This is a genomic window from Pseudorhodoferax sp. Leaf265 (genome assembly GCF_001422365.1).
Classification (GTDB): Bacteria; Pseudomonadota; Gammaproteobacteria; order Burkholderiales; family Burkholderiaceae_C; genus Pseudorhodoferax.
This window is the reverse complement of the sequence record NZ_LMMT01000040.1, coordinates 388,675-444,326: the sequence shown is the minus strand read 5'-3', so window position 1 is coordinate 444,326 and position 55,652 is coordinate 388,675. Positions and strand designations below refer to the sequence as shown.

Annotated in this window: 51 protein-coding genes (1 of these 51 running past the window's edge); 26 read left to right on the top strand and 25 right to left on the bottom strand. The window is 70.5% G+C overall.

Annotation, left to right across the window (positions count from 1 at the left end; all coding sequences use genetic code 11):
• The 6 genes from ASF45_RS33435 to lpdA form a co-directional block, all read left to right on the top strand.
• On the top strand, positions 1–73 hold the final stretch of the coding sequence (locus ASF45_RS33435) for a cytidine deaminase (protein ID WP_056673995.1). The gene continues 326 nt to the left of window position 1, outside the view; the window shows 73 of its 399 coding nt (coding positions 327–399); the start codon falls outside the window, past its left edge; it ends in the stop codon at positions 71–73.
• A gap of 11 nt (positions 74–84) precedes the next feature.
• Positions 85–450 (top strand): 5-carboxymethyl-2-hydroxymuconate Delta-isomerase, encoded by a 366-nt coding sequence (locus ASF45_RS33430; RefSeq protein ID WP_056673992.1) that lies wholly within the window; start codon positions 85–87, stop codon positions 448–450.
• Positions 451–579: 129 nt separating this feature from the next.
• Positions 580–1,815, top strand: a complete 1,236-nt coding sequence (locus ASF45_RS33425; RefSeq protein ID WP_056673989.1) for a 3-methyl-2-oxobutanoate dehydrogenase (2-methylpropanoyl-transferring) subunit alpha — start codon at positions 580–582, stop codon at positions 1,813–1,815.
• 2 nt (positions 1,816–1,817) lie between these two features.
• Positions 1,818–2,879: an alpha-ketoacid dehydrogenase subunit beta gene (locus ASF45_RS33420; RefSeq protein ID WP_235581103.1), complete on the top strand. Its 1,062-nt coding sequence runs from the start codon at positions 1,818–1,820 to the stop codon at positions 2,877–2,879.
• Positions 2,880–2,881: 2 nt separating this feature from the next.
• Entirely contained in the window at positions 2,882–4,144 is a 1,263-nt protein-coding gene (locus ASF45_RS33415) for a dihydrolipoamide acetyltransferase family protein (RefSeq protein WP_056673986.1), read from the top strand.
• A 2-nt stretch (positions 4,145–4,146) separates the two neighbouring features.
• Complete coding sequence (gene lpdA / locus ASF45_RS33410) at positions 4,147–5,538, top strand: dihydrolipoyl dehydrogenase (protein WP_056673983.1); 1,392 nt, start codon at positions 4,147–4,149, stop codon at positions 5,536–5,538.
• A 21-nt stretch (positions 5,539–5,559) separates the two neighbouring features.
• Here the strand turns inward: lpdA and ASF45_RS33405 are convergent, their stop codons facing one another.
• The gene (locus ASF45_RS33405; protein ID WP_056673980.1) at positions 5,560–5,790 is read right to left on the bottom strand and encodes a DUF1653 domain-containing protein; all 231 of its coding nucleotides are present in this window, start codon (positions 5,788–5,790) and stop codon (positions 5,560–5,562) included.
• Between the two features lie 193 nt (positions 5,791–5,983).
• Here ASF45_RS33405 and ASF45_RS33400 point away from each other — a divergent pair, with 193 nt between their 5' ends.
• Positions 5,984–7,732 carry a methyl-accepting chemotaxis protein gene (locus ASF45_RS33400; RefSeq protein WP_056673977.1) on the top strand — a complete coding sequence of 583 codons (1,749 nt, stop codon included), beginning with the start codon at positions 5,984–5,986 and terminating at the stop codon, positions 7,730–7,732.
• 74 nt (positions 7,733–7,806) lie between these two features.
• Here the strand turns inward: ASF45_RS33400 and ASF45_RS33395 are convergent, their stop codons facing one another.
• Positions 7,807–8,616, bottom strand: coding sequence for a THxN family PEP-CTERM protein (locus ASF45_RS33395; protein WP_056673975.1), 810 nt, complete (start codon positions 8,614–8,616; stop codon positions 7,807–7,809).
• Between the two features lie 274 nt (positions 8,617–8,890).
• Positions 8,891–9,817, bottom strand: coding sequence for a ketopantoate reductase family protein (locus ASF45_RS33390; protein WP_369802203.1), 927 nt, complete (start codon positions 9,815–9,817; stop codon positions 8,891–8,893).
• A 59-nt stretch (positions 9,818–9,876) separates the two neighbouring features.
• On the opposite strand from ASF45_RS33390, the gene ASF45_RS33385 reads away from it, so the two are divergent.
• Positions 9,877–10,548: a YceI family protein gene (locus ASF45_RS33385; protein WP_056673969.1), complete on the top strand. Its 672-nt coding sequence runs from the start codon at positions 9,877–9,879 to the stop codon at positions 10,546–10,548.
• Position 10,549: 1 nt separating this feature from the next.
• Here the strand turns inward: ASF45_RS33385 and ASF45_RS33380 are convergent, their stop codons facing one another.
• Complete coding sequence (locus ASF45_RS33380; RefSeq protein ID WP_056673967.1) at positions 10,550–12,163, bottom strand: phosphatidylserine/phosphatidylglycerophosphate/cardiolipin synthase family protein; 1,614 nt, start codon at positions 12,161–12,163, stop codon at positions 10,550–10,552.
• Positions 12,164–12,223: 60 nt separating this feature from the next.
• On the opposite strand from ASF45_RS33380, the gene ASF45_RS33375 reads away from it, so the two are divergent.
• Positions 12,224–12,520 (top strand): MoaD/ThiS family protein, encoded by a 297-nt coding sequence (locus tag ASF45_RS33375; RefSeq protein ID WP_056673964.1) that lies wholly within the window; start codon positions 12,224–12,226, stop codon positions 12,518–12,520.
• 12 nt (positions 12,521–12,532) lie between these two features.
• Complete coding sequence (locus ASF45_RS33370) at positions 12,533–13,630, top strand: hypothetical protein (protein ID WP_056673961.1); 1,098 nt, start codon at positions 12,533–12,535, stop codon at positions 13,628–13,630.
• Here the strand turns inward: ASF45_RS33370 and ASF45_RS33365 are convergent, their stop codons facing one another.
• Entirely contained in the window at positions 13,631–16,321 is a 2,691-nt protein-coding gene (locus ASF45_RS33365) for a bifunctional acetate--CoA ligase family protein/GNAT family N-acetyltransferase (RefSeq protein WP_056673958.1), read from the bottom strand.
• 59 nt (positions 16,322–16,380) lie between these two features.
• Between ASF45_RS33365 and ASF45_RS33360 the strand changes: the two genes are divergently transcribed.
• Complete coding sequence (locus ASF45_RS33360) at positions 16,381–17,865, top strand: cobyric acid synthase (protein WP_056673956.1); 1,485 nt, start codon at positions 16,381–16,383, stop codon at positions 17,863–17,865.
• Between the two features lie 49 nt (positions 17,866–17,914).
• Positions 17,915–20,929 carry an MHYT domain-containing protein gene (locus ASF45_RS33355; RefSeq protein ID WP_056673953.1) on the top strand — a complete coding sequence of 1,005 codons (3,015 nt, stop codon included), beginning with the start codon at positions 17,915–17,917 and terminating at the stop codon, positions 20,927–20,929.
• 18 nt (positions 20,930–20,947) lie between these two features.
• Here the strand turns inward: ASF45_RS33355 and ASF45_RS33350 are convergent, their stop codons facing one another.
• Positions 20,948–21,805, bottom strand: coding sequence for a S9 family peptidase (locus ASF45_RS33350; protein WP_063887839.1), 858 nt, complete (start codon positions 21,803–21,805; stop codon positions 20,948–20,950).
• Complete coding sequence (locus ASF45_RS33345) at positions 21,786–22,991, bottom strand: DUF3182 family protein (RefSeq protein ID WP_235581102.1); 1,206 nt, start codon at positions 22,989–22,991, stop codon at positions 21,786–21,788. The genes ASF45_RS33350 and ASF45_RS33345 overlap by 20 nt, the downstream gene beginning before the upstream one ends.
• Before the next feature lie 121 nt (positions 22,992–23,112).
• On the opposite strand from ASF45_RS33345, the gene cobT reads away from it, so the two are divergent.
• Both cobT and ASF45_RS33335 read left to right on the top strand, forming a co-directional pair.
• Positions 23,113–24,186 carry a nicotinate-nucleotide--dimethylbenzimidazole phosphoribosyltransferase gene (gene cobT / locus ASF45_RS33340; RefSeq protein WP_056674433.1) on the top strand — a complete coding sequence of 358 codons (1,074 nt, stop codon included), beginning with the start codon at positions 23,113–23,115 and terminating at the stop codon, positions 24,184–24,186.
• 9 nt (positions 24,187–24,195) lie between these two features.
• Positions 24,196–26,370, top strand: a complete 2,175-nt coding sequence (locus tag ASF45_RS33335) for an EAL domain-containing protein (protein WP_056673950.1) — start codon at positions 24,196–24,198, stop codon at positions 26,368–26,370.
• On the opposite strand, the gene nth is transcribed toward ASF45_RS33335, so the two are convergent.
• Positions 26,371–27,009, bottom strand: a complete 639-nt coding sequence (gene nth / locus ASF45_RS33330; RefSeq protein WP_056673947.1) for an endonuclease III — start codon at positions 27,007–27,009, stop codon at positions 26,371–26,373.
• Positions 27,010–27,081: 72 nt separating this feature from the next.
• Between nth and ASF45_RS33325 the strand changes: the two genes are divergently transcribed.
• From ASF45_RS33325 to ASF45_RS33315, 3 genes are read left to right on the top strand one after another with little or no spacing between them, the layout of a single operon-like run.
• Complete coding sequence (locus tag ASF45_RS33325; RefSeq protein WP_056673944.1) at positions 27,082–28,692, top strand: gamma-glutamyltransferase family protein; 1,611 nt, start codon at positions 27,082–27,084, stop codon at positions 28,690–28,692.
• Between the two features lie 19 nt (positions 28,693–28,711).
• The gene (locus ASF45_RS33320) at positions 28,712–29,887 is read left to right on the top strand and encodes a PLP-dependent aminotransferase family protein (protein ID WP_056673941.1); all 1,176 of its coding nucleotides are present in this window, start codon (positions 28,712–28,714) and stop codon (positions 29,885–29,887) included.
• Entirely contained in the window at positions 29,887–30,240 is a 354-nt protein-coding gene (locus tag ASF45_RS33315; RefSeq protein WP_056673938.1) for a translation initiation factor Sui1, read from the top strand. The genes ASF45_RS33320 and ASF45_RS33315 overlap by 1 nt, the downstream gene beginning before the upstream one ends.
• Positions 30,241–30,243: 3 nt before the next feature.
• Here ASF45_RS33315 and ASF45_RS33310 read toward each other — a convergent pair whose 3' ends face one another.
• Positions 30,244–30,867 carry a glutathione S-transferase family protein gene (locus ASF45_RS33310; protein ID WP_056673936.1) on the bottom strand — a complete coding sequence of 208 codons (624 nt, stop codon included), beginning with the start codon at positions 30,865–30,867 and terminating at the stop codon, positions 30,244–30,246.
• A gap of 163 nt (positions 30,868–31,030) precedes the next feature.
• Between ASF45_RS33310 and ASF45_RS33305 the strand changes: the two genes are divergently transcribed.
• Positions 31,031–31,513, top strand: a complete 483-nt coding sequence (locus ASF45_RS33305) for a hypothetical protein (RefSeq protein WP_056673932.1) — start codon at positions 31,031–31,033, stop codon at positions 31,511–31,513.
• A 10-nt stretch (positions 31,514–31,523) separates the two neighbouring features.
• Here the strand turns inward: ASF45_RS33305 and ASF45_RS33300 are convergent, their stop codons facing one another.
• Complete coding sequence (locus ASF45_RS33300; RefSeq protein WP_056673929.1) at positions 31,524–32,234, bottom strand: ProQ/FINO family protein; 711 nt, start codon at positions 32,232–32,234, stop codon at positions 31,524–31,526.
• 157 nt (positions 32,235–32,391) lie between these two features.
• Here ASF45_RS33300 and ASF45_RS35730 point away from each other — a divergent pair, with 157 nt between their 5' ends.
• Positions 32,392–32,592 carry a hypothetical protein gene (locus tag ASF45_RS35730; RefSeq protein WP_156473277.1) on the top strand — a complete coding sequence of 67 codons (201 nt, stop codon included), beginning with the start codon at positions 32,392–32,394 and terminating at the stop codon, positions 32,590–32,592.
• A 1-nt stretch (position 32,593) separates the two neighbouring features.
• Here ASF45_RS35730 and ASF45_RS33295 read toward each other — a convergent pair whose 3' ends face one another.
• Both ASF45_RS33295 and ASF45_RS33290 read right to left on the bottom strand, forming a co-directional pair.
• Positions 32,594–33,580: an LLM class flavin-dependent oxidoreductase gene (locus tag ASF45_RS33295; RefSeq protein WP_056673926.1), complete on the bottom strand. Its 987-nt coding sequence runs from the start codon at positions 33,578–33,580 to the stop codon at positions 32,594–32,596.
• Between the two features lie 47 nt (positions 33,581–33,627).
• Positions 33,628–34,326 carry a haloacid dehalogenase type II gene (locus tag ASF45_RS33290; protein WP_056673923.1) on the bottom strand — a complete coding sequence of 233 codons (699 nt, stop codon included), beginning with the start codon at positions 34,324–34,326 and terminating at the stop codon, positions 33,628–33,630.
• Positions 34,327–34,583: 257 nt separating this feature from the next.
• Here ASF45_RS33290 and ASF45_RS33285 point away from each other — a divergent pair, with 257 nt between their 5' ends.
• From ASF45_RS33285 to ASF45_RS33270, 4 genes are all read left to right on the top strand, one after another.
• Entirely contained in the window at positions 34,584–35,858 is a 1,275-nt protein-coding gene (locus tag ASF45_RS33285) for an efflux RND transporter periplasmic adaptor subunit (RefSeq protein ID WP_082551412.1), read from the top strand.
• Between the two features lie 18 nt (positions 35,859–35,876).
• Entirely contained in the window at positions 35,877–39,056 is a 3,180-nt protein-coding gene (locus tag ASF45_RS33280) for an efflux RND transporter permease subunit (protein WP_056673920.1), read from the top strand.
• A 1-nt stretch (position 39,057) separates the two neighbouring features.
• The gene (locus ASF45_RS33275; protein ID WP_056673916.1) at positions 39,058–40,476 is read left to right on the top strand and encodes an efflux transporter outer membrane subunit; all 1,419 of its coding nucleotides are present in this window, start codon (positions 39,058–39,060) and stop codon (positions 40,474–40,476) included.
• A 67-nt stretch (positions 40,477–40,543) separates the two neighbouring features.
• Complete coding sequence (locus tag ASF45_RS33270) at positions 40,544–40,858, top strand: putative quinol monooxygenase (protein ID WP_056673913.1); 315 nt, start codon at positions 40,544–40,546, stop codon at positions 40,856–40,858.
• Positions 40,859–40,875: 17 nt separating this feature from the next.
• Here the strand turns inward: ASF45_RS33270 and ASF45_RS34900 are convergent, their stop codons facing one another.
• From ASF45_RS34900 to ASF45_RS33255, 4 genes are all read right to left on the bottom strand, one after another.
• Positions 40,876–41,283: an OmpA family protein gene (locus tag ASF45_RS34900; RefSeq protein WP_082551411.1), complete on the bottom strand. Its 408-nt coding sequence runs from the start codon at positions 41,281–41,283 to the stop codon at positions 40,876–40,878.
• 413 nt (positions 41,284–41,696) lie between these two features.
• Complete coding sequence (locus tag ASF45_RS33265) at positions 41,697–42,686, bottom strand: ketopantoate reductase family protein (RefSeq protein ID WP_056673910.1); 990 nt, start codon at positions 42,684–42,686, stop codon at positions 41,697–41,699.
• A gap of 7 nt (positions 42,687–42,693) precedes the next feature.
• A complete protein-coding gene (locus ASF45_RS33260; RefSeq protein WP_056673907.1) occupies positions 42,694–43,473 on the bottom strand; it encodes a 3-hydroxybutyrate dehydrogenase in 780 nt (259 codons plus the stop codon).
• A 37-nt stretch (positions 43,474–43,510) separates the two neighbouring features.
• Entirely contained in the window at positions 43,511–44,665 is a 1,155-nt protein-coding gene (locus ASF45_RS33255) for a patatin-like phospholipase family protein (protein ID WP_156473276.1), read from the bottom strand.
• 165 nt (positions 44,666–44,830) lie between these two features.
• On the opposite strand from ASF45_RS33255, the gene ASF45_RS33250 reads away from it, so the two are divergent.
• Both ASF45_RS33250 and ASF45_RS33245 read left to right on the top strand, forming a co-directional pair.
• Entirely contained in the window at positions 44,831–45,271 is a 441-nt protein-coding gene (locus ASF45_RS33250; protein ID WP_082551410.1) for an FKBP-type peptidyl-prolyl cis-trans isomerase, read from the top strand.
• 16 nt (positions 45,272–45,287) lie between these two features.
• Positions 45,288–45,692, top strand: a complete 405-nt coding sequence (locus tag ASF45_RS33245; RefSeq protein ID WP_056673901.1) for an S-adenosylmethionine decarboxylase family protein — start codon at positions 45,288–45,290, stop codon at positions 45,690–45,692.
• Here the strand turns inward: ASF45_RS33245 and ASF45_RS33240 are convergent.
• The 6 genes from ASF45_RS33240 to ASF45_RS33215 are packed head-to-tail and all read right to left on the bottom strand — an operon-like array spanning position 45,655 to position 52,082.
• Complete coding sequence (locus tag ASF45_RS33240) at positions 45,655–47,232, bottom strand: FAD-dependent oxidoreductase (protein ID WP_235581100.1); 1,578 nt, start codon at positions 47,230–47,232, stop codon at positions 45,655–45,657. The two genes, ASF45_RS33245 and ASF45_RS33240, sit on opposite strands and share 38 nt — an antisense overlap.
• On the bottom strand, positions 47,229–48,752 hold the full coding sequence (locus tag ASF45_RS33235) for a polyamine aminopropyltransferase (protein WP_056673898.1): 1,524 nt from the start codon (positions 48,750–48,752) through the stop codon (positions 47,229–47,231). Before ASF45_RS33235 ends, ASF45_RS33240 begins: the two co-directional genes overlap by 4 nt.
• Before the next feature lie 4 nt (positions 48,753–48,756).
• Positions 48,757–48,978, bottom strand: coding sequence for a DUF350 domain-containing protein (locus ASF45_RS33230; protein ID WP_056673896.1), 222 nt, complete (start codon positions 48,976–48,978; stop codon positions 48,757–48,759).
• Positions 48,979–49,003: 25 nt separating this feature from the next.
• Entirely contained in the window at positions 49,004–50,521 is a 1,518-nt protein-coding gene (locus tag ASF45_RS33225) for a DUF4178 domain-containing protein (RefSeq protein WP_056673894.1), read from the bottom strand.
• A gap of 56 nt (positions 50,522–50,577) precedes the next feature.
• Entirely contained in the window at positions 50,578–51,612 is a 1,035-nt protein-coding gene (locus ASF45_RS33220) for an SPFH domain-containing protein (RefSeq protein ID WP_056673891.1), read from the bottom strand.
• 53 nt (positions 51,613–51,665) lie between these two features.
• Entirely contained in the window at positions 51,666–52,082 is a 417-nt protein-coding gene (locus tag ASF45_RS33215; protein WP_056673888.1) for a VOC family protein, read from the bottom strand.
• Between the two features lie 63 nt (positions 52,083–52,145).
• Here ASF45_RS33215 and ASF45_RS33210 point away from each other — a divergent pair, with 63 nt between their 5' ends.
• A complete protein-coding gene (locus ASF45_RS33210; RefSeq protein WP_056673883.1) occupies positions 52,146–53,093 on the top strand; it encodes an MBL fold metallo-hydrolase in 948 nt (315 codons plus the stop codon).
• Here the strand turns inward: ASF45_RS33210 and ASF45_RS33205 are convergent.
• Genes ASF45_RS33205 through ASF45_RS33195 form a run of 3 tightly spaced genes read right to left on the bottom strand, consistent with a single transcriptional unit; the run spans position 53,080 to position 55,549 of the window.
• Positions 53,080–54,060 (bottom strand): isopenicillin N synthase family oxygenase, encoded by a 981-nt coding sequence (locus ASF45_RS33205; RefSeq protein ID WP_235581099.1) that lies wholly within the window; start codon positions 54,058–54,060, stop codon positions 53,080–53,082. The two genes, ASF45_RS33210 and ASF45_RS33205, sit on opposite strands and share 14 nt — an antisense overlap.
• Positions 54,060–54,536, bottom strand: coding sequence for a nucleoside deaminase (locus ASF45_RS33200; protein ID WP_056673876.1), 477 nt, complete (start codon positions 54,534–54,536; stop codon positions 54,060–54,062). The genes ASF45_RS33205 and ASF45_RS33200 overlap by 1 nt, the downstream gene beginning before the upstream one ends.
• 2 nt (positions 54,537–54,538) lie before the next feature.
• Entirely contained in the window at positions 54,539–55,549 is a 1,011-nt protein-coding gene (locus tag ASF45_RS33195) for an ABC transporter substrate-binding protein (RefSeq protein ID WP_056673873.1), read from the bottom strand.
• Between the last annotated feature and the right edge of the window lie 103 nt (positions 55,550–55,652).

Below are 55,652 nucleotides of genomic sequence, written 5' to 3'. Positions count from 1 at the left end.
CGTGCTGGCCAGCTTCACCCTCGACGAACTGCTGCCGGCTTCGTTCGGCCCGCACCACCTGCCATCCGCCTAGACCGTTTCTCCATGCCCCACATCGTCATCGAATACACCCCCAACCTCGGCGCGCTGCCGTTCGACGCCATGCTGGCCTCGACCACGCAGGCGCTGTCGGAAAGCCCCGAAGTGCAGGACGAGGCCGACCTCAAGGCCCGCGTGCTGCGCGCAGACCACTTCCGCGTGGGCCTGGCCGATCACGGCCGCGGCTACCTGCATGTGCAGCTGCGCATCCTGGCCGGCCGCACGCCCGAGGCCAAGAAAGACCTGAGCCGCCGCGTGGCCGATGCGCTGCGCGGCCACCTGCATGCGCTGCCGGGCGGGCTGGAGGCCTTCCTCAGCGTGGAGGTGGTCGACATGGACCGCGGCAGCTACACCAAGGTCCGCCTGGCCTGAACGCGCCGCGCACCGTCTTCCCGTAAACTGGTCGGGCCGCGCTTACCCGCGCGGCGCCCAGGGGCCGGCCACTTACCCGTGGCCGCGTCCTGTACCAACCCAAGCACGCTACCGCGTGCGGAGACATCGATGCGCGAGCACCCAGCCCTGCGGCTGCACGTGCCGGAGCCCACCGGGCGACCTGGCTGTGCGACCGACTTTTCCTTCCTGCAGATTTCCGGCGCGGGCACCGTCCGCAAACCGCCGGTCGACACCTCCCACTTCGAGACCGCGGACCTGGCCTACGCCCTGATCGGCGTGCTCGACCGCGACGGCCAGGCCGTCGGCCCCTGGTCGCCGCAGATCGACGGCACCCAGCTGCGCCGCGGCCTGCGCGCGATGATGAAGACGCGCATCTTCGACGCGCGCATGACCATTGCCCAGCGCCAGCGCAAGACCTCGTTCTACATGCAGTGCCTGGGCGAAGAAGCCATCGCGGTCGCGCAAGGCATGGCCCTCGCCAAGGGGGACATGCACTTCCCGACCTACCGCCAGCAGGGCCTCCTGCTGAGCCGCGACGACGTGTCCATGGTCGAGCTGATCTGCCAGCTCATGAGCAACGAAGCCGACCCCATGAAGGGCCGCCAGCTGCCCGTGATGTACTCGTTCAAGCGGGCCGATTTCTTCAGCATCTCGGGCAATCTGGCCACGCAGTATCCGCAGGCCGTGGGCTGGGCCATGGCGTCTGCCATCAAGGGCGACACGCGCATCGCCTCGGCCTGGATCGGCGATGGTGCGACGGCCGAGTCGGACTTCCACACCGCGCTGACCTTCGCCCATGTCTACCGCGCGCCCGTGATCCTCAACGTGGTCAACAACCAGTGGGCGATCTCGAGCTTCCAGGCCATCGCGGGCGGGGAGTCGACCACCTTCGCCGCGCGCGGCGTGGGCTGCGGCATCGCCTCGTTGCGCGTGGACGGCAACGACTTCCTGGCGGTCTATGCCGCCTCGCAGTGGGCGGCCGAGCGCGCGCGCAGCAACCAGGGCCCCACGCTGATCGAGTGGGTGACCTACCGCGCCGGCGCGCACTCGACCTCGGACGACCCGTCCAAGTACCGGCCGGCCGACGACTGGGAGCGCTTCCCGCTCGGCGACCCGATCGAACGGCTCAAGGCCCACCTGATCGTCCTGGGCGTCTGGTCCGAACAGGAGCACGAGCAGGTGCACAAGGAGCTGGAGGCCGAGGTGGCCGCCGCGCAGAAGGAGGCCGAAAGCCACGGCAGCCTGCTGGACGGCCACATCCCGAGCGCCGCGACGATCTTCGAGGATGTCTACGAGACCATGCCCGAGCACCTGCGCCGCCAACGCCAAGAGTTGGGAGTCTGAAGATGCTGACCGAAGTCAAGAACCCGGCGGTGGAAACGGCAGAGACCACCAGCAAGCCCATGACCATGATCCAGGCCCTGCGCTCGGCGCTGGACGTGGTGATGGCGCGCGACCCCGACGTGGTCGTGTTCGGCCAGGACGTGGGCTACTTCGGCGGCGTGTTCCGCGTGACCGAAGGCCTGCAGGCCAAGTACGGCAAGACGCGCTGCTTCGACGCGCCGATCAGCGAGGGCGGCATCGTGGGCGTGGCCGTGGGCATGGGCGCCTACGGCCTGCGTCCCGTGGCCGAGATCCAGTTCGCCGACTACTTCTACCCGGCCTCCGACCAACTGGTCTCCGAAGCCGCGCGGCTGCGCTACCGTTCGGCCGGCGACTTCACCTGTCCGATCACGGTGCGCATGCCCTGCGGCGGCGGCATCTATGGCGGGCAGACGCACAGCCAGAGCCCCGAGGCGCTGTTCACGCACGTGAGCGGGCTGCGCACCGTGCTGCCCAGCAACCCCTACGACGCCAAGGGCCTGCTGATCTCGGCCATCGCGTGCAACGACCCTGTGATCTTCCTGGAGCCCAAGCGGCTCTACAACGGCCCCTTCGACGGCCACCACGACCGGCCGGTCGTGCCCTGGTCCAAGCATGCGTTGGGCATGGTGCCCGAGGGCTACTACACCGTGCCGCTGGAGTCTGCCGCCGTGTTCCGCCCCGGCAACCAGCTGACCGTGCTGACCTACGGCACCATGACCTGGGTGGCCGAGTGCGCGGCGCGCGAGACCGGCATCGACGCCGAGATCATCGACCTGCGGTCGATCTGGCCGCTGGACCTGGACACCATCGTCGCGTCCGTCAAGAAGACCGGCCGCTGCGTGATCGTGCACGAAGCGACCAAGACCAGCGGCTTCGGCGCCGAGCTCTCGGCCCTGGTGCAGGAGCATTGCTTCTACCAGCTGGAAGCGCCCATCGAGCGCGTGACCGGCTGGGACACGCCGTACCCGCACGCCCAGGAATGGGCGTACTTCCCGGGGCCCGACCGCGTCGGTGCCGCGTTCCAGCGCGCGATGGAGGCATGACCATGGGCCAGTACACCATCAAGATGCCCGACATCGGCGAAGGCATCGCCGAAGTGGAACTGGTCGAATGGCGCGTGCAGCCCGGCGACACCGTCGCCGAAGACCAGATCCTGGCCGACGTGATGACCGACAAGGCGACCGTGGAGATCCCGTCGCCGGTGGCCGGCACCGTGCTGGAACTGGGTGGCCAGCCCGGTGCGCTGCTGGCGGTCGGTGCCGAGCTGATCCGGCTGGAGGTTGCGGGCGCAGGCAATGTGGCCGCCAAGGCGCCGCAGGTGGCCGCTGTCGCAGCGCCAGTCGCTGCACCGGTCGCAGCCCCTGCAGCGGCAGCACCGGTCCCCGTGCAACGCCCGCCGGTCGCCGCTCCCGTGGCCATGCGCGCGCCCGGCGAAAAGCCTGTTGCCTCACCCGCGGTGCGCCAGCGTGCCTGGGAGCTCGGCATCGAACTGCAGTTCGTGCACGGCAGCGGCCCGGCCGGCCGGATCACGCACGAGGATCTGGACGTCTATCTGGTTTCGGGTGGCCAGCCGCGCACACCCAGCGCCGGCAGCGGCTATGCGCAGCGCCATGGCGAAGAGGCCGTGCCGCTGATCGGCCTGCGCCGCAAGATCGCGCAGAAGATGCAGGAGTCCAAGCGCCGCATCCCGCATTTCAGCTATGTGGAGGAGATCGACGTCACCGACCTCGAAGCCCTGCGCGCGCAGTTGAACGAACGCTACGGGCCTGCGCGCGGCAAGCTCACCTTGCTGCCGCTGCTGGCCCGCGCGCTGGTGTTCGCGCTGCGCGATTTCCCGCAGATGAACGCACGCTTCGACGACGATGCCGGCGTGGTCACGCGCTACGCGGCCGTGCACCTGGGCATGGCCACGCAGACCGACAACGGCTTGCTCGTGCCCGTGCTGCGCCATGCCGAGGCGCTGGACCCCTGGGCTTGCGCCAGGGAGATTGCACGCCTGGCCGAGGCCGGCCGCAGCGGGAAGGCCGGGCGCGACGAGCTGTCGGGTTCCACCATCACCATCAGCAGCCTGGGCCCGCTGGGCGGCCTGGTCACCACGCCCGTCATCAACCACCCCGAGGTGGCCATCGTCGGCGTGAACAAGATCGTCGAACGCCCGGTGTTCCGTGGTGGTGCGGTCGTGGCGCGCAAGCTCATGAACCTGTCGTCGTCCTTCGACCACCGCGTGGTCGACGGCATGGACGCGGCGCAGTTCATCCAGGCCGTGCGCGCCTTGCTCGAAACCCCGGCCCTGCTGTTCGTGGAGTGAAGATGGCATCGAAGACAACGACATTGCTCGTCATCGGCGGCGGGCCGGGCGGCTACGTGGCCGCCATCCGCGCGGCGCAGCTGGGCGTGGCCACCACGCTGGTGGAGGGCGTGGCGCCCGGCGGCACCTGCCTGAACATCGGCTGCATCCCCTCCAAGGCGTTGATCCACGCGGCCGACGAATACGACCGCGTGCGGCGCGCCACCACCATGTCGCCACTCGGCATCCGTGCCGGGGCGGCCGGCATCGACCTGGCGGTCACGCAGGCCTGGAAGGAGGGCGTGGTCGGCAAGCTCACGGGTGGCGTGGCCGCGTTGTTGCGCAAGGCCGGCGTGCAGGTGGTGGCCGGCTGGGCCCGCATCGTCGACGGTAAGACCGTGGATGTGGCGCGCGAGGACGGCGAGACACAGCGCATCCAGTGCGAGCACCTGCTGCTGGCCGCGGGTTCCGAGCCCATGGCGCTGCCGCAGTTGCCGTTTGGCGGCAAGGTGCTGTCCTCGACCGAAGCTCTGGCGCTGACCGAGGTGCCGCGGCATCTGGTCGTGGTCGGCGCCGGCTACATCGGCCTGGAACTCGGCATGGCCTGGCGCAAGCTCGGTGCCGAGGTCACGGTCGTCGACGTGGCCGAGCGCGTGCTGCCTGGCTACGACGAGGACCTGGGCAAGCCGGTGCTGGCCGCCATGAAGCGCATGGGCATCGTGCTGCACCTGGGCTGCACGGCCGAGGGCCTCACGACCGATGGCAGCGGCCTGCGCGTGCGCAGCCGGCATGCCGACGAGTTCGTGCTGCCCGCGGACCAGGTGCTGGTCGCCGCGGGCCGGCGTCCGCGCACGGCCGGCCTCGAATCGCTGCAGCTTGACATGGACGGCGGCGCCGTGAAGGTCGATGCCACGGGCCGCACCTCCATGCGCAACGTCTGGGCCATCGGCGACCTCACGGGCGAGCCCATGCTCGCGCACCGGGCCATGGCCCAGGGCGAGGTGGCGGCCGAATGCATCGCAGGCCACAAGCGCCGCTTCGCGCCACTGGCGATCCCGGCCGTGTGCTTCACCGACCCCGAGGTGGTGGCCGTGGGACTGACGCAGGCCCAGGCCGCGCAGGCCGGCATCGAGACCCTCAGCGCGCAGTTCCCGTTCGCGGCCAACGGCCGCTCCCTGACCATGGAGGGGGGCGAGGGCTTCGTGCGCGTGGTGGCGCGCCAGGACAACCACCTCGTGCTGGGCTGGCAGGCCGTGGGCCAGGGTGTGTCCGAACTGGCCGCGGCCTTCAGCTACGCGATCGAGATGGGCGCGCGGCTGGAGGACGTGGGCGGCATCGTCCACGCCCATCCCACGCTGGGCGAGGCCGTCCAGGAAGCGGCCCTGCGCGCGCTGGGGCGGGCCATCCACCTGTAGCCACGCGGCGCGGTGCCCCGGTCAGCCGATGAAGGCGAATCGGGGCTGCTCCCGGCCGTCGACCTCTACCTTGCTGACGAACATGGCGTGCGGCCGCACCCACCAGCCCGTGCCGTTGTAGAGCGGGCGGTAGACCACGAGCGGTTCCAGCGTTTCGCTGTGCCGCGCAACGGCAAGCACTTCGTACTCGCCACCCTTGTAGTGGCGCCAGCGGCCGGGCGTGACGGAGGGCAGGGGCGGCAGATCGTCCATGGGCAATGCAGTCGGCAAAGCGGGCAAGCTTGCCACAGCTGCTCAAGTCTGCGGTGCGATGGCCGGTCGCATCGGTGTCTTCAGCGGATGTTCCGATCAAATTTCTGAAAGAATTTGTGCGGAAAATAGACGAATTGATCGACTGGCCGCCATGGCCGGATCGCCGCTTTTGTCCTTTCTCCGGTTTCCTCGCATGAAGAATCTACGCATCGGTACCCGCCTGGGCGGCGGTTTCGCGCTCATCCTGGTCGTGATGGCCCTCATCACGGCGGTCGGCCTGTGGCGCCTGCAGACGGTGGCCCAGGCAACGCAGGCCATGACGCAGCAGCCGCTGGCCATGGAACGCATGATCAGCGACTGGTACCGCTATGTGTACAGCGGCGCGCGCCGCACCACGGCCATCGTCAAGAGCACCGATCCCTCGCTCGGCCAGTTCTTCGCTGCCGACGCGGCCAGCAGCACCAAGGAATCGGGCGAGCTGCAAAAGCGCATCGAGCCGCTCTTGAACAGCCCCGAGGAGCAGGCGCTGTGGGCGCAGATCCAGCAAGGGCGCCTGCTCTACCTGTCCTCGCGCGACCAGGCCGTCAAGGCCAAGAGCGATGGCCAGGCCGAAGAGGCCGAGCGCCTGCTGACCCAGGTCTATCTGCCGGCCACCGACAAGTACACCAGCCTGATCCAGCAGCTGCTGGACCTGCAGCGCACGCGCATCGACGCCACCGCCCAGCGCATCGACGGCATCTACGGCGAGAGCCGCCTGCTGATGCTGGGCCTGGGCCTGCTCGGCCTGCTGGCCGGCGGCCTGTTCGCCTGGCGCCTGACCGTGGGCATCACGCAGCCACTGGCCCAGGCCGTGCGCGTGGCGCGCGCCGTCGCCGCAAGCGACCTGACCAGCCGCGTGACCGTGCCCTCGCGCGACGAGACCGGCCAGCTGCTGCAAGCCCTGCAGGACATGAACGCCAGCCTGTCCGGGGTGGTGGCCAGCGTGCGTTCCGGCACCGACAGCATCGCCACGGCCTCCAGCGAAATCGACGCGGGCAACCAGGACCTGTCTTCGCGCACCGAGGAGCAGGCCAGCTCGCTGCAGCAGACGGCTGCTTCGATGGAGCAATTGACCAGCACCGTGCGCCAGAACGCCGACAACGCGCGCCAGGCCAACCAGTTGGCGGCCTCGGCCTCCAAGACGGCCGTGCAGGGCGGCCAGGTGGTGGCCGGCGTGGTCGGCACCATGGGCGCGATCAACGACAGCAGCCGCAAGATCGCCGACATCATCGGCGTGATCGACGGCATCGCGTTCCAGACCAACATCCTCGCGCTCAACGCGGCCGTGGAAGCCGCGCGTGCCGGCGAGCAGGGCCGCGGCTTCGCCGTGGTGGCGGGCGAGGTGCGGGCACTGGCGCAGCGCTCGGCTGCGGCGGCCAAGGACGTCAAGCAGCTCATCGGCGACTCGGTGGCCAAGGTCGAGGAGGGCAGCGCCCAGGTGGCCGAGGCCGGCCGCACCATGGACGCCATCGTGCAGAGCGTGCAGCGCGTGAGCGACCTGGTGGCCGAGATCACGGCCGCCAGCCAGGAGCAGAGCCAGGGCATCGAGCAGGTGCACCAGGCGGTCTCGCAGATGGACACGGTGACGCAACAGAACGCGGCGCTGGTCGAAGAGGCGGCCGCCGCCACCGGGGCCTTGAAGGCCCAGGCCAGCCAGCTGGCGAGCGCCGTGAGCGTGTTCCGCATCGAGGGCGGCGTGGCCCCGCAGTCGGCCGTGGGCGCAGCGCGCGCCGCCGCTGTGCCGGCACGGCGGGCGCCGCAGGCACCCCGCAAGCTGCCGCCGGCACCGGCCAGCCGCAGTCCGGCTGTGGCAGCGCCCACGCGCGTGGCCAAGGCCGCCCGCCCGGCCCCGGCCCCGGCGCCGGCACTGGCGCAGGGCGATGGCGACTGGGAATCCTTCTGAACGCCGGCGCTCCCGCGCGGGCGCCATGAAAAAACCCCGCCGCAGCGGGGTTGGTGAGGGAGCCGGGTGGGGGCTCAGGCCTTGTTCTGCCGACGGCGGCTCACGCCGGCCAGGCCCACCAGGCCGAGGCCCAGCAGTGCGACCGATGCCGGCTCGGGCACTTCGACCACCAGCGGCGTGCTGGTCACCTTCAGCAGGAAGTTGACCTCGTTCTCCTGGCCTTCGACCGTCGTGAAGCCGATGCAGCCGTTGGCTGCACCTGCGGCGGCACAGACGGTATCGGGCAGCGTGGCCAGTGCGGGCGAGGCGAAGAAGCTGAAGAAGTACTCGTCACCGCCCAGCGTGATCGACTTGTTCAGGGAACCGTCCAGCACCCAGATGTCATTGCAGGGATTGCCGACCGGGCTGGCGGCCGCGCAGGTGCCAGCGGTGTTGGGCGTTTCGGCGAACAGGATCTTGTAGGTGGCGGTCTCGTAGATGTAGGGATCGGTGGTGCCGGCTGCCCGCAGTCCCAGCGTGGCGTTGATGGTGGCGCTCCTCAGCGTCGCATAGGCACCGGACACCACGTTGTTGCTGTGCGTGTAGGTGTTCGCGCTCTCGGCCGCGCCATTGGTCGCCAGCGTACCGGTCTGGGGGTTGTTGCTGATGCCGATGCCGCTGCGGCCGGGACCGGCGGGACCGGTGGGACATGCGCCCCAGGTGATGGCCGAGCCCGAGACGCTCTGGCAGCCGCTGCCGCTCGAGAAGGTGGTGGAACCGGGGAGGACCGAGAAGGAGCTGGTGACCGTGTAGTCCCAGTTGATGGGCGCGGCGGCGGCGGTGCCGCTCGCGATGGCCAAGGCCAGGCCGATGGCTCCGAGCGCGCCGATGGATGCATGTCGCATGTGTATTCCTTTTTGCATTCAATTACTAGATAACAAAAACAAGTCGACCGCAGTCGACTTGGCACAAATAGCAGTATGCGTGCCACGAAGGTCTGAACGTTGTTTTTAAAGTTCTTTTGTATGGAATTTATGGCGGTATTGTGCTCTGTGAAAAATTTGTCGACAGAGGCTCAGCCTCGACAAACAAACGTCTCAAATCAATGGCTTAGCGTCTAGCCGAATCCTTCGCGTCATTTGCGCGGAAGCAGCCCGACTCGCGGCGATGGCGCTGCGCTCAGCGTTGCTGCGTCTGTTCCAACAGCTTGACCAGGGCCCACATGGCGCGGTTGACCGGCGTCGCGATGCCCCGCGCTTCGCCGCGCCGCACCACCAGGCCGTTAAGGTGGTCGATCTCGGTGGGCTTGCCACGTGCCAGATCCTGCGCCGTGGAGGAGCTTTGCGTGGGCATGGTCCGCGCCAGCCGCTCGACGGCCTGGTGGATGTCGGCCGGCAGCGCCACGCCCTCGGCGCCGGCCACGGCCAGGCATTCGGCCACCAGGTCCGCCATGACCTGCGGCACGCCTGCACCCTGGACCAGGCGGCCGTAGGGCAGCTGGGCAATGGCCGACAGCGCGTTGTAGGCGCAATTGAGCACGAGCTTGGACCACAGCGCCGTGCGTGCATCGTCCGACACCTCGGTCGGCACGCCGGCCGCGCGCAGCACCTCCGCCAGCGCCGCGCTGCGGGGCCCGGGTTCGATGACGAGCTCGCCGCGCCCGTGGTGGCGCATGTGGCCAGGGCCGGCCATCTCGGTGGCCACGTAGACCACGGCGGCTGCCACCTCCTGCGGCAGCACAGTGCGCAGCCGTTCGGCGTTGTCCACACCATTCTGCAGCGTGAGCACGAGCGCCTGGGCGGGCAGGTGCGCCAGCAGCTGGCGGCCCGTGGCCTCGGTGTCGGGCGACTTCACGCTGAACAGCACGAGGTCGGCGCCGGCCACGGCGGCCGGGTCGGTGCTGGCCTGCACGCGCACCAGTTCGTCGAAGCTGAGCGTCTGCATGCGCAATCCCTGCGCGTTGACGGCGTCCACATGCTGCGGCCGGCCGATCAGCGTGACGGCGTGGCCGGCACGCGCCAGCATGCCGCCGTAATAGCAGCCGACGGCGCCGGCGCCGACGACGGCGACCTGCAAGGGGGTGGGGAGCGTTGCGGACTGGGACATGGGATGGTGGTCGAAACGGGGGAGCGGCATTGTGGCGGCCCCGCCTACACTGCGGCCCCATGCCCATCGCAAGCCGTCTTTCGCTCCACCACCTGTGTCTGTGCCTGGCCGCCGCGCTGCCGCTGTCCTGGTCCGCCCATGCGCAGTCGCCCACCACGGGCGCGGCGCCCGAGATGGCGGCCCGGCCCGCGGGGCCGCCCCAGCCGGGCGGCCGCTATGTGGTGGACCCCACCCACACCTTCGTGCTGTACGAGATGGGCCATTACGGCACCAGCACCAACCGCGGCCGCTTTGGCACGCGCGACGGCCAGGTGCAGGTTGACGCCGCTGGCCAACTGGCGCGCGTGGACGTCAGCTTCGACATGGCCAGCATCAACACCGGCGTGGACCTGCTGAACCGCCACGTGCAGAGCAGCGACTTCCTGAACGTGGCCGATTTCCCGACCGGACGCTACCAGGCCGAGGACGTGCGCATCGAGGAAGGCCGCGTGCAGGTGCTGCGCGGCCGGCTCACCCTGCTGGGCCAGACCCATCCAGTGGACCTGCGCGCCGTGCGCTTCAACTGCTATGTGAGCCCGCTGCACGGGCGCCAGGTGTGCGGCGGCGATTTCGAGGCCGAGATCCTGCGCAGCCAATGGGGCATCAACTGGGGCCTGCAGTTCGGCTTCGAGGACCGCGTGCGGCTGCTGGTGCAGGTCGAGGCGGTGCTGGTGCCCGTGGCGGCACGCTGAGCTACAACAGCTGCTCGGGCGTGAACGGCGCCACCAGTTCCAGCAGCAGGTGGTCCCACCAGCTGGCGTCGGGTTCGCTGTGCAGCACGGTGGGCGCGCCGTCGTCCTCGCCGTGCCACTCCAGCGCGCCGCCCGCGCCGGCCTGCACGCGCCAGACACCTTGCTCGCGCAGCACCTGGGCCAGCCGCAGCATCTGGGCGGCCAGCGGGCGGCTGCGGATGAACAGGCCGATCTCGGTGTTGTGCAGTTCCGAGCGCGGATCGAAGTTCAGCGAGCCGACGAACAGCAGCTCGCCGTCGAGCACGGCGGTCTTGGTGTGCAGCCGCCCCGTGGCCGCGCCGAACAACGGCAGCTTGGGGCTGCCGGCCACGCGCCGGCTGCTGACCTCGTCGATCTCCACGCCCAGGGCCACGAGTTCGGCCCGGTAGCGCCGGTAGGCGGTGTGCACGAAGGGTTCGTCGCTGGCCGCCAGCGAGTTGGTGATCAACTGCACCGAGGCGCCGCGGGCGCGCGCCTCGCGCAGCACCTGCAGGCCGTGCGTGCCGGGCACGAGGTAGGGCGAGCACAGCAGCACGCTGGTGCGCGCGCGGCGGATGCCCTCCACGAGGTTGTAGCGCACGCTGTCCACGTCCTGCAGTGGCACGCCACCGTACTGCGCCTGGTAGCCGATGGCGCGTTCGGGCGTGTCGGCGTAGGCCTGGGCCGTGGCCCAGATGAGGCTGAGCCGGCCCGCCTGCAACTCCTGCGAGACCGGCGCGTAGCCCAGCATGTCGTTGGGCGGCGGCAGCCGCGGCGCGGGGGCGTGGGCCGCATCGGTCAGCGACTCGAAGCGGGCCTGCCGGGCGGTCGCATCGCCATCGGCTGCGACCAGGCGCGCCAGCGGCACCACGTGCGGGCTGTTCCAGTAGCGGTCGAACAGCTCGCCCAGGCGCGGCAGCAGCGCGCCGGCCACCAGCACGTCCAGATCCAGGAAGTTCTCGCCCGCGGTCTGGAAGAAGTAGCGCCCGCCGATGTTGCGCCCACCGGCCACGGCCAGCGCGCCGTCGGCCAACAGCAGCTTGTTGTGCATGCGGCGCTGCAGCCGGTCGAACTGCCACAGCGATGCGGCAAAGCGCAGCGCCACCTTGGCGCTGCGCAGCGGGATCGGGTTGTACAGCCGCAGCTCCAGGTTGGGTGTGGCGGCCAGCGCGTCGAGCAGCGCGCTGTCGCCGCCCGTGTACAGATCGTCGAGCAGCAGGCGCACGCGCACGCCGCGCCGGGCCGCGTCGCGCAGCGCCCGCAGGAAGAAGAGGCCGGTGGCGTCGGTCTCCAGGTGGTAGTACTGCACGTCCAGCGTGTGGCGGGCACCGGCGATCAGGGCCAGCCGGGCATCCAGGCCGTAGTCGCCGCTGGGGATCAGGCGAAAGCCGCTCAGTTCGGCGTCGGGCTGGGCAGCGCGGGCGGCGCGCACGAGCGGCGCGTCGGCCACCGCGGGAAGGGCCTGGGCGGGCGGGCCGGCGAGGTCGGGCGGCAGGCTGGCGCAGCCGGCCAGCAGGACCAGCGCGCAGCCCAACAGCCAGCCGGCCAGCCTGGCGATGGACGTGGTGCGAACGGGCAGGGGCTGGCGCGGGGGCATGGCGGGCCGTAGTGTGCCCATTCCGTGGCGCCTGACCGCGTCTGTGGTGAAAATGCCGCGATGCCCGACGTCGCCCCCGCTGCCGCCACGGTGCACGTGGAGTTCGCTGCCAGCCTGCAGCGCCACCAGGCCTGCCCGCCGCAGCGCGTGGCGCCGGGCTCCCTGCGCAGCGTGCTCGAAGCCGCCCTGGCCGGCGTGCCTGCGCTGGCTGGCTACGTGTTCGATGACCAGCGCCACGTGCGCAGGCACGTGGCGGTGTTCGTCAACGGCCAGATGGTGCACGACCGCCAGCGGCTGGACGGGGCTCTGGCCGGCGGCGACCGGGTGCTGGTGTTGCAGGCCCTGACGGGCGGCTGAAACGGAGGACGCATGCGCACGATGCTGGTGGCCACCCGCAAGGGGCTGGTCGTGGTGGAAGGCGATGGCACGCGCTGGCGCATCGCCGGCCTGCATTTCGCGGGCGAGCCCGTGAGCCAGGTGCTGGCCGACCCGCGCGACGGGGCCTGGTACTGCGCGCTGCGGCTGGGCCATTTCGGCGTCAAGCTGCACAGGAGCCTGGACGGCGGCGCGCACTGGCAGGAGATCGCCGCGCCGGCCTTTCCGCCCAAGCCGACCACCGGCCCCTGGGCCGACGACCCCACGCCCTGGAGCGTGGACCTGCTCTGGGAGCTGGCGGCCGGCGGGCCGGACGAGCCGGGCGTGCTGTGGGCCGGCTGCATCCCGGCCGGGCTGTTCCGCACCGAAGATGGCGGCGCCAGCTGGCAACTCGTGTCGGCGCTTTGGGAGCAGCCGGGCCGGCGTGACTGGATGGGCGGCGGCTACGACCATGCGGGCCTGCATTCCATCCTGGTCGATCCGCGCGACGCGCGCCACCTGACCGTGGCGATCTCCTGCGGCGGCATCTGGCAGACGCACGACGGCGGCGCCAGCTGGATGCTTGCGGCGCGCGGCATGCACGCCGACTTCATGCCGCCCGAGCGCGCCGAAGACCAGAACATCCAGGACCCGCACTGCCTGGTGCAGTGCGCGGCCGTGCCCGACGTTCTGTGGGTGCAACACCACTGCGGCATCTACCGCTCCAGCGACGGCGCGCGGCAGTGGCAGCGCATCGCGCCGCCGGCGCCTTCGGACTTCGGCTTCGCCGTGGCGGCCGATCCGACGGACCCCTTGCGCGCCTGGTTCGTGCCGGCGCGCGCCGACGCCATGCGCATGCCCGTGGACGGGCGCTTGCTGGTCACGCGCACCGACGACGGCGGTGCGCGCTTTCGCAGCTTCGGCGACGGGCTGCCACAGCAGGACGCCTTCCACCTGGTCTACCGCCATGGCCTGGCCGTCGCGCCGGACGGCCGCACGCTGGCCATGGCCTCGACCACGGGTGCGCTGTGGGCCAGCGGCGACGCCGGCGAACGCTGGCATGCCATCGCGCGCGACCTCGCGCCGGTGGCGGCCGTGCGCTTCGCCGGCTGACTACAGCGCGTGCGTCACCAGCCGGAAGTCCGGGTCTTCCGGGAACGGCTTGATCGCGAACCCGAGCGAACGCATGAGCTTGAGCATGTTGGGATTGACCGACAGCACCAGGCCCTGGATCTCCGACAGGCCCTTGTCGCGCGCCACCTGCATGATGGCGTCCATGAGCCGCGAGCCGATGCCTTTGCCGGCCATGTCGTCGGCCACCACGAGCGAGAACTCGCAGCTGGCCTGGTCCGGGTTGGTCACGTAGCGCGAGACGCCGATCACGCGCTCGGTCTCGACGATGGAGCCGTCGGTGGCGGCGCTGCGCTGCTTGAGCACGGCCACCAGCGCCATCTCGCGGTCGTAGTCGATCAGCGCGAAGCGCGCCAGCATGCCGGGCGGCAGCTGCGTCATCGAGGACACGTAGCGGAAGTAGCGGCTTTCGGGCGAGAGGGCCTGCACGAAGGTCTGCAGCATCTGGGCGTCGCCGGGGTGGATCGGCCGGATCTGGTACTCGCCGCCGCCGCGCAGCGGCAGTTGCTGCTCGTAGCGCGCGGGGTAGGGCAGGATGGCCAGATGGTCGTAGCTGCCGCCGGCCTGGCCCAGGCTTTGCGGCGCGTGGTCGACGACGATGCGCGCGTCCACGGCCACCACGCCGTTCTCGTCGACGATGAGCGGATTGATGTCCATCTCGCGCAGCTGCGGCAGCTCGCAGACCATCTCGGACACGCGCAGCAGCACGCGCTCGATGGCACCCATGTCCACGGGCGCGGCACCGCGCCATTCGGCCAGCGTCTCGGCCACGCGCGCGCGCTCGATGAGCCGGCGCGCCAGGAACTGGTTCAGCGGTGGCAGTTCCATGGCGCGGTCGCGGATCAGCTCGATCATGGTGCCGCCCGCGCCGAACACGATGACGGGGCCGAACGGGTCGTCGGTCACCATGCCGATGCAGATCTCGCGGCCGCGCTGGGCGCGCGCCATCTTCTGCACCGTCACGCCGTGGATGCGCGCACCGGGCTGCAGGCGCGCCACGCGCTCTACCATGTCCTGGTAGCTGTCGCGCACGGCGGCGCCGCTCATGATGTTGAGCGCCACGCCCTGCACGTCGCTCTTGTGGGTGATGTCGGGCGAGTCGATCTTGAGCGCCACCGGAAAGCCCAGCTGCGTGGCGATCATCATGGCCTCGTTGGCGTTGCGTGCCAGCGTGGTCTGCGTGACTGGGATGTGGAAGGCCGACAGCAAGGTCTTGCTCTCCATCTCGGTCAGCACCTTGCGGCGCTCGGCCAGCACGCTCTCGATGACCAGGCGCGCGGCCTCGATGTCGGGCTTGCCCAATGTGGACAGCGGCGCCGGCGTTTGCTGCAGCAGCTGCTGGTTCTGGTAGAAGGAGGCGATGTTGCCGAAGGCGCCGACCGCCGCCTCGGGCGTGCGGAAGTTCGGGATCGCGGCCGCGTTGAGCGCCTGGCGCGCCGCGCCGACCGAGGCGTCGCCCATCCAGCAGGCCAGCAGCGGCTTGGCGATGCCGGCCTTGGCCGCCGCCAGGGCCTGGGCCACGGCATCGGCGGGGCCGCCGGGCTTGGCCGAGTAGATGGCGAGCACGCCGTCGACCTGGCGGTCGCGTGCGGCGGCTTCCACGGCCGCGCGGTACTGCGCGGCGTCGGCGTCCTCCGAGAGGTCGATCAGCTCGGCGAGCGAGGCATGGGCCGGCAGCTGCGGCTTGAGTGCCGCCACCGTCGCGTCGGACAGCCGGCCCAGCTCCAGCCCGATCTCGTTGGCCCAGTCGGCCGCCAGCACGCCGGGCCCGCCGCCGTTGGTGACCACGGCCAGGCGCCGGCCCACGGGCCGGTAGCGCGAGGCCAGGCACTTGGCGGCCGAGAACAGCTCGACGAAGGAGCGCACGCGCACGGCGCCGGCACGGCGCAGCGCGGCATCGAACACGTCGTCGGCGCCGACGATGGCGCCGCTGTGCGTCTGCGCCGCCGCGTTGCCGGCCGGCCGCCGGCCGGCCTTGAGCACCAGCACGGGCTTGGCATTGGCGGCCGAGCGCAGCGCGCTCATGAAGCGGCGTGCGCAATGGATGCCTTCCAGGTACAGGATGATGCTGTGCGTGGCCGGGTCGTTGGCCATGTAGTCCAGCGCCTGGGCGATGTCCACGCCGGGGTTGGGCCCCAGCGCCACCACCGAGGAGAAGCCCACGGCATTGCTGCGCGCCCAGTCCAGCATGGCGGCCGTCAGCGCACCCGATTGCGCGACCAGGCCGAGCGGCCCGGGGGCGGCCAAGGCGCCGAGCGCCGAGGCATTGAGGCCCAGCGCCGGGCGCTGCAGGCCCAGCCCGTTGGGGCCCATGAGGTGGAACCCTTCCCGCGCCGCGATGCGCTGCAGTTCTGCCCCCAGGTTGGCGTCGATGCCGCTGCCCAGCACCAGCGCGGCGCGGCAGGCGATGCGGCCGACCAGCTCCAGCGCCTGGACCATCTCGCCCGGTGGCAGCGCCACGATGGCCAGGTCGGCGCGGGCCTGGGCCAGGTCGGCCAGCGTGCCGCTGGTGCGCACGTCCAGAAAGTTCAGCTGGCCCTGGAAGCGTTGTGCGCGCAGGGCCTGGTGCAGCTGGCGTGCCTGCGGTGTCAGGCTGTCGGGTGTGTCGGGGTCGCCGGCCAGCACGACGATGGCCTGCGGTGCGAAGAGCGGGGTCAGGTAGTGCTTGTCCATGGTGGATCGATTGTGAAGGCGGCGCCGGGGGTCCCGATGTCAGCCGCGAGAATCCGGTGATGCAGATCAAGCAGAACGAAGGGCCGGCGCGCTGCGTCATGGTGCTGGGCACGACCAGCGGGGCGGGCAAGAGTTGGGTGACCACGGCGCTGTGCCGCTGGTATGCGCGCCAGGGTGTCAAGGTGGCCCCGTTCAAGGCACAGAACATGAGCAACAACGCGCGCGTGGTGGAGGGCGGCGAGATCGGCAGCGCGCAGTACTTCCAGGCGCTGGCTGCGCATGCGGTGCCGGACGTGCGCATGAACCCGCTGTTGCTCAAGCCCGAGCGCGACACGCACAGCCAGGTGGTGCTGCTGGGCCGCGTGGATGCCGAGCTGACGGGGATGCCTTGGCGCGGGCGCAGCGCCAGGGTCTGGCCGCAGGTGGCGCAGGCGCTGGACGCGCTGCGTGCCGAGAACGACGTGGTGGTGATCGAGGGCGCGGGCTCGCCGGCCGAGATCAACCTCGCGGACAGCGACATCGTCAACATGCGCGTGGCCGAACATGCCGGCGCGCGCTGCCTGCTCGTGACCGACATCGACCGCGGCGGCGCCTTCGCCCACCTGTACGGCACCTGGGCGCTGCTGCCGCCGGGCCAGCGCGCGCTGATCCACGGCTTCGTGCTCAACAAGTTCCGTGGCGACGCCGCGCTGCTTGCGCCCGGCCCGCAGATGCTGGAGCAGATGACAGGCGTGCCCACCGTGGCCACGCTGCCGATGTGGTGGCAGCACGGCCTGCCCGAGGAAGATGGCGTGTTCGACGACAGGACGCACACGGCCGGCAGCGTGCAGCGCACGGTGGCCGTCATCGCCTACCCGCGCATCAGCAATCTGGACGAATTCCAGCCGCTCAAGAACGTGGCCGGGCTGCGCCTGGTGTGGGCACGTTCGCCGGCGCAGCTGGCCGGACTGTCGGTGGCGACCGACTGGATCGTGCTGCCCGGCTCCAAGCACACCAGCGGCGACCTGGCCTGGCTGCGGGCCCAGGGCCTGGATGGCGCGATCGCCCGCCACGCCCAGGCCGGCGGCGCCGTGCTGGGCATCTGCGGCGGGCTGCAGATGCTGGGCGAGGCACTGGTCGACCCGCACGGCATCGACGGCAACGCGCCCGGCCTGGGCCTGCTGCCGCTGGTCACGCAGTTCGCGCGCGACAAGACGGTGCGCGCCACGCGCACGCGCTTCGGCACCGTGCAGGGGCCCTGGCAGGGGCTGTCCGGCCTGGCGGTGCAGGGCTACGAGATCCACCATGGCCAGACCGTCGCCCACGCGGCCATGGCGCGCAGCGGCGACCTGGCGATGGCCGTGCTGCCCGGCGGGCTGGGCTGGCAGGGCGGCCAGGGCCGGGTGCTGGGGCTGTACCTGCATGGCTTGTTCGAGGATCCGGGCGTGCTGCGGGCGCTGTTCGGCGCCGCCGGCAAGACCCTGGACGAGGTGTTCGACGGCCTGGCGGATTTTCTGGACGAGCATGTCGAGGCGAAGGTGCTCGCCAAACTAGTGCGCTCATAATGCAACAAATCGGTACACTTTGCCGCTCATAAACCGAGCGGCCGAAACCTTGACCACCAGCTACAACTTCTGGCTCGTCGCGTTGTCGGTGGCCATCGCCGTCGTGGCAGCCTACGCCACACTTGGCCTGGCCGGGCGCCTGGCCTACAGCCGCGACAGCTCCTGGCGTGGCTGGTTGGCAGGCGGTTCCCTGTCCATGGGTTTCGGCATCTGGGCCATGCACTTCGTCGGCATGCTGGCCTTGCGCGTGCCGATCGAGTTCAGCTACCAGGCGCTGTGGACCGGGCTGTCCATGCTGCCGGCCACGCTGGCCTCGGCCGGCTTGCTGATGCTGATCCGCAAGGTGCCCAAGCCGCACGCCGGCCACATCCTGCTGGGCTCGGTGATCCTGGGTTCGGGCATCGGCGCCATGCACTACAGCGGCATGCTGGCGATCGAGCTGGCGCCGCCGATCCGCTTCGACTGGGGCATGGTGCTGGTGTCCGTGGGCGTGGCCGTGGGCCTGTCCATCGCCGGTGTCTGGCTGGCCTTCCGCCATGCGCGCCAGGCCGGCGCGACCTGGACGCGCGCGCTCGGCGCGCTGGTCATGGGCTGCACCGTGGCGGCGATGCACTACACGGGCATGGCCGCGGCGCGCTTCGCCGACAACTGCGTGAGCGTGCCCAGCGCCTGGGGCCTGCCGGGCACCGGCCTGGCGGCGGCCGTCAGCGTGCTGGCCTTCGTGGTGCTGGGGTTCACCATCTTGCTGACGGTGCTGGACGCCCGCATGAGCGAGCGCAACTCCGAACTCATGCACGACCTCATGGCCGCCAAGGAACAGGCCGAGCAGGCTGCGCGTGCCAAAAGCGATTTCCTGGCCAACATGAGCCACGAGATCCGCACGCCCATGAACGCCATCATCGGCATGTCGTTGCTGGCGCTGCAGACCGACCTCTCGCCGCGCCAGCGCAACTATGTGGAGAAGGCGCACCGCGCGGCCAAGGGCCTGCTGGGCATCATCAACGACATCCTGGATTTCTCGAAGATCGAGGCCGGCAAGCTGACCATCGAGCAGGTGCCGTTCCGCCTGGACCAGGTGCTGGACGACCTGGCCAACCAGGTCGGTTTCAAGGCCGACGAGAAGGACCTGGAGCTGGTGTTCGATCTGCCCAGCGAGGTGCCGACGCTGCTGGTCGGCGACCCGTTGCGCCTGGGCCAGGTGCTGCTCAACCTGGCCAACAATGCGGTCAAGTTCACCGACCGGGGCGAGGTCACGGTGGGCGTGCGCGCGCTGCGCACCGACACCGGCCACGCCGAGCTGCAGTTCCACGTCAAGGACACCGGCATCGGCATGACGCCGGCCCAGGTCGAGACGGTTTTCGAATCCTTCACGCAGGCCGACAGCTCCACCTCGCGCCGCTACGGCGGTACGGGCCTGGGGCTGGCGATCTCGCGGCACCTGGTCAGCCTCATGGACGGGCGCATCTGGGCCGACAGCCAGCCTGGCAAGGGCTCGTGCTTCCAGTTCGTGCTGCCTTTCGTGCGCCAGGCCGAGGCCACCGAGCCGGCCGCGCCGCGCATGCCGCTGGCGCAGCAGATCGAGGGCTTGCGCGCCCTGGTGGTGGACGACAACGCCATGGCCCGCGACATCACGGCTGCGCTGGCCGCCGAGATGGGCCTGAAGGTGGATGTGGCCGTCAGCGGCGAGGCCGCCGTGAAGGCTGCCGCCGCGGCCGCGCGCGACGGCACGCCGTACGAGCTGCTGCTGGTGGACTGGAAGATGCCGGGCATCAGCGGGGTGGAGGCGCTGCGCCAGCTGCAGGAGCAGCAGATCGACCATGCCCGCGCCAGCATCATGGTGACGGCCTATGCGCGCGAGGAAGTGATGGAGTCCGCGCGCACGGCCGGCGTGTCGCTGCAGGCCGTACTGACCAAGCCGGTCACGCCGTCCACGCTGTTGGAAACCATCGGCGAGGTGCTGGCGCCCAAGGCCGCGACGGCGCCGGTCGCACCCACGCTGCTGCCGGGCGCTGCCGCCACGGCGCTGGCTGGCGCGCGCGTGCTGCTGGTGGAAGACAACGCGTTGAACCAGGAACTGGCGCTGGATCTGCTGGGCCAGGCCGGCCTGCACGTGGTCGTGGCCGAGCATGGCCGCCAGGCGCTGGAGACGCTGGCGCGCGACGGCGATTTCGACGGCGTGCTGATGGATTGCCAGATGCCCGTGATGGACGGCTTCGAGGCCACGCGCGCGATCCGGGCCGAGGCGCGCTGGGCCAATCTTCCCGTGCTGGCCATGACGGCCAACGCCATGGCCGGCGACCGCGAGCGGGTGCTGGCGGCCGGCATGAACGACCACATCTCCAAACCCATCGACGTGGACGAGATGTTCGTCACCATGGCCCGCTGGATCCGGCCCAAGGTGCGGCGCCCGACGGTGGTGGCCAAAGCGGCCGCACCGGTGCCGGCCAGCGGCACGCCCGGCGCCTTGCCCGGCATCGACGTGGCAGGCGGCCTGCGCCGCACGCAGAACAACGCCCAGTTGTACCGCCGCATGCTGGACAAGTTCGCCAGCAGCAACGCCCGCTTTTCGCAGGCCTTCACGGCGGCGCTGGACGGCGGCGACCTGACCTTGGCGGCGCGGCTGGCCCACACGCTGCGCGGCACCGCCGGCACCATCGGCGCCAATGGCGTCTGGGAGGCGGCCACCGAGTTGGAGCTGGCCTGCAACCAGGGGCGGGCGCGCGCGCAGCAGATGGCTGCACTGGCCCGTGTCGGACGCGAGCTGTCGCCGGTGCTCGCCGGGCTGGCCACGCTGCTGGCGCCGGCGGACGAGCCGGTGGTGCCGGCGGTCAGCGTGGCGCCGGCGCAGGCCCAGGCCCGCCTGCTCGAGCTGGCGGGCGAGCTGCGCGCGCTGTTGCTGGAATCCGACCCCGATGCCCTGAGCCTGGGCGAGGCGCTGCGTGCGGCGGCGGCCGGCAGCACCGCGCAGCCGGTCATCGAGGAGGTGATGGAGGCCGTGGGCGACTACCGCTTCGATGAAGCACTGGACGCGCTGGACCGCTGGAGCGCCCACGTCCGCGCGTGAGCGCTGCGGCGCCCGCGCCTACGCGATGGCCGGCGAATCGGCCCCCGACGCCAGCACCTTGCCACTGGCCGAGTGCAGCGCCTTGGGCCCGGTCCTGTCGCGTGCTGCAGCCTTGCGGCTGCGGGCGGCCTCGGCTTCCTCCTTGGCGCCCTTGATCATTTCGCCGACCCAGTTGACCAGCACGTTGGTGTAGGACTGGCTCCAGGCCTTGTGCGACAGCGCGTGGTCCGCGCCCTTGATCACGCGGTAGGTCATGGAATGCGCCTTCTGGAAGGCGTCCAGGTAGTTCTTGATGACCGGGTGCGGCACCATGGTGTCGAACTCCGATTCGACCAGCAGCACGTCGCCCTCGAACTGTGCTGCCGCCGACAGCGCCCGGTTGCTGGCCGGCGCGACCACGCTGTTGCGGTATGCCACCAGTTCCTCGCGGCTCAACGCGCGCTTGGGCACCAGCCAGTCGGCATCCTTGTACAGCGCGGGCACGCGCAGGCCGAGCCAGCGTACCGGCCGCAGCGTGGACAGGATGGCCGCCAGGTAGCCGCCGTAGCTGCTGCCCACCACGGCCACCGCGGAGCCGTCCACCGAGGGGTGGCCGACCAGCACGTCGTAGGCGGCCAGCATGTCGGCCAGGTTGTCCTCGCGCGTGACGGCGTCGCGCGCGGCACGGTCCTGGGCGTGGCCGCGCAGGTCGAAGGTCAGGCAGATGCAGCCGAGGGCGGCGATCTCGTGGGCCCGCGCGATGTACTGCTCCTGGCTGCCATCCCAGCCGTGCACCAGCATCACGCCGGGCATCAGGCTGTTGGGCCCGACCAGGGTGCCGGCGATGCTGCGGTCGCCGACGGGAATGTGGATGCTGTTATGTCGGGTGGTGGTCATCGCTCGCCGTGACGGTGTACTTGGTGAGCGGGCCGACCTGGTCGTCCACGCCGCGGAAATAGACCACTGCGCCGGGCGGCAGCGCGTCGCAGGGGCCGAAGACCTCGTAGCCGCTGGCGCGCACGACGCGGCGCTGCGGGTCGGCCTGGAAGGCCTCCAGCGCGGCGATCTCCGCGCCGGTGGCGCCGCCGGCGCGCCACGACTGCTCCAGCACGCCGGAGCGCCACTGCCCGCCGGGCATCAGGCCCTGGGCCACGTCGTAGTTGATGCGCGAGGCGAAGAAGCCGGGGAACGCGGCCTGCGCGGCACTGTCGTAGAGCAGCGCCTGTTCCACCGCGGTGCGCACCTCCGGCGCCAGCGCGAGCGACAGCAGGGCCTGGAAGTCGCCGCGCACCACCGTGAGGTCGGAGCCGCCGTAGACCTCGGCGCCCTGGTGGTTGTGGGTCAGCCGCTGCTGGCCGAAGTAGGTCGCCACCATGCCGGCCACATGCACCTGGCCGACGCTGAGCGTCTGGACCTGGCGCAGGTTCTGCTCGATGACCACGCCGTCGCGGTCCAGCATCTCGTCGGCGATGCCGGCCAGGCAGGCGTCGAAGGCCGCGCGGTCCCTGGCCACGGTCTGGCCGTTGCCGCCGGTCTCGCGCACCAGCTTGATGCGGACCGGGCCGGCCTGCAGCAGCGTGTCGGCGGCCACGGCCGCGTCGGCCCGCGTGAAGGCCGTGAAGCCGGGCAGCACGGCATCGCCGACCATGCGGCTGAAGGCCGGGTTCCAGCCCTCGGGCGCCCGGGCGCCGGCCGCGACCAGCGGATGGGTGATGGCCTTGGTCGAGACGAAGGGGTAGGGGACCACGCCGCCGAAGAAGTCCTCGCGGCCATGGATGCCCAGCGCCTGCGCGCGTTCGATGCCCACCAGGGTGTCGCTGGGCACGAGGTAGACCGGGCCCAGCGGCGCCTGGGCGAACTCCTCGGACACCGCATAGCCCTTGAGCCGGGCGAGCCGGCGCACCACCTCCATGCGCGTCATCTGCTCGTGGGCGCTGGCGTAGCCGCGCAGGCCCTGGGTGTAGGCCATGGCCGTGCCCATGCTGCGTGTGCCAACCGGCGCGGCCATGTCGTCCAGGGGCCCGGCCCGGTCGGCGGCGGGCCATGCGCTCATGGCGCCGGCGGGGTACGGTGGCAGTGTCATCGGTCACCTCGTGCGGAAAAACTGGCATGACTGTCGCCAAGGTGGCGCCATGGCCGCCATCCGCCGAGGGCGTCATTGCGCGTCGGTGCCCGCCTACACCGCGGCGCGCGACAATTGCGCGGTGACCGAATCCGACATCCTTTCCCTGCTGCGCCTGCCGGCCATCGCCGATGCCGAAGACAGTGCGCGGGCCCAGCGGCTGCAGCAGTTGCTGGACAACAAGACCAAGCCGCCCGGTTCGCTGGGTCGCATCGAACAACTGGCCCAGCAGCTGGGCCTGATCCTGGCCAGCGAGGCGCCGGTGCTGCATGCACCGCAGATGCTGGTGTGCGCGGCCGACCATGGGCTGGCCGCGCAGGGCGTGTCGGCCTTCCCGCAGGAGGTGACGCGCCAGATGGTGGAGAACTTCCTGGCCGGCGGTGCCGCCGTGAGCGTGCTGGCGCGCCAGCACGGCATCGCGCTGACGGTGGTCGATTGCGGCGTGGCACACGACTTCGGCGGCGAGCGGCCGGGTCTGCGCGTGCGCAAGGCCGCGGCCGGCGCGGCCGACGCCTCGCTCGGGCCGGCGATGGGTGCGGCCGCGTGTGCCGAGGCCATCGCCCATGGCATGGACCTGGTGCGCGAACTGCCCGGCAACGCGCTGCTGCTGGGCGAGATGGGCATCGGCAACAGCTCGGCCGCGGCGCTGCTGACGGCGCGGCTGACCGGCCACGAGGTGGCCGCCTGCACCGGCTCGGGCACTGGCATGGCCGGCACCGCGCTGGCGCACAAGCTGCGCGTGCTGCAGGCCGTGTACCTGCGCCATGCCGATGCGCGCACTCCGCTGGCGGCACTGGCCGCCTTCGGCGGGCTGGAGATCGCCACACTGGTGGGCGTGCTGTTGCAGGGCGCGCGCGAACGGCGCGTGCTGGTGGTCGACGGCTTCATCACCACGGCGGCCGTGCTGGTGGCCCAGGCGCTGGCACCGGCCGTGCGCGGTTACTGCGTGTTCTCGCACCTGTCGGGCGAGCGTGGCCACGCGATCGCGCTGGCCTACCTGGGCGTGCGGCCGCTGCTGGACCTGGGCCTGCGGCTGGGCGAGGGCTCGGGCGCCGCGCTGGCCTGGCCGCTGCTGCAGTCGGCCAGCCTGTTGTTGCGCGAAATGGCCAGTTTCACGGGCGCAGGCGTGTCCAACCGCGGCGAACTGGCCGTTTAGACTTTCCCGATGACCCACGACGCTTCCCTGCAGACCCTGGCGGCGCTCGTGGTCGAGGCCAGTGACAACGCGGTCGTGGTCTGCGGCCCCGATCTGCGAACGCTGTACGTCAATCCCGGCTTCTGCCGGCTGATGGGTTACCAGCTGGATGATCTGAAGGGCAAGCGTCCAGCCGACGTCCTGGCCGGTCCCTCGACCGATCTGAAGGCCCTGGCCGCCGCGCGCGACCCCGAGCGGCCGGCCAACTTCCGGCTCGAACTGCTGGTCTACACGCGCACTGGCCAGCCGCTGTGGGTCTCGATCACGACCAATGTGGTGCGTGATGCGCAGGGCAGGCCCCAGTACATCTGCTCGATGCTCTCGGACATCACGCTGACCAAGGTGCACGAGGTGTTGCAGCACCGTGTGCTCGACGCCATGGTGCACGAGCTGTCCGTGGCCGCGCTGATGGACCTGGTCTGCGAGGAGGTCGAGCGCATCGCACCCGAACTGCTTTGCACCGTGCTGGACGTGGACGATTTCGCCCGGCTGCACCCCTTGGCCGGCCCGAGCTTGCCGGTGGCGTTGGGCGAGGCGCTGGACGGGCTGCCGGTCGGGCCGCAGGCCGGCGGCGGCGGAGCGGCCGCCTGGACCGGCGCCGCCGTGGAGGTCGTCGACATCGCCGCCGACCCGGCCTGGCAGGACCTGCTGCATCTGGTGCTGCCGCAGGGCCTCAAGGCCTGCTGGTCCTGCCCGGTGCGGGCCAGCGACGGCACCGTGGTCGGCGTGTTCGCGCTGTACTTCGCCAGCTGCCGCGGCCCCAGCGCGTTCCACCGCAGCCTCGCCGGGATCTGCGTGCGGCTGTGTGCGCTGGCGCTGGAGCGCGAGCGCGCCCGCGTGCGCATGGAGCGCCTGGTCAGCGTCGACATGCTCACCGGGCTGGCCAACCGCATGGCGCTGAAGTCGCGCGCCACGCAGCTGCTGGAGGAGCTGGCCGGCAAGGGCGCACCCATGGCCGTGCTGTGCATCGACCTGGACCGCTTCCGGCTCGTCAACGAAACACAGGGGCCGGACAGCGGCGACCAGTTGCTGCGCGAAACCGCACGCCGCTTGATGGGCTGCGTGCGCAGCATCGACCTGACCGGCCGGCTCGGCGGCGACGAGTTCGCGGTGATCCTGCCATCGTGCCCGGTGCGGCAGGCGGCCATGGCGGCCGAGCGGCTGCTGGCGGCAGTGGCGGCGCCGCTGGTGTTGCCGGGTGTGACCTTGCAGCCCACCGCCAGCATCGGCGTGGCCATGTTCCCCGACGACGGCACCGACGTGGACACCTTGCTGCACCACGCCGACATGGCGCGCACGCAGGCCAAGCTGGGCGGGCGCGGCGGCGCACGCTTCTTCAACGAGGAGATGCAGCAACGCACGCGCGAACGCGTGGCGCTGGAGGCAGCGCTGCGCCTGGGCCTGCGCGACGGTGGCCTGCGCCTGCACTACCAGCCGCAGATCGAGCGGCGCTCCGGCAGCCTGTACGGCGTGGAGGCGCTGGCGCGCTGGTCGCATCCGCAACTCGGCGAGATCCCGCCCGCGCGCTTCATCCCGCTGGCCGAGGAGGCCGGCATGGTGGCCGAGCTGGGCCGCTGGGCGCTGGCCGAGGCTTGTCGCCAGATGGCGCAGTGGCGGCGCCAGGGCTTGCCGGTGCCGCGCGTGGCCGTGAACCTGTCCACGCGCAACTTCGAGGAGGAGGGGCTGGTGCCCATGGTGGCCGGCCTGCTGGACGCCCATGGCCTGGTGGCCGGCGACCTCACGCTGGAGATGACCGAGAGCATGCTGCTGGACGCCACGCCCAGCGTGCTGGCCGCGCTGCACGCGCTGCGCGCCATGGGCGTGCACCTGTCGCTGGACGACTTCGGCACCGGCTATTCCAGCCTGAGCTACCTGCACCGCCTGCCGATCCACGAGCTCAAGCTGGACCAGAGCTTCGTGCGCGACCTGGCCGACAGCGCCACCGCGCGCGCGCTGACCAACACCATCCTGCGCATCGGCGACAGCCTGAAGCTCACCGTGGTGGCCGAGGGCGTGGAGAACGCCCAGCAGGCGCAGCTGCTGGCCGAGCGCGGCAGCACCATCGTGCAGGGTTATCTGTACGGCCGGCCGATGCCTGCACAGGCGCTGGCCATCTGGCTTGCCGGCAACCAGCAGCCCACGTGATCAGGGCGTGAGCGTCTTGGGCTGGTAATCGCACCAGCGCGCCACCCCGCAGCGCCAGCATTGGGGTTTGCGGGCCTGGCACACGTAGCGGCCGTGCAGGATCAGCCAGTGGTGGGCGTCGACCAGGTAGCGCGGCGGCACGCGCGCGAGCAGGCCTTGTTCGACCTTGTCCGGCGTCTTGCCCGGTGCCAGGCCCGTGCGGTTGGCGACGCGGAAGATGTGTGTGTCCACCGCCATGGTCGGCTCGCCGAAGGCCACGTTGAGCACCACGTTGGCGGTCTTGCGGCCAACGCCGGGCAGGGCCTGCAGTGCTTCGCGCGTGCGCGGCACCTCGCCGCCATGCTGCTCGACCAGGATGCGGCAGGTGGCCAGGAGGTTCTTCGCCTTGGTGCGGTACAGGCCGATGGTGCGGATGTGGCTCTCCAGGCCTTCCAGGCCCAGCGCGAGGATCTTTTGCGGCGTATTGGCCACCGGGTACAGGCGGCGCGTGGCCTTGTTGACGCCCACGTCGGTGGCCTGGGCGGACAGCAGCACAGCGGCCAGCAGCTCGAATACGCTGGTGTACTCGAGCTCGGTCACGGGGGTAGGGTTGGCGGCGTGCAGCGTGGCGAAGAACTGCGCGATGTCGTGGGAAGTCATGGCGCGGCAGTGTAGGAGTTCGGGCGCAGGGCGACTTCTACAATGGCCGGCTTGCCAGGAGACCGCCCGCCCATGCACTTCGATTTCAGCAATCCCTACACCTCGGTGCGCACGCCTGTGTTCGCACGCAACGTCTGCAGCACCTCGCACCCGCTGGCCGCCCAGGCCGGCCTGCGCATGCTGCAACAGGGCGGCAACGCGGTCGACGCTGCGGTCGCGGCGGCGGCGGCGATGACCATCGTCGAGCCGGTCAGCAACGGCCTGGGCTCGGATGCCTTCTGCATCCTGTGGGACGGCCGCCAGCTGCATGGGTTGAATGCTTCCGGCCGCGCGCCGGCCAGCTGGTCCTCAGGTTACTTCCAGGGCAAGTACGGCAAGGACGCCGCCACCCCGCCCAAGCGCGGCCTGGACTCCGTCACCGTGCCGGGCGCCGTGAGCGCCTGGGCCGCGCTGTCCGAGCGCTTCGGCAAGCTGCCCTTCGCCGACCTCATGCAGCCGGCCATCGAGATCGCCGAACGCGGCTACCTGCTGCCCGTGGTGGTGCAGCAGAAGTGGGAGGCCGCCACCGAGGAGCTGCGCAGCCAGCCCGGCTTCGCCGACGCCTTCCTGCCCTGGGGCCGGGCGCCGCGCGTGGGCGAGCTGTTCCAGTTCAAGGCCGCGGCACGCGGGCTGCGCGCGATCGCCGAGACGCGCGGCGCGGCCTTCTACGGCGGCGAGATCGCCGCGGCGATCGCGAAGTTCTCGGCAGCGCACGGCGGCAGCCTCACGGTGCAGGACTTCGCCGGCTACCAGCCCGAGTGGGTGACGCCCATCGCGCGCGACTACCGCGGCCACACCCTGCACGAGATTCCGCCCAACGGCCAGGGCATCGCAGCGCTGATCGCGCTGGGCATCCTGGAGAAGTTCGACATCGCCGGCATGGAACTGGACGGCGTCGATGCGCAGCACGTGCAGATCGAGGCCATGAAGCTGGCCTTCGCCGACGTCTACCGCTACGTGGGCGAGCCCGGCAGCATGGAGGTCACGGCCGAGCAACTGCTGGACGATGCCTACCTGGCCTCGCGCGCCAGGCTCATCGACCTGGGCCGCGCGCAGGACTTCGGCGCCGGCAACCCGGTCAAGGGCGGCACCATCTACCTGACCGCGGCCGACGAGAACGGCATGATGGTCAGCTTCATCCAGAGCAACTACATGGGCTTCGGCTCGGGCGCGGTGGAACCGCAGTTCGGCATCAGCCTGCAGAACCGCGGCCACGGCTTCTCGCTCGCGCCCGGCCACAACCAGGTGGCGCCGGGCAAGCGGCCGTTCCACACCATCATCCCGGCCTTCCTGACCCGGGACGGCCAGCCCGTCATGAGCTTCGGCGTGATGGGCGCCAACATGCAGCCCCAGGGCCATGTGCAGACCCTGGTGCGCATGCTGGACTACGGCCAGAACCCGCAGGCCGCCTGCGATGCGCCGCGCTGGCGCTACAACGCCGGGCTGGAGATCAACGTGGAGTCGGCCATGCGGGCCGCCACCGTGCAAGGTCTGGCCGCGCGCGGCCACCGCATGGAGGTGATCCAGGACTCCTACCAGGACTTCGGCGCCGGCCAGTTCATCTGGCGTGCCGGCGACCCCCGGGTCGAGGGCTATGTGGCCGCCAGCGATGCGCGCCGCGACGGCCTGGCCGCGGGCTTTTAGATTCCCAAGAAAGACACACATGCAATTCGCCGACCGTCTCCAGAACGTCGAAACCTCCGCCATCCGCGAGCTGTTCAAGCTGCTCGGCAAGCCCGGCATCATCAGCTTTGCCGGTGGCTTCCCCGACCCCACGCTGTTCGACGCCGAAGGCATCGCCATGTCCACGGCGGCCGTGCTGCGCGACACGCCAGGCCCGGTGCTGCAGTACGGCGCGACCGAGGGCTACGGCCCGCTGCGCGAGCAACTGGCCCAATTCATGGCCAACAAAGGCGCGCAGGTGAAGCCCGAGGGCCTGATCGTGACCACCGGCAGCCAGCAGGCGCTCGACCTGATCGGCAAGACCATGATTTCGCCGGGCGACAAGGTCATCGTCGAGGCGCCGACCTTCCTGGCCACGATCCAGTGCTTCCGGCTGTACGGTGCCCAGGTGATCGGCGCGCCCATCGACGCCGACGGCGTGCTGGTCGAGCCGCTCGAGCGCCTGATCGCCGAGCACAAGCCCAAGCTCGTGTACCTGATCCCCAACTTCGGCAACCCGCACGGCGCCATGCTGAGCCTGGAGCGGCGCCGCCGCATCCTGGAGATCGCCGCGCGCACGGGCACGCTGGTGGTCGAGGACGATCCCTATGGCGAGCTGTACTTCGATCAGCCTGCGCCGCCCTCGCTGCTGGCGCTCTCCAGCGAGGTGCCGGGCAGCCGCGACTGGCTCGCGCACTGCGGCTCCATGAGCAAGATCCTGTCGCCCGGCCTGCGCGTGGGCTGGCTCATCGCGCCGGCTGCGCTGCTGGCCAATGCCACCATGTGCAAGCAGTTCAGCGACGCCCACACCTCCAACCTGACGCAGGCCACGGCCGCCCACTACCTCACTTTGGGGCGCCTGGACGGCGCGCTGGACCAGGTGCGCAAGGTCTACGCCGAGCGCGCGCGCGTGATGGCCTCTCGACTGCGCGCCGAATTGGGCGACGCCATCACCTTCGACGCACCCAAGGGTGGCATGTTCTTCTGGGCCCGGCTCACCGGTGGCCGCGATGCGGGCGCGTTCGCGCAGCGCGCGATCGAGAAATTGGTGGCCTTCGTACCCGGTGCGCCGTTCTTCGCACACGACCCCGACCTCTCCACGCTGCGGCTGAGCTTCGCGACGGCCGACGTGGCCAAGATCGAGGAAGGCATCGCACGCCTGGGCCAGTCCCTGTGATGAAGGGCGGCGGCGGCCTGGTCTACTCGACCGAGGCCGGGCGCATGTGTCCCGTGTGCCGCCAGCCCGTGGCGCAGTGCGCCTGCAAGAAGGCTGCGGCCGCACCGCAGGTCGACGGCACGGTGCGCGTACGGCTGGAGACCAAGGGCCGCAAGGGCAAGGGCGTGACCGTGGTCTGGGGCGTGCCGGTCGACGAGGACGGCCTGCAGAAGCTCGGCAAGCAGCTCAAGGCCGCCTGCGGCACGGGCGGCACCGTCAAGGACGGGCAGATCGAGGTGCAGGGCGACCATGTCACCCAGGTGATGGAGGCTCTGCGCAAGCAAGGCTACCAGGTCAAGCGCTCGGGCGGCTGAGCTTCAGGCTGCGGCTTCCTCGGCCAGGGCCTTCTGCACGGCGGGGCGTTGCTCCATGCGCTCGCGGTGTGCGCGTGTGGCGGGCAGGCCGGCCAGGTCCACGCCATCGCCTTCGAGCCAGCCGGCGATCGTGTAGAGGTAGGCGTCGGCCACCGAATACTGTTCGCCCAGCACCCAGGGGCTGTCCAGCATCGTCGATTCGATGAGCTCGAAGCACTCGCGCATGTTGGATGCCACCTTGCGCTGCATGGATTCCTGGGCCGGCTTGTCGTCGGCCCAGCGCGCGCCGCGGAAGCGGTGGGCGTGCGCCACGTGCACGGTCGCACACAGGTAGGCGTTGACGGCCTGCATCCGCGCAAAGGCGAACGCGTCGTCCAGCGGCGCCAGCCGCGCCTGCGGGGCGCTTTGCGCGATGTAGGCCAGGATCGCAGGCGTCTCGGTCAGCGTGCCCTGCTCGGTCGTCAGCGCCGGCACCCGGCCCTTGGGATTGATCGCCAGGTAGGCCGGCTGGCGTTGCTCGCCCGCTGCGAAATCGAGCCGCTGGGTGCGGTAGGGCAGGCCGCTTTCCGCCAGGGCAATGTGGGATGCGCGCGCGCAGGTCTTGGGGGCGTAGTAGAGCGTCAGCATGGCAAGGTGGGTTGTGGAGGCAGCGGGAGTGTAGGCGTGCCCTGTTGTCCTACAGCGGTCTCGGCATTCGGGGCGCGGCCTGCGCCGGTGCCGTCCGGCGCGCCGGCCCGCGCCCCAATCCTAGACTGGAGCCATCGTCAGCACGACCCCGAGAGGTTCAACCATGTCCGTACAACCAGCTTGCAAGACTTTCCAGCGCAGCCGGCCTTTCGCATATTTCGGGCTGGCCTGCGCACTGGCCGCAAGCGCGGCCAGTGCCCAGGTCGCCACGTCTGGCAACACCGGCATCGACAACTCCGGCAGCTACGAGCGCGAGCGCGCCGCCTGCCTGAACGGCGCCACGCCCCAGGCGCAGGAAACCTGCCTGCGCGAAGCCGCCAACGCCCAGGCCGACAAGCGCAAGGGCGAATTGCAGACGCAGGGCCAGGACCAGCTTGTGGCCAATGCCATGCGCCGCTGCGATGCCCTGGGTGGCGAAGACCATGCCGCCTGCACCGCCCGCGTGCTGGGCTATGGCAACCAGAGCGGCAGCGTGGGGGGCGGCGGTGTGATCCGCGAGGTCGAGACGGTGGTCGTTCCGCCGGGCCAGACCGAGGTCACCATCGAGCCCAAGACCGACAACCCGGTCCTGGTGGTGCCGCGCTAAGCTGCGCCGCTCAGCGCCCGGCGCGCACGCGCCGGTCGTCGCGCGCCTGGGCCAGCAGGGGGGCCACGGCCTCAGGCGTCAGGCCGTACTGGTCGGCGAACTGGGCTTCGTCCACGCCACCCAGTTCGAAGGCGCGCAGCAGCGCCTCGCGGCGGGCGATCTCAGCGGCCTGGTCGTGGTCGGCTGCGTCCAGTAGCGCGGCCAATGCGTCCGCGTTGACTTTGGCTGCGGCGGCGTAGGCAGCACGGTCCAGCCCGCTTTGCACGAACAACGCGCGCACACGTGCGCGCAGCGCGGGCTGCAGGTCTTCCTTGCTGCGCGCCTGGCGGCGCTTGAACAGTTCGACCAGTGCGTGGTGGTGATGGTCCAGGGCCAGCGGCGCCACGGCCTGGCCATCCAGGTCATGGCGTTGGTCGCCGCGTGCCAGGCATTCCAGATAGCGTGAAGAGCGTGCGTGCTGTCCCAGGGCTTCCTTGAGCGCGGCCGGTTCGAACACGCCGGGGTGGCGTTCCATCAGGTCCTGGTAGGTGCCGAGCTTGAGCGGGCGAAAACGCGCGCCGAACAGCGCGGGATGCAGCTCGGCCAGCTGCTCCAGCAGCGGATGGACGGGACGGCCCTGCGGGCGCTGCTGCGGGTTGTTGCGGCCGGGTTGGCGGCGACGCTTGCGTTGCTGCGAGGGTGCGTCGGCCGGGGCCGAAGAGGTGGTGGAAGCGTCAGTCATTGCGGGGCGATTGTAGAAAGCCGGCCGTTGTCACAGCCGCTTGCAAATTTCCGGGTCGAAAACGTGCATGCGTCACGTTGTCTGCGTGCCCATGTCACGCATTGTTCATCGCCCGCTCCTTACACTTTCGTTGCCCGAACGCAACAGGAGCCGCGCCATGCCATCCCCCTACGACGCACCCCTTTCCGCCCCGTCTTTTGTCACGTCTGCACTGCACGAAGGACAGCAGTTCATGCAGCGGCTGACAGGCCGCGGCGCCGCCGCATCGGACGCTGCGGCCCAGGCGCCACAGGCCACCGATGGCCAAGGCGACTGGCCGGACCTGGACCAACGCGTGCGCGCCGTTGGCGAATGGTGAGTCAGCCCTGGTGCACCTGCGCCAGGATCTCGTAAGACCGCACGCGGGCCGCATGGTCGAAGATCTGCGTGGCGACCATCAACTCATCGGCGCCCGTGCGCGCAATGAACTCCTTCAATTGGCGACGCACCGTGTCCGGTGAACCGATGGCCGCCGCGCTCATGGTCTGGGCCAGGATGGCCTGCTCGGGCGCCGAGAGCTGTTCCAGATAGCCCGGCTTGGGCGGCTGCAGCCGCGACGGCCGGCCGCTGCGCAGGTTCACGAAGGCCTGCTGCATGGAACTGGCCAGCAACTGCGCTTCTTCGTCGGTGTCGGCGGCAAACACCCCCATCCCCAGCATCACATGCGGCTTGGCCAACTGCGCCGAGGGCTTGAAGCGCGACCGGTAGATGGCGATGGCGTCCATCATCGCAGCGGGCGCGAAGTGCGAGGCGAAGGCATAGGGCAGGCCCAGTTCGGCCGCGAGTTGGGCGCCGAACAGGCTGGAGCCGAGGATCCAGATGGGCACCTGCAGCCCGGTGCCCGGGATCGCCTGAATGCGCGCATTGGCCGCTTGCGGCGACAGGTAGTGCATGAGCTCCACCACATCCTGCGGGAACTGGTCCGGCGACTCGAAGGCGTCGCGGCGCAGCGCGCGGGCCGTGGCCTGGTCGGAACCCGGTGCGCGGCCCAGGCCCAGGTCGATGCGGCCTGGGTACAGCGAGGCCAGGGTGCCGAACTGCTCGGCGATCACGAGCGGCGAGTGGTTGGGCAGCATGATGCCGCCCGCGCCCACGCGGATGGTCTTGGTGCCGCCCGCCACATGGGCGATGACGACCGACGTCGCGGCGCTGGCGATGCCGGGCATGCCGTGGTGCTCGGCCAGCCAGAAGCGCTGGTAGCCCAGGCGTTCGGCGTGCTGGGCCAGGTCGCGGCTGTTGTGGAAGGCCTGGGCGGCGTCGCCGCCTTCCACGATGGGGCAGAGGTCGAGTACGGAGAGTGCGGTCATGGGCGGCGATCCTAGCCACACCCGCTAAACCGTGCTGGCGTGGTGCTTCAGCAGTCCAGCTGGTCGGCCAGGTCGCCGAAGTCGTGGCAGTGCAGCGTGTTCTCGGGCCGCGCGCCCACATCCTTGGGCTGGGCCGTGCCGTATTCCAGCGGTCGCTCGATGTAGGCGGTCTGCAGGCCGCAGTCGCGCGCCGCGGCCAGGTCGCTGTGGTGCGCCGCCACCAGCATGACCTGGTCGGGCGGCAGGTCGAACACGCGCGCCACGCCCAGGTATGTGGCCGGGTCGGGCTTGTAGGCCCGAAAGACCTCGGCGGACAGCACGCAATCCCAGGGCAGGCCGGCACGTTTGGCCATGTTGGTCAGCAGTCCGATGTTGCCGTTCGACAGCGTGCAGATGGTGTATCGGCGCTTGAGGCGGGCCAAGCCGGCCAGCACGTCGGGCCACGGGTCGAGCCGGTGCCATGCCTTGTTGAGCTGGCGGCGCGTCTCCTGTGGCATGGCCTGCAGGCCGAAGCGCGGCAGGATGTCGTCCAGGATCAACCGGTGCAGGTCGTCGATCAGCGTCCAGCCGAGTTCTCCCGAGCGCACGCGCTGCATGGCCGGCTGGTAGCCGGCGCGCCAGGCACTGGCAAAGGCCGCGGCATCGACCTCGGGGTGCAGTGCCTGGATTTCACGCGCGATGCCGCCGTGCCAATCCACCACCGTGCCAAAGGTGTCGAAGGCCAGAACGGCTGGTGGCTGTGGCATGCAGGATCTCCTTTTGGCTGCGCTTTACACCGGAGTCATGACGAAATGTATCAAGCCGGTGTATCGTTGCATGTTCGCCGCAGGCATCGTGCTTGCTTGCGGCTTGGGGTCTGCCATTGTGTCTGCTGTGCAAAGCTGGTCTTGGGCAGGCCGTGGATGGGAACTCGTCGGAGCCGACCCTGTCCACCGTGGCGCCCACCACTGGCCATGTCCGGAGTCGGCTGTCCGGTATTTCCAGAGATCCCACAGGTTCATCGATGCCGCTTCTGAAACTGTCCCTGCGCCCACGCGACCTGTGCGTGCCCCTGCTGATCGCGCTGCTGGCCGCCGCGGGCTGCTCCCGCAACGGCATAGCCGACAGCAAGGCCGCCGCGCCGGCCGCCGCCCCCCAGGCCAAGGACGTGGGCGTGGTGACGCTCAAGGCCGAGCGCATGCCGGTGACCACCGAGCTGGCCGGCCGCACCGTGGCGCCCGTGATTGCGCAGATCCGGCCGCAGGTCGGCGGCATCGTGCAGCAGCGCCTGTTCACCGAGGGCTCCAATGTCAAGGCCGGCCAGGTGCTGTACCAACTGGACCCGGCCAGCTTCGAGGCCACGGCTGCCAGTGCGCGCGCCAATGTGCGTCGAGCCGAGACCACCTTGGCCACGGCCCGTAGCGTGGCCAGGCGCAATGCCGAGCTGGTCAAGATCGACGCCATCAGCCAGCAGGTCAACGAGCAGACCCAGGCCGCCGCCGACCAGGCCGAGGCCGATGTGGCCGTGGCCCGCGCGGCCGAGCAGACCGCCCGCATCAACCTGGCGCGCACGCGCATCGTGGCGCCCATCAGCGGCTGGATCGAGCTGTCCAGCGTGACGGCCGGCGCGCTGGTCACGGCCGACCAGGCCACGCCGCTGACCACCGTGCAGCAACTGGACCCGATCAACGTGCACGTGACCCAGTCCAGCGCCGAGTTGCTGCGCTTGAAGCGGGAACTGGCCAGCGGCCGCCTGTCGCGCGGCCGTGCCGACGAGGCGCCGATCCGCGTGCTGCTCGAGGACGGCAGCGTCTACCCCCATGCCGGCAAGCTGACCTTCGCCGGTGTGACCGTCGACGCCGGCACCGGCAGCGTGACGCTGCGCGCGGTGGTACCCAACCCCGACCGCCTGTTGATGCCCGGCATGTACGTGCGCGCCGTGCTGGAGGAGGGCGTGGCCGAGGACGCCGTGCTGGTGCCCCAGCAGGCCGTGGTGCGCGCACCCGATGGCAGCGCCTCCTCGCTGGTCGTGGGGCCGGACGACAAGCTCGTCAAGCGCGCCGTGACGGTCGGCCGCGCCGTGGCCAACCGCTGGCAGGTGATCGACGGACTGCAGGCCGGCGACCGCGTGCTGGTCGAGGGCTCGCAGCGTGCCCGTGTCGGCGACCTGGTGCGCGCCAGCGAGGTCCAGCCCAAGCCCGCTGCCGGCCCCTTGGCGCCGGTCAACGGCAAGGGCGGCCCCGGTCCCGGCTCGGTGGCCAGTGCCGGCCCGCTGGCCAACGCCAAGATCGTGCGCTGAGCGCCAGGAGCCCCGTTCATGGCGCATTTCTTCATCGAGCGTCCCATCTTCGCGTGGGTGCTGTCCATCATCGTGATGCTCGCGGGTCTGATGTCGATCCGCACACTGCCGCTGGAGCAGTACCCCGACATCGCGCCGCCGCGCGTGTCCGTGGGTTCCACCTACACCGGCGCCTCTGCCAAGACGGTCGAGGATTCGGTCACCCAGATCATCGAGCAGCAGATGAAGGGGCTGGACAACCTGCTGTACATGCAGAGCACCAGCAACTCCTCGGGCCAGTCGCGCATCACGCTGACGTTTGCCCCGGGCACCGACATCGACGTGGCCCAGATGCAGGTGCAGAACAAGATGCAGCCGGCCATGTCGCGGCTGCCGCAGCAGGTGCAGAGCCGCGGCGTGTTCGTGACCAAGGGCGGCAACGACTTCCTGATGGTCATCGCCTTCTACTCGGGCGATGGCACGGCCTCGGCCGTGGACGTGGGCGACTACATCAACAGCAACCTTGTGGACGTGATCAGCCGCGTCGACGGCGTGGGCGACGTGCAGGTGCTGGGCACCGGCTACGCCATGCGCATCTGGCTGGACCCGGACAAGCTGCGCAAGTACGCGCTGATGCCGTCCGACATCAACACTGCGCTGCAGGCCCAGAACGCCCAGGTCTCGGCCGGCCAGCTCGGCGCGCTGCCGGCCGTGGCCGAGCAGCAACTGACGGCCACCATCACGGCGCGCAGCAAGCTCGAGACCGTGGAGCAGTTCGGCAACGTGGTGCTGCGCGTGACGCCCGACGGCGCCGTGGTGCGCCTGAAGGACGTGGCGCGTCTCGAACTCGGCGCCGAAAACCTCACCGTGCGCTCCATCCTGCGCGGCAACCCCGGCGCGGGCCTGGGCATCGTGCTGTCCGACGGCGCCAACGCCGTCAAGGTGGCCGAGGCCGTCAACGCCAAGATCGCCGAGCTGCAGCCCTTCTTCCCGAACCAGCTGCAGACCTTCGTGACCTACGACACCACGCCCTTCGTGAGCGCGTCCATCGAGGAAGTGGTCAAGGCCCTGTTCGAGGCCGTGCTGCTGGTCGTGATCGTGATGTACGTGTTCCTGCAGAACTTCCGCGCCACGCTGATCCCTGCGATCACGGTGCCGGTGGTGCTGCTGGGCACCTTCGGCGTGCTGTCGGCCGCCGGCTACTCGATCAACACGCTGACCATGTTCGCCATGGTGCTGGCCATCGGCCTCTTGGTCGACGACGCCATCGTGGTGGTCGAGAACGTCGAGCGTGTCATGAGCGAGGAGGGCTTGTCGCCCAAGGAGGCGACCAGGAAGTCCATGGCCGAGATCACGCCGGCGCTGGTCGGCATCGCGCTGGTGCTGTCGGCCGTGTTCATTCCGATGGCCTTCTTCGGCGGCTCCACGGGCGTGATCTACCGGCAGTTCTCGATCACCATCGTCTCGTCCATGGTGCTGTCGGTGCTGGTGGCGCTGTCGCTCACGCCGGCGCTGTGCGCCACGCTGCTCAAGCCCATTCCCAAGGGCGCCCACGGACCGCATGGCGCGGCGCCGCGGCGCGGGCCGCTGGGCTGGGTGGACCGCTTCTTCGTCAAGTTCAACCACGGCTTCGACCGCAGCGCCAACGCGTACCAAAGCACGGTGGGCGGCATCCTCAAGCGCGGCAAACGCACGTTGATCGTCTACGCGCTCATCATCGCGGGCGTGGTCGTGCTGTTCTCGCGCCTGCCCACGGCCTTCCTGCCCGACGAAGACCAGGGCTTCGTCACGGTGCAGATGAACCTGCCGCCGGGCGCCTCCAACGCGCGGCTGCAGCCTGTGGTGGCCGAGGTGCAGGAGTACTTCGGCAAGTTCCCCGAAGTGGTCAGCATCAACGTGCTGACCGGCCAGAACGGCGACCAGAGTTCGGCGCGCGCCTTCGTCAAGCTCAAGGACTGGGACGAGCGCACCGATGCGTCGAGCTCGGCCGCCGCCATCGCCGCGCGCGCTGGCCGCGACCTCGGCAAGATCCGCGACGCGCGCATCATCGTGCAGCTTCCACCCGCGGTGCGCGGCCTGGGCGCGGCCTCGGGCTTCAACTTCTTCCTCAAGGACATCAACGGCCTGGGCCACGAGGCCCTGGTCGCCGCGCAGCGCAAGACGCTGGAGATGCTGCAGGCCCGGCCCGAGCTGCGCAACGTGCGCATGAACGGCCTGGACGACACACCCGAGTTCCGCATCGACATCGACGATGCGCGTGCCGGCGCGCTGAGCCTGACCACGGCGGCCATCGACAGCACGCTGTCCACGGCCATGGGCGGCACCTACGTCAACGACTTCCTGAACAACGGCCGCGTCAAGCGCGTCTACATGCAGGGCGACGCCGCCTTCCGCATGCTGCCGGCCGACATCGAGCGCTGGAGCGTGCGCAACAGCCTGGGGCAGATGGTGCCCTTCCATGCCTTCTCGGGCTCCCGCTGGAGCTACGGCTCGCCGCAGCTGGCACGCTACAACGGTGCGCCGGCCTACGAGTTCACGGGCGATGCAGCGCCGGGCGTGAGTTCCGGCGCCGCCATGGCGGCCGTCGAGCAGGTCATGAAGGAGATGCCGCTGGGCATCGACTACGAATGGACCGGCGCCTCCTACCAGGAGCGGCTGTCGGGCGCGCAGGCGCCCATGCTCTACGCCATCTCCATCCTGTTCGTGTTCCTGTGCCTGGCGGCCCTGTACGAGAGCTGGTCGGTGCCGTTCTCGGTGATCCTGGTGGTGCCGCTGGGCATCATCGGCGCGCTGTTGTTCACGAGCACGCGCGGGCTGACCAACGACGTGTACTTCCAGGTCGGGCTGCTGACCACGGTGGGCCTGTCGTCCAAGAACGCGATCCTGATCGTCGAATTCGCCAAGCAGCTGCAGGAGCAGGGCAAGAGCGTGTTCGACGCCACCATGGAAGCCGTGCGCCTGCGCCTGCGCCCCATCCTGATGACCTCGCTGGCCTTCGGCTTCGGCGTGCTGCCGCTGGCCATCGGCACCGGCGCCGGCGCCGGCGGCCGGGTCGCCATCGGCACCTCGGTGCTGGGCGGCATGGCCATCGGCACGGCACTGGGCATCTTCTTCGTGCCGCTGTTCTTCGTGCTGATCCGCGGCTGGCTGGAGCGGCGCGGCCAGCGCCGGCAGACCGAGACCGCGCAGACACCATTGATCGAGCAGGGAGGCCACTGAGATGCGCCACGCCCTGATCCCGCTGGCCGCGCTGGCCCTGCTGTCCGGCTGCGCCAACCTCGCCCCCAGCTACCAGCAGCCTGCCGCGCCGATCCCCCAGGCCTGGCCCGCTGACGGCCAGGCCGCCGTGTCCGGCCAGCCCTTGGCCGGCTGGCAGGAGTTCTTCGTCGACGAGCGCCTGCGCGGCCTGCTGGCGCTTGCGCTGGACAACAACCGCGACCTGCGATCGGCCGCACTGAGCATCGAGCGCGCCCGCGCGCTGTACGGCGTGAGCAGCGCGGCCACGCTGCCCTCCGTCGACCTGGGTGGCGCCGCCAGCCGTGCGCGCACCCCCGCGGGCCTGACCACGAACGGCAATGCCAGCATTGCCGACCGCTTCAGCACCAACTTCGGCCTGACGGCGTACGAGCTCGATTTCTTTGGCCGCGTGCGCAACCTGTCCGATTCGGCGCTCCAGGAGTTCTTCCGCACCGAGGACGCACGGCGCAGCGTGCAGATCAGCCTGGTGGCATCCGTCGCGCAGGCCTGGCTGCAACTGGCGACCGACCAGCAGCGCCTGCGCCTGGCACGCGAGACGCTGCAGAGCCAGCAGCGCTCCTACGACCTGATCCGCCAGGCCCATGCGCTGGGCGCGCAGTCCGGTGTGGCGTTGGCCCAGGCCCAGACCACGGTGGAGTCCGCACGCGGCCAGGTCGCTGCCTACGACAGCCTGGTCGAGCAGGGCCGCAATGCGCTGGCGCTGCTGGCCGGCACGCAGCCGCCAGACGAGCTGCTGCCGGGCGACCAGTCCGTCTCGGTGGCGCCGCTGCCCACGCCGCCGGCCGACCTGCCATCCAGCGTGCTGCAGCAGCGCCCCGACGTGCTGGCAGCCGAGCACGCGCTGCGGGCCGCGCACCACGACATCGGCGTGGCGCGCGCCGCGCTGTACCCGCGCATCACGCTGACCGGCTCGGCCGGAGTCGCCAGCCCCAGCCTGTCCAGCCTGTTCGAGGGCGGCAGCCGGGCCTGGAGCTTCGGCCCCTCGATCAGCCTGCCGCTGTTCGACAACGGCGCGCGCCGCAACCAGCTGCGCGCCACCGAGGTGCAGCGCGACATCGTGCTGAGCAGCTACGAGCGCACGCTGCAGGTGGCTTTCCGCGAAGTGTCCGACGCGCTGGCCGAGCGCCGCACGCTGGCCGAGCGGCTGGACGCGCAACGCGCGCTGGTCGCGGCCAGCACGCGCAGCTTCGACCTCGCGCAGGCCCTGTTCAAGGGCGGCAGCGGCAGCTACCTGGAGGTGCTGGACGCGCAACGCGCGCTGTACGCGGCGCAGCAGACGCTGATCGGCCTGCAGCTGACCGACCAGGCGAACCGGGTCACGCTCTACAAGGTGCTGGGCGGCGGCTGGCAGGCCACTGCTCCGTCCGCGACAGCGGGCTGAGGCCGGGCGCAGCAGAATCGGCGCCGCCGGCGGCCAGCGGGGCCGCCTATTTCAGGAGACCGATCCCATGATCCAGGTGCTGGCCATCATCGCCACCCATCCCGGCAAGCGCAGCGAGGTGCTGGCGGCTTTCAATGCCAACCGCGCCGCCGTGCTGGCCGAAGCCGGCTGCATCGAGTACGGCGCCGTCGTCGACGCCGCCAACCTGCCACCGGGCTGGGCCACCTTCGGCGCCGACACCTTCGTCGTGGTCGAGAAGTGGGAGAGCATGGATGCACTCAAGGCCCATGCCAAAGCACCGCACATGCTGGCCTATGGCGCGCAGACCAAGGAATTGGTCGCCAGCCGTGCCATCCATGTGCTGGAGCCGGTGGGCGGCTGATCAGCCCGCGTTGCCGATCACGATTTCCACGCGCCGGTTGCGCTGACGGCCTTCGGCCGTGGCGTTGCTGGCCACCGGCGCCGCCTTGGACAGGCCCTTGGTGGCGATGCGGGCGCCTCCACGCCGCGCTGCACCAGCGCGGCGCGCACCGATTCCGCACGCTGCTGTGACAGCGCCAGGTTCCAGCTGTCCGAGCCCACCGAATCGGTGAGGCCTTCGATTTCCAGCCGGCGCTCGGGGTTGTCGCGCAGGCCGCCAAGCTGCGGCTGGAGCGTCGCCAGCACGAGGCCGATGGTGCGCGCGGACGCAGCAAGGACGACGAGCGCAGGCCGCGCGACAAGAATGGCAAGCCCAAAGGCGGGCGCTACAGCCGCGACTTCGGCGTGCCCAAGGACAGCGCCCAGGAAAGCTCCACCGGTACGCAAAGCCGATCATGAAGCGGGCCGGCGGTGGCTTTGACGACGGCTACAACGCGCACACCGCAGCGGACGAGACGGCGCGGCGCAGATCGTGGTGGCGGCCGGGCTGAGCAACAACGCATCGGACACCGCCTGCCGGTGCTGCTCGCAGCGGTCAAGGCGAATCTGGCGAGGGTGCACGGCAGGTGTTGGCCGACGCGGGATTCCGTTCGGAGGCGGTGTTTGAGCAGCTCAAGGACAGTCCGAGCGAGGTGATCCTCTTCGTGCCGCGAAGGCAAGCAGGAGCTGCAGATCGACGCGCAGCAGTACCCGCACACTGCAGCGATGGATGCCGGCAGAAGACGCCAGGGGAACAGGCGGCCTAGCGCAAAAGGAAATGCGCCCAACGGGTCGCCGTGCGCGGTGGAGGCTGAGCCGCGTCAGCGCGGCGGCGGCGTCCATAGCCCGGCCTGCGCGGCGCGCTGCTGCAGCAGGCCCAGCACGGCATCGATGAAGGGCGTGTCCACGCCCAGCAGGTCGCCGACCTCGGCCACGGCACCGACGATGCCGTCGAGCTCCAGTGCGCGGCCGGCCTCCATGTCCTGCTGCATCGAGCTTTTCACGCCGGCCAGCCGGTGCATGTCGTGCTGGCGGGTCGCCACATCCATGCCCAGGTCCAGGCCGAGCCGGCCGGCCAGCTGCGCGAACTCTTCCATCATGCGGGTGGCCAGGTTGGCCAGCAGGGGTTGCGCCAGCACCTGGTCGATGGTGGCGCCGCACAGCGCGCCAATGGGATTGGCGGCCAGGTTGCCCCAGAGCTTGACCAATGTTTCGCGGTGGATGGAGGCGGCCTGTTGCGGCGCGAAGCCGGCCGCGCCCAGCAGCGCGGCCACCGCCGGCGCGCGCGGGGCGCCGCCGGGCAGTGCATCGCCCAGCACCAGCCGCTCGCCCGGTGCCGGCGTCACGATGCCCTCGGCGTCGACATGGGCGGCCACATAGACGACGCAGCCCACGGTCTGTGCCGCCGGCAGCAGCCGGGCCAGGCGGCCGCCCGGGTCCACGCGCTGCAGGTGGCGGCCCTGCAGCGGCCCCGGCAGGCCGTCGCAGAACCACCAGGGAATGCCGTTGATCGCCGAGACCACGGTGGTCTGCGGGCCGATCAGCGGGGCGAACTGCGCTGCCGCCGCCTGCAGGCCGTGGCCCTTGACGCACAGGAACACCAGCTCCTGCGGGCCGAAGGCCGCGCCGTCGGCCGCGACCGCATGGTGGGTGGTGTGGACGCTGCCGCCCTCGCGCATGCGCAGCCCGCGCTCGGCCACGGCGGCCACCTGGCCTGGCCGCACCAGCAGGCTGACCGGTTGGCCGTGCCGCGCCAGCCGCGAGGCGATGCAGCCGCCGATGGCTCCGGCACCGACCAGCGCCACCTTCATGGCCGCATCACTCCATCGCCCAGCCGTGGCTCACGATCAGCGACTGGCCGGTCAGCGCATTGCTCGGGAACGAGGCGAACAGCAGCGCCACCTCGGCCACGTCGGCCACGGTGGTGAACTCGCCGTCCACCGTGTCCTTGAGCATGACTTTCTTGATCACGTCCTCCTCGCTGATCTTCAGCGTGGCGGCCTGCTCGGGGATCTGCTTGTCCACGAGAGGCGTGCGCACGAAGCCCGGGCAGATCACGTTGGCGCGCACGTTGTAGGGGCCGCCTTCCTTGGCCAGCACGCGGGCCAGGCCCAGCAGGCCGTGCTTGGCCGTCACGTAGGGCGCCTTCAGCACCGAGGCCAGCTTGGAGTGCACCGAGCCCATCAGGATGATGGAGCCGCTCTTTTGCTTGTACATGTGCGGGATCACGGCCTTGGTGGTCAGGAAGGCGCCGTCCAGGTGGATCGCCAGCATCTTCTTCCACTCGGCGAACGGGAAGTCCTCGATGGGGTGCACGATCTGGATGCCGGCGTTGCTGACCAGCACGTCCACCGTGCCCCAGGCCGCCACCACCTCGGCCACGCCGGCGTTGACCTGCTCCTCGCTGGTCACGTCCATGGCCACGCCCATGGCCTGGTGGCCGGCCGCGCGCAGTTCGGCGGCGGTGGCATCGGCGGCGGCCTTGTTCATGTCGGCGATGGCCACGCGTGCGCCTTCGCGCGCGTAGGTGCAGGCGATTTCCTTGCCGATGCCGCTGGCGGCGCCGGTGACGAGCGTGACTTTGTCCTTGAGCTTCATGGCGGGTCCTTTCGGGGGGGCGGGGGTGTGGAGCGGTTCAACGGCCCGAGGGCCGCGGGGCGAGGTCGAGCACCGTGATGCCGGCCTTCTTGCGCGGGCGGTCGTGCCAGCGCGGGTTGGCGAAGCTGGCCTCCACGTCCGCGCGGCCGGCGGCCCAGTGGTCGGCCACGGTCTGGCGAGAGAACTCGTAGTCCTTGGACTGGCCGGCGTGGCTCTTGCTGCGGTGGATCAGGTGCATGACGGTCACCGCGTTGCAGTTGCCGGCGTTGAGCAGGGACTGGAAATCCGGGTCGTCGCGCAGCGCCGCAGGCAGTTTGTCGGCCAGGCGCTGCGCGGCCTCGGCCAGGCGTTGCTGCGTGGCCACGAGGTCGGTGTTCATGCGCGTGCGGCTCGCGTACTGGATGTCCTTGGCGCGCTCGGCCACTTCGTCCAGGTTGCGCGGCAGCGACCCGCGCGCGCTGAACAGGTCGACCTGGAACACCAGCATGTCCTGCAGCGCGGGCTGGTCGATCACGTACTGCAGCGGCGTGTTGGAGACCACGCCCCCGTCCCAGTACCACTTGCCGTCGACCTCCACGGGCGCGAAGCCCGGCGGCAGCGCGCCGCTGGCCATCACATGCTCGGGCCCGATGGGGTGGGTGCAGGTCGGGTCGGCCGAGTCGAAGTAGACCGAGTTGCCGCTCTGCAACTCCACGGCGCCGACCGACAGCCGCACCTTGCCACGGCAGTGCGCATCGTTGATGCGGTCGAAATCGACCAGGCGCTCCAGCGTGCTCCTGAGCGGCGAGGTGTCGTACCAGCTCAGCGCCGGCACGGTGCCGGCGGGCTGCAGTGGCGCCGGCGGGATGCGTGGCATGAAGAAGCCCGGCACGCCGAAGCTGGCCACGAGCGCGGCGCTGGTGGTGTTGAACAGGCTGCGCGCTTCGTCGCCATAGCGGGCCGGCAGCGCCGGCATGGGCAGGCCTGAGGAGACCTGGGCCCAGAACGCGCGCAGCTGGTCGACGCGGCGCTCGGGCGGGTTGCCGGCGATCAGCGCAGCGTTGATCGCACCGATGGACACACCGGCCACCCAGTCGGGTGCGACTCCGCGTTCGGCCAGGGCCTCGTACACGCCGGCCTGGTAGGCGCCGAGGGCGCCGCCGCCTTGCAGCACCAGAATGCACTGTTCCGCTGACGCTGCGCTGGCGCGCACGGGGGAGGGGGGTGTAGCCAAAGGGGAGCTTTCTGGGAGGGCGGAACTTGGGGTCCGATTGCTGCGATGCAGTATAGGCCGGCGCCATGGCCCGGCGGGTGAACGGGACGGCCTGGCTGGCTCGCCATAATGGCCGGCTTTGCCCCTGGCCTCCGAGGAAACCGCATGACCATCCGCACCCCTGCCATTGTCTTCGCCGCGCTGTTCGCGGGCGCCGCCTTGGCCCAGACTGCCACCACACTCGATGCCGCCGCCAAGGAGCCCGGCGCGCAGACCACCGCCTCCGGCCTGGTCTACCGTGCGCTGCAGGAAGGCAATGGCGCCAGCCCCGGTGCCAGCGACAAGGTCAAGGTGCACTACCGCGGCACCTTCCTGGACGGCAAGGAGTTCGACAGCTCCTACAAGCGCAACGCGCCCATCGAATTTCCGCTCAATGGCGTGATCCCGTGCTGGACCGAAGGCGTGCAGAAGATGAAGGTCGGCGGCAAGGCCAGGCTGACCTGCCCGGCCGCCATCGCCTACGGCAGCCGCGGCGCCGGCGGCGTGATTCCGCCGAACGCCACGCTGCAGTTCGAGGTCGAACTGCTCGGCATCAACGGCAAATGATGCCGGCGACGGCAGCATGCGCGGCCTGCACCTGACCGCCGACCTGCACGGCTGCCGCTGCACGCCGCGTTGGCTCATCGACGCGCAGGCGCTGGGCGCCTGGTGCGTGCAGGCCGTGCGCGATGCCGGCCTGCAGCCCGTGGGGCAACTGGTCCACCGCTTTCCCGACACGGACCAGGGCCCGGGTGGTGTGACGGCCACGGTGCTGCTGGCCGAATCGCACCTGTGCGTGCACACCTGGCCCGAGCAGGCGGCCGTGACGCTGGACGTCTACGTCTGCAACTTCGGCGCCGACCACCGCAGCCAGGCCCAGGCGCTGCTCGATGCGCTGGTGGCGCGCTTCGCGCCCGAACAGGTGCTGCGCCAGGCACTGGAGCGCGGCCTCAGCCCGCCGCCAGCCCTGCCAGGTGGCCGCGCGTGAAGGCTTCCTCGAACACCGAGTAACCCGACCAGTCTGCGTGCGCGAACAGCAGCGGGCCGGCTTGCGGCATTGCCGGGTTGGCGCGCAGCCGCTGCACCAGCCCCGGCACCGGCGTGGCCATGGCATGGCCGTAGCGCGCGACCGCGATGCGCGTGGCCTTGGCGCGCAGGTCCGGGTGGGCCTCGCCGAGTTCGTCGAACATCAGCCCGGCCCAGTGCTGCCAGGGCTGTTCCAGCAGCGCGCTGCGCGCCTCGGGTGCCAGCCCCAGCGCGTGGTACCAGCTCAGCACGCGCTGGCTGTCCGGGCGGCGCTGCGCCAGGCCCTGGTGGCCGGCGTCGACATAGCCCAGTGCGTGGCTGCCGTAGACCACGTTGTCCCAGCTCGGCGCCGCGCCGCCATGGTCGGCCAGTGCGGCGCGCAGGTGCACGTTGGCCACCAGCCAGGGGGCGTAGCGCAGCGCGGCCGCAGCCTCGCGCACGAAGCCTGGCGGCGCGGCCAGCACGCGCGCGGCCACGAACACCGGCAGCGCGACGATGCAGTGCGTGGCTTCCCATTGCTCCAGCTGGCCGCTGGCCAGGTCCAGCGCCTGCACGGTCACCCCCTGCCGTTGGGTGGCGATGCGGCTCACCGCGCGTGCGCAGCGCAGCCGCTCGCCCAGCGGCTGCGCCAGCCGCTGCGTGAGCCAGCCATTGCCCTCGGGCCAGGTCAACACGGCCTCGCGTTCGGCATCGGCATCGCCAGGCGCATGGAAGCCATGCCGGCTGGCGAAGTAGTGGATGCCGGCCCAGGCCGATACGCTCGCCAGGCCCGCGCCGAAGTCATCGCGGCAGCAGTAGTCCAGGTACCAGTGCAGCTGGGCGTCGTCCAGGCCCTCGCGGCCCAGCCATTGCGCCATGGTCTGCGCGTCCAGCGCCGCATGCTCGGGGGCGAAGGCCGCCCGCTGCGCGGGCAGGGCGAACGGGGCGCTGCGCATCAGCGCGGCCACGCGCGCGGCAAAGCGCCGGTATTGCGCCAGCGTGTCGACGCCGATGTCCTGCACGGGCAGCAGGCCGTCCTGCCAGTGGCCGTTGCGGTACAGCCGCTCCTGCGGGCTGTGGCACAGGTGGCGCTCGTCGTACTCCCAGCGGCCTGCCACGCGCTGGCGCAGGCCGAACTCTTCGAGCAGGTCCTGCACCTCGTGTGCGGCATCTGTGGGCAGTGGGATGTAATGCGCACCGAGCGGGCAGGGCAGGCCGCCCAACTGCGTTGCGCGGCTGTTGCCGCCGGCCTGGTCTTCCAGTTCCAGCAGCACGAAGTCCTCGATGCCGCGCTGGCGCAGTGCGCGCGCCGCGGCCAGGCCGGCCACGCCGCCGCCGGCGATGATGACGCGCGTGCGCTGCGTGCGGACCGGTGCCTGGGGCATGGCCGCGCGCAGCAGGTGGCCGCGTTCGGGGTGGGTGCCCACGAAACCACCGGCCAGCGGCGTGGCCGGCGCGTCGCAACCCTGGGCCGCCAGCAGCGGCAGCATGGCGCCGGCCAGCCAGGCGCGCCGCGAGATCATGGCTTGGCCTTGCCCCATTCGTCCTCGTAGAGGTTCACGAGCACCTGGTTGGACAGCCGGTTCACCTCGGCCGGCACGCGCGCCATGTCGCGCGGAAAGTCGAACAGCGCCGCCACGCCGGCCAGGTCGAGAAAGCGCAGGCCTTCGGGCAACTGCGGCGGCGCGCGCCAGGGCCGGCGTCCGGCCAGCACGAAGCCCCACTCGCCGAAGCTCGGCACATGGGCGTGGTAGGGCGCGGTCCTGAGGCCGACCGACTCGATGGTCTGCACCACGGTCCAGAAGCTCTGGCGCGCCAGCAGCGGCGAAGTCGACTGCACCACCGCATAGCCGCTGGCCGCCAGGTGCCGGTCCAGCAGCGCGTAGAACGAGTTGGTGTAGAGCTTGCCGATGGAAAAATTGGTCGGGTCGGGAAAGTCCACCACGACCACGTCGTAGATCTCGCGCGTCTCTTCCAGCCAGCGGAAGGCGTCGGTGTTGACCACCTGCACCTTGGGCGAGCGCAGCGCCTGGCCGTTCAACGCGGCCAGCGCTGCGTGGTCGCGGAACAGCCGGGTCATGGCCGGGTCCAGCTCGACCAGCGTGACCTGTTCGACCGTGGGGTACTTGAGGATCTCGCGCACGGCCATCCCATCGCCGCCGCCCAACACCGCCACCTTGCGTGGTGCGCCATGGGCGGCCATGGCCGGGTGCACCAGGGCCTCGTGGTAACGGTACTCGTCGTGCTCGGCGAATTGCAGGTTACCGTTCAGGTACAGCCGGTGGCCGGCGCGCCCGTGCGTGACGACGATGCGCTGGTACGGGGTCTGCTCGCTGAACACCGCGCGGTCCTGGTAGAAGCGGTCCTCGGCCAGCGTGGTGATGTGGTCGGCGCCGACGAAGCCCGCGGCCAGCACGGCCAGCGTGAGCCCGCAGGCCAGCGCATGCGCGCCGAACTGGCGCAACTCATGGCGGAACAGCCACAGCGCCCACAGCGCCACGGCTGCGTTCATGAAGCCGAACAGCAGGCCCGTGCGCACCAGCCCCAGGTGTGGCACCAGCAGCAGCGGGAAGGCCACGGACACGGCCAGCGCGCCCAGGTAGTCGAAGGTCAGCACCTGCGAGACCAGGTCCTTGAGCGCCACGTCGCGCTTCAGGATGCGCATCACCAGCGGGATCTCCAGCCCCACCAGCGTGCCGACCAGCAGCACCAGGCCGTACAGCAGCAGCCGGAACGCGTCGGGCGTCCAGGCGTTGGCGATGAACAGCATGGCCGGCAGCGCGCCGCCCACCAGCGCCACCAGCAGCTCGATGCGCAGGAAGTGCGCCGGCAGCTGGCGCTCGAAGTAGCGCGACAGCCAGGAGCCCACGCCCATCGCGAACAGATAGCTGCCGATGATGGTGGAGAACTGCAGGATGGAGTCGCCCAGCACATAGGAGGCCAGGGCGCCCGCGGCCAGCTCGTAGACCAGCCCGCAGGCGGCCACGACGAAGACGCTGGCCAGCAGCGCGACCGCCACCGGCCGCGAAGCGGCGCTCGTCACGCGCTCAGCCGTGCACCGCGGCGGCCACGATGATGGAGATGCCCAGGCACATGGCACCGACCACGATGCCCAGCGCCACGTTCTGCTTCTCGACCAGTTCCTGCCACAGGTCGTAGGGCGTGATCTTGTCGATCACGACGAAAGCCAGCCAGAACACCACCACGCCGATGAGCGCGTACAGGATGGAGCCGAAGAAGGCGCCGGGTTTCAACCATTCCAGTCCCATGGGGAACCTCCGTCAGAAAGAGTCTTCATTTGTGGCCGCCGCCGCTGGTGTAGCCGCCGTACGAGGCACCGCTGGAGCGGCTGGAGTAGCTGCTGCCGCTGCCACTGCTGCTGCAGTTCTCACGTTGCGGATCGCAGCCATCGCAGCGCGCGACCAGCAGGATGACCAGCACCAGCAGCACGACCAGCACGATGGTGGTGCGGCTCAGGCCCGAGGCCGCGCTGAGCGGTGCCGCGTCGCTGCGCTTGAACAGGTCCTTGCGGCCTTCGAGCTTGAAGGCTTGGGCCACGGTGGCGCTGTCCAGCTGCCCGCCGCTGGACCAGGTGATCTCGCCCGCGGTCTGCTCCATGGACAGCAGCGTGCGTCCCTTGGCGAAGTCGCGGTTGCTGGTCTTGTCGCCGCGCCGCACGGGCCAGTAGAACTCGCCGGCCACGTAGTCGGTCTCGGCCGTGTAACGCTCGCGCAGGTCGTAGCGGCTGCCCAGGTAGCTTGCGCTGCGGCCATCGCCGGAGAGCTGCGGCGCGCCCGTCGTCGGCGCCACCATGCTCCAGCCGTCCTGCGCATCGACGAGGAAGGAGAAGCCGCGCTTGGCGTGGTAGAGCAGGTACTCGCTCCAGCCGAAGCTCTCGTCGGGGTCGTCGGGGTCGCGGCCCAGCCGGTGCTGGAAGCCCACCACCTGCCAATCCACGCCCTGCAGCCGGCCGATGCTGCCCAGCGCGATCAGCGGCCGATGCGGCTCGTCCTGCAGCGCGTGGCGCAGTTCGCCACCGATGCCGGCCGACAGGTCGATCACGGCATGGCATTGCGGGCAGGTGATGGTCTTGCTGCTGGCCAAGGTCGCCTGCACGGGCGCGCCGCACTGCGGGCAGGCGAACTGGCGCGCGCGCTCCTCCTTCGCGATGGCCTCGCGCAGGCCGCGCAGCTGCAGGTCTTCGAGCGACACCGCGCGGCCGCGTGTCACCAGCGGCGGCTGGCGCCCGTAGTCGATGCTGAGCACCTCGCCCTCGGCGCTGCGCAGCTCCACCATCTCGAAGGCCTGTCCCAGGGGCGGCAGGTGCGGCAGCTCGCCCGCGGCGGCGATCAGCGCGGTCTGGTCGCGGCTGGCGACGCTGTAGGCGGTGCCCGAGAGCTCCACGCGCTGGCCCACGCGCAGCGTGCCGGCCGCGGGCAGGGCCTGCTGCGGCGCACCGGGCCGGCTGAACACGTAGCTGCCGTTGTCCTCGCCCAGCGTGGCCAGTCTGCCGTCGGCCAGCAGCGCCTCCCATTCGGTCCAGGTGCCGTTGCCCGAGCGGTACTGCAGCCGGCCGATCAGCGTGAAGGACTGGCCATCCCAGATGCCGCTCGCCTGCAGCTGCAGCGGGCTGTGGTCGTCGAACAGCTCGGCCATCTTGCCCAGCCGGCGCAGCACCTCGCCGTCGCGCACCACGGTGCTCTGGCAGTAGGCGCAGATGGCGTGCGTGGACTGCGCATGCAGGAACGTGACCGGCGCGCCGCAGCCGGGGCAGGGCGCGGTGTAGCTGCGCTGTGGAGTGTCGTTGGCCATCGGCAGGCGCACGGCGGGCCCGGCCCCTCAGGCCGACGCCGCCGCGCAGTTCAGGATCAGACCAGCTTCTTGAGCAGCTCGGCCTTCTTGCTGGCGAACTCTTCGTCCGTCAGGATGCCCTTGGCCTTGAGTTCGCCCAGCCGCTCCAGCGTGGCCAGCACGTCCTCCGGCTTGAGCACCGCAGCGGCGGCCGCTGGCGCGGCCGGGGCCGGTTGCTGCAGGCCCTGCTGCAGGTTCTGCGCCAGCACCTGGCCCAGCGCCACGCCGGCCCCCAGGCCCATGGCGTCGCCGGCCACGCCGCTGCCGCCACCCGCGCCCTCGGCGAACTTCGGAATGGCCTGGGCGGTCTGGTACTGCATGAACCTGCCCATGTCGTTGCCGACCATGCCCATGCCGATCTTCTGGTCCAGGATCTTCTGCAGTTCCTCGGGCAGCGAGACGCTTTGCACGGTCATGCCGTCGAGCTTCAGGCCGATGGCGGCAAAGGCCGGCGCCAGCTCGGCCGACAGGGCCTTGGCAAACTCGATCTGGTTGGCCGCCAGATCGAGGAACGGGATGCCGCTCTGCGCGATGCCGTCCGACAGGTGCTGCAGCACCAGGCCGCGCAGCTGGCCATCGAGGTCGGCCGTGCCGTAGGCCGCGCGCGTGCCCGAGATCTCGGTGTGGAACAGCCTCGGGTCGGCGATGCGGAAGCTGTAGTTGCCGAAGGCGCGCAGCCGCACGGCGCCGAAGTCCTTGTCGCGGATCGTCACCGGCTGCGGCGTGCCCCATTTCTGGTCGACCTGCTGGCGCGTGCTGAAGAAGTAGACGTCGCTCTTGAACGGCGACTCGAACAGCTTGTCCCAGTTCTTGAGGTTGGTCAGCAGCGGGATGTTCTGCGTGGTGAGCTTGTACAGGCCCGGGCCGAACACGTCGGCCACCTTGCCCTCGTTGACGAACACCGCCATCTGCGATTCGCGCACGGTCAGCGAGGCGCCGTACTGGATCTCCATGTCCTGCATGGGAAAGCGCCACGCCAGCGTGCCGTCGCCGTCCTCCGTCCACTGGATGACGTCGATGAATTGCTTGCGGATGAAGTCCATCAAGGCCATGGTGCCCCTCCTCGTGTTCCTGTGTCGCGGGATGATAGCCCCGCGCGGCGGCGCTACTGTGCGTCGTACACGGTTGCGAGCGAGCGGAAGCCCTTGACCTCGATCGGGTTGCCGAAGGGGTCCAGGAAGAACATGGTCCATTGCTCACCGGGCTGCCCTTCGAAGCGGCCTTGTGGCTCCAGCACGAAGTCGGTGCCGGCGTCGGTCAGGCGCTTGGCCATGGCCTGCCAATCGTCCAGTTGCAGGATCAGCCCGAAGTGCGGCATGGGCACGAGCTTGTCGCCCACGTGCCCGGTGCGTGCCGTGGCGAAGGGCTCGCCCAGGTGCAGCGAGATCTGGTGGCCGAAGAAGTCGAAGTCGACCCAGGTGGCGGTGCTGCGGCCTTCGCGGCAGCCGAGCACGCCGCCGTAGAAGCGGCGTGCCGCCTCCAGGTCACGGACGTTGAAGGCGAAATGGAAGATGCTTTGCATGGGGCGCGATTGTGCGCCGCGCGCGACAGTCCACCGGCACCGCTCTGGTATGGTGCCGTGCCCATGAACGCCCCCCAGACCGCTGCGCGCGATCCTGCGCCCCATGCCGGCGTACAGCACGTCGAGTTCGGCCGCGTCTCGGTCTTCTTCGGCGCGCGCAGCGGCAAGTACCCCGATGGCAACCAGGTGCTGGTGCGCGGCACCGACACGCGTGCCGCCATGGACACGCCCATCGTCTCCAACTTCATCGGCGCGGCCTTCGACGCAAGCGAGCTCGTGGTCATGGGCCATGTGCACGAGGATCACATGGCCGGGTTGCACCGCCTGCCCCATGCCCCCGTGCACGTGCACCATGCCGACCTGCCGGCCGCGCAGAGCTGGCCCGGCCTGCTCGCGGCCATGGGCGTGGCCGACGCGGCACTCGGCGACGAGGTGCTGGCCCGCTACCGGCGCGACTTCTACTACGCGCCGCGGCCGGACGCCCAGGCCTATGCCGACGGCGCCTGCTGGGAGCTGGGCGGTTCGCGCATCCGCGCCTTCCACATGCCGGGCCACACGGCCGGCCACACGGTGCTGCTGGTCGAGCCCGAGGGCGTGGCCTTCATCGGCGACATCGACCTGAGCGGCTTCGGCCCCTATTACGCCGATGCGGGCTCCAGCCTGCGCGACTTCCGCGCCACGCTGCGGCGGTTGCCGGAGTTGCCGGCCAAGGTCTGGGTGACCTCCCACCACCGCGGCGTCTACACCGAGCGCGAACGCTTCCTGCGCGACCTGGCCGCCTTCGCGGCCAAGATCGACGAACGCAGCGCGCGGCTGTGCGCGCTGCTGGCGGAGTCGCCCAAGACACTGGCCCAGCTCGTCGCATGCCGGCTGCTGTACCCGCCGGGCCACCAGAGCTGGTGGGTCGATGCCGCCGAGGCGCGCACCATCGCCCAGCACCTGGAGGAGCTGCTGGCCGCAGGCCAGGTGCAGGTGGACGGAGAGGGCGTCTGGCGGCTCAGTACTTCTTGAAGTTGGCCGCGATGCGCTGCTGCAGGAAGTCCCCGGCCGTGATGCTCGGGTACTTGCCCGAAGGGCTGTCGATCATGACGCCGCGGTTGGCCTGGGCAAAGAAGGCCAGGCTGTAGCGCGCGCCCTGGTACTCGTGGGCCGCGGGGTTCTTCACGCGGTGGAAGTTGCTGGGCAGCTGGTCGTCGCTCCAGCGCATCAGCATGTCGCCGATGTTGCAGGTGATCAACTCGTCGGCCGGCGTGATCGAGGTCCAGGCCTGCGAATCCATGTCCTTGCCCGGCAGCAGCTGCAGGCCGCCCTGGCCGCTGCGCTGGAACAGCAGCGTGAGGCAGTCGAAGTCGGTGTGCGCACCGGCGCGCCACAGGCCCATTTGCTCGCGCAGCGCGGGATCGACCGCGAAGTAGTGCAGCATGCGCAGCGTGCTCTGGTAGTCCGGCTGGCTGGGGTCGTGCGCCGCCGTGAAGAACTCGCGCGCGAAGCCCAGCTTCACGGCGAAGCAGGACAGCACGCGCATGGCCACGCTCCAGGCCTGGGCCTCGAAGGCGAGCATGGTCTGCTCAAAGCCGGGCAGTGCCGCTTCGCCGGGCCACAAGCCCTCCATGTGCGGGCGCGTGATCTGGTAGCTCTCCTTCTGGTCGGGCGTGCCCGTGGACGGGCGCACCTGGGCGCGGCTCTCCCAACCCGCGTTGAGGCCCTTCTTGAGCGGGTGGCGCGCCTTGACGGCGTCCGGCAGCGCGAAGAAGCGCTCGGTCATCGCGAAGGCCTCGCGCACCTTCTCGAGCGCGATGCCGTGGTTGGCGAGTTGGAAGAAGCCCACATCGACGGCGGCGTCCCACAGCTGGTCGGCGATCTCGGCGTGGCGGCGCTCGAAGTCGGCCAGGTCGATCACGCGCACCTCGCGCGCGGCCTCGGTGCCGACCGCGCCCATGCGGGATTCCTTGGTCAGTTCATGCAATTCGTAACTCATCATTCCATTCCCCAGTAGGCTTGGTGCGGCGCCGTGGCTTCGGCGAGAAGCGCAGGGCCGATCACGGTGAAAGGCTCCGCGCTGTGGGCGAACACATCGCGGCAGGACATCTGCAGGTCGGCCGCGGCGGCGTCCTTGGCGCGGAAGCGCCGCAGGCGCACCGCGTCGATGCCGAACACCACGCGGCGGATGCCGCTCCAGAAGATGGCACCCGCGCACATCACGCAGGGCTCGCCCGAGGCGTAGATGGTCGCGCCGACCATGGCCTCGCGCCGCAGCTGCCGCAGCGCGTTGACCTCGGCATGGGCCGTGCAGTCGCCCGTGGCGGCGTTGTCGTTGTGGGCCTCGGCCAGCAGCTGGCCGTCGGCGGAGACGACCACTGCGCCGAACGGCCGGTTGCCGCGCGCGCTGCCGAGGGCCGACAGCGCGATGGCCTGGCGCAGGTAGCGGCCATCGGTCTCCGTGAGTTCGTCCATGCTCAGGCCTTGATGGCGCGCTCGCCGGCCGCCGGCAGGAAGCCAGCGTTGAACACGCTGGCCGCCGCCGGCGCCGTCTTGAGGCCGAAGGTCTGCGTGATCTCCTCGATCTGGCGCGCCAGCAGTTCGGGTTGCACACTCCCCAGACCATGGGCGCGGGTGTCGGCCGTCACCATGTACCGGGCCGTGAGCGCGAAGCGCTGGGCTTCGAGCTTCTCGTCGATCATCGGCTCGCGCTGCTTGACGGCAGCCATGGCGCCCAGCGGGTCGGCCAGCGTGTCCTGGATGCCGCGGTTGGTGGCGCGCAGGAAGGCGCGCACGACCTCGGGCTTCTCGCGGATGAGCTTGCTGGAACTCAGGATGGCGTTGCCGTAGAGGCTGGCGCCGATGTCTGCGTAGGAGAGCACGGCCAGCTGCGCCGGGTCCACGCGCTGGAACAGCGACAGGGCCGAGTCGTGGAAGTAGGTCGCGCCGTCCACGTCGCCACGCACGATCACGTTGTCGCGCTGCGAGAAGTCGGTCGTCACCCATTCGATGGCATCGGCCTTCAGGCCCGCATGCCGGGCCGCGATCGGCCAGGCCCGGCGCGTGGACTCCACGGCGGCCGCCGCGATGCGCTTGCCGGCCAGGCTCTTGAAGTCGGTCACGCCGCGGTCCTTGCGCGCGATGATCACGAAGGGCGCGCGGTTGTAGTACTGGTAGATCGCCTGCACCAGCGGCCCCTGCGTGGCCTGGAATTCCATCAGCGCGCTGAGGTCGCCGAAGCCCATGTCGTAGGCGCCGCTGGCCACGCGCGTGATCGCCGCCACCGAGCCGCTGCCCACGTCGAAGCTGGGCGCCAAGCCCTCCTGCGCGTAGTAGCCCGAGGCCAGCGCGACGAAGAAGGGCGCGACCTGGCCCGAGATGCGGAAGTCCAGCGTGAACTTGAGCGGCAGGGGCTTGCCGCCCTGCGCGAAGCTGAAGGCGGGCAGGGCGGCGGCGGTGGCCAGGGTGAGCAGTTGGCGGCGTTGCATCGGTGGGCTCCAGGGGAATGGCTGTCGCAGGCAGTCTAGGAACCGCAGCCCCATGGCAACAGCCACGCCCAGGCCATGCCCGGCATAACAGGCCTGTTATGGC

Excerpts from the sequence above, each read along its gene's own strand:
- ASF45_RS33415 (WP_056673986.1), top strand. The coding sequence starts at position 2,882 with ATGGGCCAGTACACCATCAAGATGCCCGACATCGGCGAAGGCATCGCC.
- ASF45_RS33200 (WP_056673876.1), bottom strand. The coding sequence starts at position 54,536 with ATGGACGAACTCACGGAGACCGATGGCCGCTACCTGCGCCAGGCCATC.
- ASF45_RS33230 (WP_056673896.1), bottom strand. The coding sequence starts at position 48,978 with ATGGGACTGGAATGGTTGAAACCCGGCGCCTTCTTCGGCTCCATCCTG.
- ASF45_RS33275 (WP_056673916.1), top strand. The coding sequence starts at position 39,058 with ATGCGCCACGCCCTGATCCCGCTGGCCGCGCTGGCCCTGCTGTCCGGC.
- ASF45_RS33300 (WP_056673929.1), bottom strand. The coding sequence starts at position 32,234 with ATGACTGACGCTTCCACCACCTCTTCGGCCCCGGCCGACGCACCCTCG.
- ASF45_RS33425 (WP_056673989.1), top strand. The coding sequence starts at position 580 with ATGCGCGAGCACCCAGCCCTGCGGCTGCACGTGCCGGAGCCCACCGGG.
- ASF45_RS33345 (WP_235581102.1), bottom strand. The coding sequence starts at position 22,991 with ATGACACTGCCACCGTACCCCGCCGGCGCCATGAGCGCATGGCCCGCC.
- ASF45_RS33430 (WP_056673992.1), top strand. The coding sequence starts at position 85 with ATGCCCCACATCGTCATCGAATACACCCCCAACCTCGGCGCGCTGCCG.
- ASF45_RS33215 (WP_056673888.1), bottom strand. The coding sequence starts at position 52,082 with ATGCAAAGCATCTTCCATTTCGCCTTCAACGTCCGTGACCTGGAGGCG.
- ASF45_RS33260 (WP_056673907.1), bottom strand. The coding sequence starts at position 43,473 with ATGAAGCTCAAGGACAAAGTCACGCTCGTCACCGGCGCCGCCAGCGGC.
- ASF45_RS33365 (WP_056673958.1), bottom strand. The coding sequence starts at position 16,321 with ATGGACAAGCACTACCTGACCCCGCTCTTCGCACCGCAGGCCATCGTC.
- ASF45_RS33385 (WP_056673969.1), top strand. The coding sequence starts at position 9,877 with ATGCCCATCGCAAGCCGTCTTTCGCTCCACCACCTGTGTCTGTGCCTG.
- ASF45_RS33405 (WP_056673980.1), bottom strand. The coding sequence starts at position 5,790 with ATGGACGATCTGCCGCCCCTGCCCTCCGTCACGCCCGGCCGCTGGCGC.
- ASF45_RS33295 (WP_056673926.1), bottom strand. The coding sequence starts at position 33,580 with ATGACCGCACTCTCCGTACTCGACCTCTGCCCCATCGTGGAAGGCGGC.
- ASF45_RS33420 (WP_235581103.1), top strand. The coding sequence starts at position 1,818 with ATGCTGACCGAAGTCAAGAACCCGGCGGTGGAAACGGCAGAGACCACC.
- ASF45_RS33195 (WP_056673873.1), bottom strand. The coding sequence starts at position 55,549 with ATGCAACGCCGCCAACTGCTCACCCTGGCCACCGCCGCCGCCCTGCCC.
- ASF45_RS33240 (WP_235581100.1), bottom strand. The coding sequence starts at position 47,232 with ATGATCTCGCGGCGCGCCTGGCTGGCCGGCGCCATGCTGCCGCTGCTG.
- ASF45_RS33310 (WP_056673936.1), bottom strand. The coding sequence starts at position 30,867 with ATGCTGACGCTCTACTACGCCCCCAAGACCTGCGCGCGCGCATCCCAC.
- ASF45_RS33225 (WP_056673894.1), bottom strand. The coding sequence starts at position 50,521 with ATGGCCAACGACACTCCACAGCGCAGCTACACCGCGCCCTGCCCCGGC.
- ASF45_RS33210 (WP_056673883.1), top strand. The coding sequence starts at position 52,146 with ATGAACGCCCCCCAGACCGCTGCGCGCGATCCTGCGCCCCATGCCGGC.
- ASF45_RS33245 (WP_056673901.1), top strand. The coding sequence starts at position 45,288 with ATGCGCGGCCTGCACCTGACCGCCGACCTGCACGGCTGCCGCTGCACG.
- ASF45_RS33270 (WP_056673913.1), top strand. The coding sequence starts at position 40,544 with ATGATCCAGGTGCTGGCCATCATCGCCACCCATCCCGGCAAGCGCAGC.
- ASF45_RS33350 (WP_063887839.1), bottom strand. The coding sequence starts at position 21,805 with ATGACCACCACCCGACATAACAGCATCCACATTCCCGTCGGCGACCGC.
- ASF45_RS33380 (WP_056673967.1), bottom strand. The coding sequence starts at position 12,163 with ATGCCCCCGCGCCAGCCCCTGCCCGTTCGCACCACGTCCATCGCCAGG.
- ASF45_RS35730 (WP_156473277.1), top strand. The coding sequence starts at position 32,392 with ATGCCATCCCCCTACGACGCACCCCTTTCCGCCCCGTCTTTTGTCACG.
- ASF45_RS33265 (WP_056673910.1), bottom strand. The coding sequence starts at position 42,686 with ATGAAGGTGGCGCTGGTCGGTGCCGGAGCCATCGGCGGCTGCATCGCC.
- ASF45_RS33320 (WP_056673941.1), top strand. The coding sequence starts at position 28,712 with ATGCAATTCGCCGACCGTCTCCAGAACGTCGAAACCTCCGCCATCCGC.
- ASF45_RS33205 (WP_235581099.1), bottom strand. The coding sequence starts at position 54,060 with ATGAGTTACGAATTGCATGAACTGACCAAGGAATCCCGCATGGGCGCG.
- ASF45_RS33325 (WP_056673944.1), top strand. The coding sequence starts at position 27,082 with ATGCACTTCGATTTCAGCAATCCCTACACCTCGGTGCGCACGCCTGTG.
- ASF45_RS33250 (WP_082551410.1), top strand. The coding sequence starts at position 44,831 with ATGACCATCCGCACCCCTGCCATTGTCTTCGCCGCGCTGTTCGCGGGC.
- nth (WP_056673947.1), bottom strand. The coding sequence starts at position 27,009 with ATGACTTCCCACGACATCGCGCAGTTCTTCGCCACGCTGCACGCCGCC.
- lpdA (WP_056673983.1), top strand. The coding sequence starts at position 4,147 with ATGGCATCGAAGACAACGACATTGCTCGTCATCGGCGGCGGGCCGGGC.
- ASF45_RS33315 (WP_056673938.1), top strand. The coding sequence starts at position 29,887 with ATGAAGGGCGGCGGCGGCCTGGTCTACTCGACCGAGGCCGGGCGCATG.
- ASF45_RS33305 (WP_056673932.1), top strand. The coding sequence starts at position 31,031 with ATGTCCGTACAACCAGCTTGCAAGACTTTCCAGCGCAGCCGGCCTTTC.
- ASF45_RS33290 (WP_056673923.1), bottom strand. The coding sequence starts at position 34,326 with ATGCCACAGCCACCAGCCGTTCTGGCCTTCGACACCTTTGGCACGGTG.
- ASF45_RS33220 (WP_056673891.1), bottom strand. The coding sequence starts at position 51,612 with ATGGCCTTGATGGACTTCATCCGCAAGCAATTCATCGACGTCATCCAG.
- ASF45_RS33390 (WP_369802203.1), bottom strand. The coding sequence starts at position 9,817 with ATGTCCCAGTCCGCAACGCTCCCCACCCCCTTGCAGGTCGCCGTCGTC.
- ASF45_RS33375 (WP_056673964.1), top strand. The coding sequence starts at position 12,224 with ATGCCCGACGTCGCCCCCGCTGCCGCCACGGTGCACGTGGAGTTCGCT.
- ASF45_RS33370 (WP_056673961.1), top strand. The coding sequence starts at position 12,533 with ATGCGCACGATGCTGGTGGCCACCCGCAAGGGGCTGGTCGTGGTGGAA.
- ASF45_RS33395 (WP_056673975.1), bottom strand. The coding sequence starts at position 8,616 with ATGCGACATGCATCCATCGGCGCGCTCGGAGCCATCGGCCTGGCCTTG.
- ASF45_RS33280 (WP_056673920.1), top strand. The coding sequence starts at position 35,877 with ATGGCGCATTTCTTCATCGAGCGTCCCATCTTCGCGTGGGTGCTGTCC.
- ASF45_RS33400 (WP_056673977.1), top strand. The coding sequence starts at position 5,984 with ATGAAGAATCTACGCATCGGTACCCGCCTGGGCGGCGGTTTCGCGCTC.
- ASF45_RS33360 (WP_056673956.1), top strand. The coding sequence starts at position 16,381 with ATGCAGATCAAGCAGAACGAAGGGCCGGCGCGCTGCGTCATGGTGCTG.
- ASF45_RS33335 (WP_056673950.1), top strand. The coding sequence starts at position 24,196 with ATGACCCACGACGCTTCCCTGCAGACCCTGGCGGCGCTCGTGGTCGAG.
- ASF45_RS33285 (WP_082551412.1), top strand. The coding sequence starts at position 34,584 with ATGCCGCTTCTGAAACTGTCCCTGCGCCCACGCGACCTGTGCGTGCCC.